At 71.5% G+C, this 57,205-nt stretch carries 45 protein-coding genes (1 of these 45 cut by a window edge); 30 read left to right on the top strand and 15 right to left on the bottom strand.

Annotation, left to right across the window (positions count from 1 at the left end):
- Both E5N76_RS27065 and E5N76_RS27060 read right to left on the bottom strand, forming a co-directional pair.
- Nucleotides 1-1,662, bottom strand: partial view of a thiamine pyrophosphate-binding protein gene (locus tag E5N76_RS27065; RefSeq protein WP_149541090.1) — the 5' portion only. The gene continues 30 nt to the left of window position 1, outside the view; 1,662 of the gene's 1,692 nt are visible here — the first part of the coding sequence; the start codon lies at nt 1,660-1,662; its stop codon lies off the left edge, out of view.
- Between the two features lie 177 nt (nt 1,663-1,839).
- On the bottom strand, nt 1,840-2,814 hold the full coding sequence (locus E5N76_RS27060) for a S1C family serine protease (protein ID WP_149541089.1): 975 nt from the start codon (nt 2,812-2,814) through the stop codon (nt 1,840-1,842).
- Between the two features lie 94 nt (nt 2,815-2,908).
- Between E5N76_RS27060 and E5N76_RS27055 the strand changes: the two genes are divergently transcribed.
- The 6 genes from E5N76_RS27055 (at nt 2,909) to E5N76_RS27030 (ending at nt 9,320) form a co-directional block, all read left to right on the top strand.
- Nucleotides 2,909-3,538, top strand: a complete 630-nt coding sequence (locus E5N76_RS27055) for a NeuD/PglB/VioB family sugar acetyltransferase (RefSeq protein ID WP_149541088.1) — start codon at nt 2,909-2,911, stop codon at nt 3,536-3,538.
- A gap of 354 nt (nt 3,539-3,892) precedes the next feature.
- Entirely contained in the window at nt 3,893-4,912 is a 1,020-nt protein-coding gene (locus tag E5N76_RS27050; protein WP_207792127.1) for a glycerophosphodiester phosphodiesterase family protein, read from the top strand.
- Between the two features lie 173 nt (nt 4,913-5,085).
- On the top strand, nt 5,086-6,084 hold the full coding sequence (locus tag E5N76_RS27045; RefSeq protein WP_149541086.1) for an ABC transporter ATP-binding protein: 999 nt from the start codon (nt 5,086-5,088) through the stop codon (nt 6,082-6,084).
- Nucleotides 6,085-6,101: 17 nt separating this feature from the next.
- Nucleotides 6,102-7,349 carry an ABC transporter substrate-binding protein gene (locus E5N76_RS27040; RefSeq protein WP_149541085.1) on the top strand — a complete coding sequence of 416 codons (1,248 nt, stop codon included), beginning with the start codon at nt 6,102-6,104 and terminating at the stop codon, nt 7,347-7,349.
- A 159-nt stretch (nt 7,350-7,508) separates the two neighbouring features.
- Nucleotides 7,509-8,447, top strand: coding sequence for an ABC transporter permease (locus tag E5N76_RS27035; RefSeq protein WP_235907915.1), 939 nt, complete (start codon nt 7,509-7,511; stop codon nt 8,445-8,447).
- A gap of 3 nt (nt 8,448-8,450) precedes the next feature.
- Nucleotides 8,451-9,320, top strand: coding sequence for an ABC transporter permease (locus E5N76_RS27030; RefSeq protein ID WP_149541084.1), 870 nt, complete (start codon nt 8,451-8,453; stop codon nt 9,318-9,320).
- 85 nt (nt 9,321-9,405) lie between these two features.
- Here the strand turns inward: E5N76_RS27030 and E5N76_RS27025 are convergent, their stop codons facing one another.
- Together E5N76_RS27025 and E5N76_RS27020 are read right to left on the bottom strand one after the other, a co-directional pair.
- Nucleotides 9,406-10,995, bottom strand: coding sequence for an ABC transporter substrate-binding protein (locus E5N76_RS27025; RefSeq protein WP_149541083.1), 1,590 nt, complete (start codon nt 10,993-10,995; stop codon nt 9,406-9,408).
- 222 nt (nt 10,996-11,217) lie between these two features.
- Nucleotides 11,218-12,105 carry a fumarylacetoacetate hydrolase family protein gene (locus E5N76_RS27020; RefSeq protein ID WP_149541082.1) on the bottom strand — a complete coding sequence of 296 codons (888 nt, stop codon included), beginning with the start codon at nt 12,103-12,105 and terminating at the stop codon, nt 11,218-11,220.
- A gap of 148 nt (nt 12,106-12,253) precedes the next feature.
- On the opposite strand from E5N76_RS27020, the gene E5N76_RS27015 reads away from it, so the two are divergent.
- Complete coding sequence (locus tag E5N76_RS27015) at nt 12,254-12,499, top strand: hypothetical protein (RefSeq protein WP_149541081.1); 246 nt, start codon at nt 12,254-12,256, stop codon at nt 12,497-12,499.
- 214 nt (nt 12,500-12,713) lie between these two features.
- Here the strand turns inward: E5N76_RS27015 and E5N76_RS27010 are convergent, their stop codons facing one another.
- Both E5N76_RS27010 and E5N76_RS27005 read right to left on the bottom strand, forming a co-directional pair.
- Complete coding sequence (locus E5N76_RS27010; protein ID WP_149541080.1) at nt 12,714-14,762, bottom strand: hydantoinase/oxoprolinase family protein; 2,049 nt, start codon at nt 14,760-14,762, stop codon at nt 12,714-12,716.
- Complete coding sequence (locus E5N76_RS27005) at nt 14,762-16,393, bottom strand: hydantoinase B/oxoprolinase family protein (protein WP_187830438.1); 1,632 nt, start codon at nt 16,391-16,393, stop codon at nt 14,762-14,764. The genes E5N76_RS27010 and E5N76_RS27005 overlap by 1 nt, the downstream gene beginning before the upstream one ends.
- 127 nt (nt 16,394-16,520) lie before the next feature.
- Here E5N76_RS27005 and E5N76_RS27000 point away from each other — a divergent pair, with 127 nt between their 5' ends.
- From E5N76_RS27000 to E5N76_RS26985, 4 genes are all read left to right on the top strand, one after another.
- A complete protein-coding gene (locus tag E5N76_RS27000; protein WP_207792126.1) occupies nt 16,521-18,050 on the top strand; it encodes an ArnT family glycosyltransferase in 1,530 nt (509 codons plus the stop codon).
- Nucleotides 18,051-18,392: 342 nt separating this feature from the next.
- The gene (locus tag E5N76_RS26995) at nt 18,393-19,328 is read left to right on the top strand and encodes an SMP-30/gluconolactonase/LRE family protein (protein WP_149541078.1); all 936 of its coding nucleotides are present in this window, start codon (nt 18,393-18,395) and stop codon (nt 19,326-19,328) included.
- A 115-nt stretch (nt 19,329-19,443) separates the two neighbouring features.
- A complete protein-coding gene (locus E5N76_RS26990; protein ID WP_235907913.1) occupies nt 19,444-20,235 on the top strand; it encodes a fumarylacetoacetate hydrolase family protein in 792 nt (263 codons plus the stop codon).
- An 18-nt stretch (nt 20,236-20,253) separates the two neighbouring features.
- On the top strand, nt 20,254-20,649 hold the full coding sequence (locus E5N76_RS26985; RefSeq protein WP_149541077.1) for a carboxymuconolactone decarboxylase family protein: 396 nt from the start codon (nt 20,254-20,256) through the stop codon (nt 20,647-20,649).
- Between the two features lie 124 nt (nt 20,650-20,773).
- On the opposite strand, the gene E5N76_RS26980 is transcribed toward E5N76_RS26985, so the two are convergent.
- The 3 genes from E5N76_RS26980 to E5N76_RS26970 all read right to left on the bottom strand — a co-directional run bounded on the left by E5N76_RS26980 (nt 20,774) and on the right by E5N76_RS26970 (nt 24,677).
- Nucleotides 20,774-22,126 (bottom strand): tetratricopeptide repeat protein, encoded by a 1,353-nt coding sequence (locus tag E5N76_RS26980; protein WP_149541076.1) that lies wholly within the window; start codon nt 22,124-22,126, stop codon nt 20,774-20,776.
- A gap of 90 nt (nt 22,127-22,216) precedes the next feature.
- Nucleotides 22,217-23,476: a hydantoinase/carbamoylase family amidase gene (locus E5N76_RS26975; RefSeq protein WP_149541075.1), complete on the bottom strand. Its 1,260-nt coding sequence runs from the start codon at nt 23,474-23,476 to the stop codon at nt 22,217-22,219.
- An 82-nt stretch (nt 23,477-23,558) separates the two neighbouring features.
- Nucleotides 23,559-24,677, bottom strand: coding sequence for a CaiB/BaiF CoA transferase family protein (locus E5N76_RS26970; RefSeq protein ID WP_149541074.1), 1,119 nt, complete (start codon nt 24,675-24,677; stop codon nt 23,559-23,561).
- 147 nt (nt 24,678-24,824) lie between these two features.
- Here E5N76_RS26970 and E5N76_RS26965 point away from each other — a divergent pair, with 147 nt between their 5' ends.
- From E5N76_RS26965 to E5N76_RS26955, 3 genes are all read left to right on the top strand, one after another.
- On the top strand, nt 24,825-25,820 hold the full coding sequence (locus tag E5N76_RS26965) for a tripartite tricarboxylate transporter substrate binding protein (RefSeq protein WP_207792125.1): 996 nt from the start codon (nt 24,825-24,827) through the stop codon (nt 25,818-25,820).
- Between the two features lie 237 nt (nt 25,821-26,057).
- The gene (locus E5N76_RS26960; protein WP_187830436.1) at nt 26,058-27,062 is read left to right on the top strand and encodes an NADPH:quinone oxidoreductase family protein; all 1,005 of its coding nucleotides are present in this window, start codon (nt 26,058-26,060) and stop codon (nt 27,060-27,062) included.
- 10 nt (nt 27,063-27,072) lie between these two features.
- A complete protein-coding gene (locus E5N76_RS26955) occupies nt 27,073-28,521 on the top strand; it encodes an MDR family MFS transporter (protein ID WP_149541072.1) in 1,449 nt (482 codons plus the stop codon).
- 283 nt (nt 28,522-28,804) lie between these two features.
- Here the strand turns inward: E5N76_RS26955 and E5N76_RS26950 are convergent, their stop codons facing one another.
- From E5N76_RS26950 to E5N76_RS26935, 5 genes are all read right to left on the bottom strand, one after another.
- The gene (locus E5N76_RS26950) at nt 28,805-29,038 is read right to left on the bottom strand and encodes a type II toxin-antitoxin system VapC family toxin (protein WP_149541071.1); all 234 of its coding nucleotides are present in this window, start codon (nt 29,036-29,038) and stop codon (nt 28,805-28,807) included.
- Complete coding sequence (locus E5N76_RS29895; RefSeq protein WP_187830435.1) at nt 29,035-29,196, bottom strand: hypothetical protein; 162 nt, start codon at nt 29,194-29,196, stop codon at nt 29,035-29,037. Before E5N76_RS29895 ends, E5N76_RS26950 begins: the two co-directional genes overlap by 4 nt.
- 127 nt (nt 29,197-29,323) lie before the next feature.
- A complete protein-coding gene (locus E5N76_RS26945) occupies nt 29,324-29,656 on the bottom strand; it encodes a DHCW motif cupin fold protein (RefSeq protein ID WP_149541070.1) in 333 nt (110 codons plus the stop codon).
- Between the two features lie 141 nt (nt 29,657-29,797).
- Nucleotides 29,798-32,896, bottom strand: a complete 3,099-nt coding sequence (locus E5N76_RS26940) for an efflux RND transporter permease subunit (protein WP_149541069.1) — start codon at nt 32,894-32,896, stop codon at nt 29,798-29,800.
- 104 nt (nt 32,897-33,000) lie between these two features.
- Nucleotides 33,001-34,086 carry an efflux RND transporter periplasmic adaptor subunit gene (locus E5N76_RS26935; protein ID WP_235907911.1) on the bottom strand — a complete coding sequence of 362 codons (1,086 nt, stop codon included), beginning with the start codon at nt 34,084-34,086 and terminating at the stop codon, nt 33,001-33,003.
- Between the two features lie 473 nt (nt 34,087-34,559).
- Between E5N76_RS26935 and E5N76_RS31195 the strand changes: the two genes are divergently transcribed.
- The 6 genes from E5N76_RS31195 to E5N76_RS26905 all read left to right on the top strand — a co-directional run bounded on the left by E5N76_RS31195 (nt 34,560) and on the right by E5N76_RS26905 (nt 46,324).
- Complete coding sequence (locus tag E5N76_RS31195; RefSeq protein WP_149541067.1) at nt 34,560-39,725, top strand: alpha-2-macroglobulin family protein; 5,166 nt, start codon at nt 34,560-34,562, stop codon at nt 39,723-39,725.
- 362 nt (nt 39,726-40,087) lie between these two features.
- The gene (gene pbpC / locus E5N76_RS26925; RefSeq protein ID WP_149541066.1) at nt 40,088-42,055 is read left to right on the top strand and encodes a penicillin-binding protein 1C; all 1,968 of its coding nucleotides are present in this window, start codon (nt 40,088-40,090) and stop codon (nt 42,053-42,055) included.
- A gap of 409 nt (nt 42,056-42,464) precedes the next feature.
- Nucleotides 42,465-42,959, top strand: coding sequence for a YaiI/YqxD family protein (locus E5N76_RS26920; protein ID WP_149541065.1), 495 nt, complete (start codon nt 42,465-42,467; stop codon nt 42,957-42,959).
- Complete coding sequence (locus E5N76_RS26915) at nt 42,956-43,615, top strand: RluA family pseudouridine synthase (protein WP_235907910.1); 660 nt, start codon at nt 42,956-42,958, stop codon at nt 43,613-43,615. The genes E5N76_RS26920 and E5N76_RS26915 overlap by 4 nt, the downstream gene beginning before the upstream one ends.
- Nucleotides 43,612-44,175, top strand: coding sequence for a hypothetical protein (locus E5N76_RS26910; protein WP_149541064.1), 564 nt, complete (start codon nt 43,612-43,614; stop codon nt 44,173-44,175). The genes E5N76_RS26915 and E5N76_RS26910 overlap by 4 nt, the downstream gene beginning before the upstream one ends.
- Nucleotides 44,176-44,488: 313 nt before the next feature.
- On the top strand, nt 44,489-46,324 hold the full coding sequence (locus tag E5N76_RS26905; RefSeq protein ID WP_187830434.1) for a putative bifunctional diguanylate cyclase/phosphodiesterase: 1,836 nt from the start codon (nt 44,489-44,491) through the stop codon (nt 46,322-46,324).
- 183 nt (nt 46,325-46,507) lie between these two features.
- Here E5N76_RS26905 and rutA read toward each other — a convergent pair whose 3' ends face one another.
- Nucleotides 46,508-47,587 (bottom strand): pyrimidine utilization protein A, encoded by a 1,080-nt coding sequence (gene rutA, locus E5N76_RS26900; protein ID WP_149541060.1) that lies wholly within the window; start codon nt 47,585-47,587, stop codon nt 46,508-46,510.
- Nucleotides 47,588-47,705: 118 nt separating this feature from the next.
- On the opposite strand from rutA, the gene E5N76_RS26895 reads away from it, so the two are divergent.
- From E5N76_RS26895 to phoB, 10 genes are all read left to right on the top strand, one after another.
- Nucleotides 47,706-48,596 carry a polysaccharide deacetylase family protein gene (locus tag E5N76_RS26895; RefSeq protein ID WP_149541059.1) on the top strand — a complete coding sequence of 297 codons (891 nt, stop codon included), beginning with the start codon at nt 47,706-47,708 and terminating at the stop codon, nt 48,594-48,596.
- Entirely contained in the window at nt 48,596-49,042 is a 447-nt protein-coding gene (locus E5N76_RS26890) for a hypothetical protein (protein ID WP_149541057.1), read from the top strand. Before E5N76_RS26895 ends, E5N76_RS26890 begins: the two co-directional genes overlap by 1 nt.
- Before the next feature lie 310 nt (nt 49,043-49,352).
- On the top strand, nt 49,353-50,354 hold the full coding sequence (locus E5N76_RS26885; protein ID WP_149541055.1) for a tripartite tricarboxylate transporter substrate binding protein: 1,002 nt from the start codon (nt 49,353-49,355) through the stop codon (nt 50,352-50,354).
- A 95-nt stretch (nt 50,355-50,449) separates the two neighbouring features.
- Nucleotides 50,450-51,265 (top strand): enoyl-CoA hydratase-related protein, encoded by an 816-nt coding sequence (locus tag E5N76_RS26880; protein WP_149541053.1) that lies wholly within the window; start codon nt 50,450-50,452, stop codon nt 51,263-51,265.
- A 152-nt stretch (nt 51,266-51,417) separates the two neighbouring features.
- Complete coding sequence (gene pstS / locus E5N76_RS26875) at nt 51,418-52,467, top strand: phosphate ABC transporter substrate-binding protein PstS (protein ID WP_235907908.1); 1,050 nt, start codon at nt 51,418-51,420, stop codon at nt 52,465-52,467.
- A 70-nt stretch (nt 52,468-52,537) separates the two neighbouring features.
- Complete coding sequence (pstC, locus tag E5N76_RS26870) at nt 52,538-53,521, top strand: phosphate ABC transporter permease subunit PstC (protein ID WP_408021733.1); 984 nt, start codon at nt 52,538-52,540, stop codon at nt 53,519-53,521.
- A 5-nt stretch (nt 53,522-53,526) separates the two neighbouring features.
- Entirely contained in the window at nt 53,527-54,414 is an 888-nt protein-coding gene (gene pstA, locus E5N76_RS26865) for a phosphate ABC transporter permease PstA (RefSeq protein WP_149541049.1), read from the top strand.
- 82 nt (nt 54,415-54,496) lie between these two features.
- On the top strand, nt 54,497-55,282 hold the full coding sequence (gene pstB / locus E5N76_RS26860; protein WP_149541103.1) for a phosphate ABC transporter ATP-binding protein PstB: 786 nt from the start codon (nt 54,497-54,499) through the stop codon (nt 55,280-55,282).
- A gap of 16 nt (nt 55,283-55,298) precedes the next feature.
- Complete coding sequence (phoU, locus tag E5N76_RS26855; RefSeq protein WP_149541047.1) at nt 55,299-56,018, top strand: phosphate signaling complex protein PhoU; 720 nt, start codon at nt 55,299-55,301, stop codon at nt 56,016-56,018.
- 13 nt (nt 56,019-56,031) lie between these two features.
- Nucleotides 56,032-56,748 carry a phosphate regulon transcriptional regulator PhoB gene (phoB, locus tag E5N76_RS26850; RefSeq protein ID WP_408021732.1) on the top strand — a complete coding sequence of 239 codons (717 nt, stop codon included), beginning with the start codon at nt 56,032-56,034 and terminating at the stop codon, nt 56,746-56,748.
- Nucleotides 56,749-57,205 lie beyond the last annotated feature (457 nt).

The raw sequence follows: 57,205 nt of genomic DNA, 5'->3' as shown, positions 1-57,205 counted from the left end.
CATGGTGTTGTAGGGGGCATAGGGCGGGAAGGCGCCGATCGCCTGCATGTCCACCTCCACCAGGCTCGGCCCGGGCGTCGCCACCGCCTTCGCCACCACCGGCCCCAGCTCCTCCACGCTGCTCACCTTGAAGCCGGGCAGCCCGGCGACGGCGGCGAATTGCTGCAGATCCGGCCCCTGCAGATCGGCGAAGAACATCCGGCCATCCTGCAGCGCGCCCTGGATGTGCTTGATGACGCCATAGCCGCGGTCGTTCATCACCATCACCACCAGCTCCGCCCGCTCCTGCACCGCGGTCCAGAGCTCCGTCTGGTTCAGCGCGAAGCCGCCATCGCCGACCATGGCGACGGTCTTCCGATGCCGTCCCCCCTGGGCCCCGGCCAGCGCCGCGCCGATGCCGAGCGGCAATCCCGGCCCGATCGCCGCACTCACCGGATGCACCGCATCGCGCGGGCCATAGACCGGGAAGATGCGGTTGCCCCAGGAGGAATTGCTGATGGTGACGTCCCGCACCCAGAGCGCATCCCGCGGCAGGGCCGCGCGCAGCCGCGCCGGGAACTCGGCATAGGGGCCGAGCGTGTCGCAATACTCCGCCACCGCCTGGCGCTTCATGGCGGCGAACTCCGCGGCGAAGCCGGGATCGACCGAGAGCCGCCCGCGCAGACGCTGCGCCAGCGCCGCCATGCTCAGCCCGGCATCGCCGCAGACGAAGGCGGCGCTTGGATAGGTGCGGCCATTGGCGCGCGGATCGACATCCACCTGCACCAGCGGCGCCGGCAGCTTCAGGCCGAATTCCATCGTCTCATGCCCGCGCAGCTTGCTGCCCACCACCAGCATGGCGTCGCAGGAGCGGTAGAATTCGAGGACGCGCGGGCTGCCATTGCCATGCAGCCCGCCGAGGCTCATCGGGTGATCCTCCGCCACGATGCCGCGGCCATTCCAGGAGGAGACGACGCCGAAGCCGAGCTCGAGCAGCGAGAGCGCCTCCGGCCCCGCTGCTTTGGCGCCATTGCCGAGCCAGAGCATCGGCCGCTTCGCCCGCGCCAGGATCTCCGCCGCCGCCTCCAGCTCCGTATGGCAGGGCGGCAGCGGCGGCGGCACCGGCAGCACCAGGCTGTCCAGCATCGCCGGGCGGGGGATGGCGGTGCGCTGGATGTCGATCGGGATTTCCACGGAGACCGGGCCCATGGGCGGCGTCAGGGCCAGGGTCGCGGCGCGGGTCAGCACGCCCAGCGCCTCCGCCGCGGAGCGCACGCGGAAGGCGGCTTTGCCCACCGCGGCCAGCATCGCGGTCTGGCCCGGCACGTCATGCACCGAGCCCATGTCGCGGTCGATGAACCTGGTCGGCGTCTGGCCGGTGATGTGCAGCACGGGCGAGCCGCCGAATTGCGCCTCCACCAGCCCCGCCACGGCATTGGCGGCGCCCGGCCCGGTGGAGGTGAAGATCACGCCGAGATGGCCGGAGACCCGCGCATAGGCATCCGCCATATGCGCCCCGCCCATTTCGTTGCGCGCCATGACGTAGCGGATGGCGTTGCGCCGGCCGATGCCGTCCAGCATCGGGATGTTGTGGACGGAGACTATGCCGAAGCAGGTGGTCACGCCGATCCGGGCGAGGAATTCCGCAACCAGATCGCCGACATTGTAGCTGGTCTCCGCCATGGCGCTCCCCTTTGGGTTGGTTGCGGGCGAGTGTGCGCGGGTTGCGGCGGGAAGGGTAGGGGGCGCCCGCGGGGACAGCGCGATGCAAGACTCAAGGGTTCCAAGGGCCCTTCGGCCCTTGGCGGGAGGTCAAGGAGGGCAGCGCCCTCCTTGCGGGGTCCGGGGCGGAGCCCCGCCTCAATGCAGCCGTGGCGCCTTCAAAAAGCTCCGTCGGTCGATCGAGGCCAGCACGAGTTCCCTTGGCACCGCCTGCCGATTGATGGTCAGCCTGACCTTCGTCCCCGCATGCCCGCAGGCCCAGACCGCCCGCCACAGCCCCGTCAGGTCGGAGACCCGGGTCCCGCCCACGGCCACCAGCCGGTCCCCCTCATGCAGCCCGGCCTTCTGCGCCGGCCCGCCGCGGGCCATGGAGGAGACCACCACCCCCTCCTCATCCTCCGCCGCGTAAAGCCCCAGCCAGGGCCGCGCCGGCCGGTTCGGCCGGCCGAAGCTCAGCAAATCGTCCAGCACCGGCGGCAGCAGGCTGGCCGGCACCACCATGTTGAGATCGACCCGCCTTCCTTTGCCATCCTGCTGCTGCATGACCAGGGAGCCGATGCCGAGCAGCCTGCCATCCCCGCCGATCAGCCCCGCCCCACCCCAGGAGGGATGCGCCGGTGCGGTGAACAGCGCCTCCTCCAGCATGTATTCCCAGTAGCCGGCGAATTCCTGCCGCGCCGCCACGGTGCAGCGCAGCGCATGCTTCCGCCCGCCCGCCGAGGCCAGCACGCAGACATCCCCCGGCTTCGGCGCCGGACCGCTCTCCACCGGCAGGGCCGGCAGCTCCAGCCGCCCCAGCGCCTGGATCAGCCCGAAGCCGGTCTCGAAATCATAGGCCAGGGCGTGGCCCGGGATGGCGCGGCCGTCATGGGTGGTCAGCCAGATGGTCTCGGCCTCCGTCACCAGATAGCCGATGGTGGCGATCAGCCCGTCCGGCCGGATCACCACGCCGCTGCCGGCGCGCTCCGTGCCGAGGCTCTGGGCGGTGAAGGCGTCCGGCGGCACCAGCGCCTTGACGCCGACGATGGAGCGCAGCGCCAGATCGAGGTCGAATTCATGCTCGGTCGGGTCCGGCTGGAGCTCCGGCGGGATTTCCCATTCGCTGCTGGCCATGCCTTGTTGTCCGCTCCGGCGCGTCTTGGGTCCAGGCATTATATCGGTCGGCCGGGCGGCGCTGCCAATGCGACAGGCAGGATAAGGGCGGGTCATGGCGGAAAAGCTGGTGATTTTGGGCGCCGGCGGGCATGGGCGGGCGCTGCGGGAGATGCTGCGGGACCTGCCGGGGTGGGAGGCGGTGGGCTTCGTCGATGCCCGGCCGCCCGGTGCGGCGATGCTGGGCCTGCCGGTGCTGGGCGACGAATCGGCGCTGCCCGGGCTGCTCGCCGATGGGGTGGCGGCGGCGGTGGTGGCGGTGGGGGATGCGGCGCAGCGCCAGGCGGCAGCGGCGCGGCTGCAGGCCCTGGGCTTCGCCTTGCCGGCGCTGCTGCACCCCTCGGCCATCCGCGCCGCCAGCGCCGTGGTGGCGGAAGGGGTGGTGGTGCTGCCGCGCGCCGTGCTGGGGGCGGCGGTGCAGGTGGGGCGGCTGGCCATCATCAATACCGGGGCGATCCTGGAACACGACGCGGCGGTGGGGGCGCTGGCGCATATCGGCCCCGGCGCGGTGCTGCCGGGCGGGGTAAGGGTGGGGGAGGCGGCGCTGATCGGCGCCGGCACGGCCTGCCGGCCCTATGTGAGCATCGGCGCCCGGGCGGTGATCGGGGTGGGGGCGGCGGTGGCGGCGGATGTGCCGGAGGGGGCGGTGATGGGCGGGGTGCCGGCGCGGCCCCTGCCGGGATGAGGCGCTGCCGGGGTGAGGCGCTGCCGGGAGGGGCGCAGCGGCCGGCGCCCCGCATCGCCCGCGATTGTGCCTTGCCGGCGGCTTCCCGCCCCGGCCGGCGCCGCCGCCCGGCGGCCTTCGCCTGCTTCCGGGTGCCTTCCGGCCGGTGCCCGTTCCCGGCAAACGCTCTGCGACCGACAGAAATGGCTTCCCTTGCGGTGGGATTCCCCCTGGCAATGTCTTAATTTTCGATTTAGTATCAGTGATCTATCACAATTGTTTCTTGGCAGATTAACCCGAAATCGAGACGAGCGCGGCCTAAGAACGAGTAGCGGGCGCCAGCGCGGCGCCTGCCTGCCTTGGAGAATTCCCGTGTTGCTGAAACTGCTTCGATACGCCGCGCCGGGCCTGGTGGCCCTGGTGGCGGGGGCCGCGACCGCGGCGCCCCTGACCCCCACCACGCTGAACGGCCAGCCGCCCCTCATCATCAACCACCGCGGCGCCAGCGGCTACCTGCCGGAAGAATCCATCCAGGCCTATCAGCTCGCCGTCCAGCAGCGGGTGGATTTCCTGGAAGGCGATGTGTACGTCACGAAGGACGGCGTCGCGGTCATGCTGCATGATGGCACGCTGAACGCGACCACCAACGTCGTCGCCTATGCCGCGACGCATCCGGACATCGCCGCGCTGCGCTCCGGCAATGGCAGCTACAACGTCACCAACTTCACCTATGCGCAGTTGCTGGAGCTGACGGTCACCTTCCGCAACTCCAACGGCTACGGCACCTATCGTGACGGGTATTACGACCCCTCCACCCACTACCAGATCGCCACCATCGCCCAGGTGGCCGACATGGCCTATCAGGACTTCCTCGACACCGGGAAGAAGATGGGCATCTACCCGGAAGCGAAGCAGAGTGGGCTGCCGGTGACGGACGCCATCCTCGCCGTGCTGAACGACCCGAAGTACAATGGCTATTTCTCGGCCGGGAACGGCACCGCCTTCCTGCAATCCTTCGATCAGGGCCAGGTCGCCTACATGAACGGGAAGACCGACATTCCCGTGACGATGCTGGGCGCCTGCCCGGCCACCGCCGCGGCGGCGGCGCAGATCGCCACCTATGCCGACGGCATCGGGCCTTCCACTGGCCAGACCACCGCTGCCTGCGTCGCCCGGGCGCATGCGGCGGGGCTGTACGTGCACCCCTACACCTTCCTCTATACGCCGGCGCAATACGAGACCTACTACAAGATGGGCGTGGACGGCGTGTTCACCAATTTCGGCCCGGTGGCGCAGGAGGTGCGCGACGCGCTCTTCGCCGTGCCGGAGCCGATGAGCCTCGGCCTGCTGGGCCTCGGCCTGGCCGGGCTGGTCGGGCTGCGCCGCCGTCGCTGACGGGACGAGGCCGGGGAGGCGCTGCCGCCCCGGCCTTCCTGGCGGGCATTGCCCTTTCCCTGGGCAGATGCCCGCCGAAGCGGCCCTGCCCCCGCCCCAATGCCGGGCCGTGAGCGCCGGCCGAAGCTGGCACGCTACCTGCTAACCCTCCCGCCAGCGTCCCGTCGGGAGAGTTGAAGCTGTCCGTCGCCACCCTCCAGCGTCCCCGCGGCGCCGTCGAGTTCATCGGCGCCAGCAAGCGCTTCGGCGCCGCCACCGCCCTCGAAGCCCTCGACCTGCGGATCGCCGCCGGCACCTATTGCTGCCTGCTCGGCCCCTCCGGCTGCGGCAAGACCACCACGCTGCGGCTGCTGGCGGGGCATGAGACGCCGAGCGACGGCGACATATTGCTGGACAACCAGAACATCACCCTGCTGCCGCCGGCGCGCCGCGGCACGGCGATGATGTTCCAGTCCTACGCGCTGTTCCCGCACCTCTCCTGCCTCGACAACGTCGCCTTTTCGCTGCGCATGAAGGGCGTGGCGAAAGCGGAGCGGCATGCGCGCGCCATGGAGATGCTGCGGCTGGTGGAGATGGCGGCCTATGCGGCGCGGCTGCCGGCGCAGCTTTCCGGCGGGCAGCAGCAGCGCGTGGCGCTCGCCCGCGCTCTGGTGACGAACCCCGCCGCGCTGCTGCTGGACGAGCCGCTCTCGGCGCTCGACCCCTTCCTGCGCGGCCGGGTGCGGGCGGAGCTGAAGCGCTTCCAGCGCGAGCTGGGCATCACCTTCGTGCATGTGACGCACAGCCAGGACGAGGCGATGGCGCTGGCCGACCTGGTGGTGCTGATGCGGGCCGGCCGCATCGAGCAGATGGGCACGCCCTTCGAGGTGTTCGACAGCCCACGCACCATTTTCGCCGCGCGCTTCATCGGCGGGCACAACGTGTTCCCCCTGGAAGGCGGCGCGGTGGCGGTGCGCACGGACCGCACGCGCATCGCGCTTATGGGCCAGGGCTACCCGGCCACGGTGCGCGGCGTGGAATACATGGGCACGGGCTTCGCCGTGACGCTCGCCGATGCGGCGGGGGAGGAATTCATCGTGCTGCGGGAGACGGCCGATGGCCTGGCCCCGGGCGAGACGGTGGGGCTGAGCTGGGATGAGCGCGATCTGCGGCCGCTGGCGGCCGAGGCGTAACGCGAGGGGAGAGAAGAATGGACCAGACCGGTAAGATCGGCCGCCGCTTCCTGCTGGCCGGCGCCGCGGCGGGGCTGGCGGCGCCCGCGGTGCAGGCGCAGGGCGCGGTGACGCTGCGCTATGTCGGCACCGCGGTGAACCAGCACCAGGGCATCAAGGAGAAGGTGCGGCAGGATCTCGGCATCACGCTCGACTACATCCCCGTCACCTCGGACGATGTGGTGCGGCGCGCGGTGACGCAGCCGAACAGCTTCGACATCCTGGATTCCGAGTACTGGATGCTGAAGAAGATCATCCCCTCGGGCAACCTCGTCGGCATGGATGCCAACCGCATCAAGCTGGTGAACGAGCTCACCCCGATCTTCACCAGGGGCGAGATCGGCGGCCGGAAGATCGGGCTGCAGGGCACGGCGCCGAGTAAGGTGATGTACCTGCCGCAGCAGAACGCCCGCAGCTTCGCCAATGAGCCGACGCGCTGGCTGACCCTGATCCCGACCACCTACAATGCCGACACGCTCGGGATAAGGCCGGACCGGATCGGCCGGCCGATCGAGAGCTGGGCGGAGCTGCTGAACCCGGAATTCAAGGGCAAGGCCAGCATCCTCAACATCCCCTCCATCGGCATCATGGATGCCGCGATGGTGGTGGAGGCGCTGGGCCAGCACAAATACGCCGACAAGGGCAACATGACCCGGGCGGAGATCGACCTGACCATGCGCGTGCTGACGGAAGCCAAGCGCGCCGGCCAGTTCCGCGCCTTCTGGAAGGATTTCAACGAGAGCGTGAACCTGATGGCCTCGGGCGAGACCGTCATCCAGTCCATGTGGTCTCCGGCCGTCACCGCGGTGCGCAGCAAGGGCGTGCCCTGCGTCTACCAGCCGCTGAAGGAAGGCTACCGCGCCTGGGCCGCGGGCTTCGGCCTGCCGAAGACGCTGACCGGGCGCAAGCTGGATGCGGCCTACGACTTCATCAACTGGTTTCTCTCCGGCTGGGCCGGCGCCTTCCTGAACCGGCAGGGCTACTACTCCGCCGTGCTCTCCACCGCCCAGGCGCAGATGCAGGGCTATGAGTGGGATTACTGGATGCTGGGCAAGCCCGCGGCGCAGGACATCAAGGCGCCGGACGGCACGGTGATGGAGAAGGCCGGCGCGGTGCGCGACGGCGGCAGCTACGAGGCGCGCATGGGCGCCGTCGCCTGCTGGAACGCGGTGATGGACGAGAATGACTACATGGTCAGGAAGTGGAACGAATTCATCGCGGCCTAGTGCCCCATGACGTTGCTGCGCAACGCCATGGGGACGCCGGTTCGCTGTGCTGGGCGACGCCTCGCACAGCCCGTCGCGGCAAAGCCGCGGCGGGACAACGGGCGACGCGAATCTTGACGGACGACTGGCGATGACCATGGCGATGGCGGAGAGGCGGGCGTGACGGCGCAAGCGGAGAGCGTGGCCGTGCCGGCGGCGCAGGCCGCGCCGGTGGCGGCCGCGGCGCCGCCGGCCGGGCGGGCACCGCTGTGGCAGGCGACGCCGCTCGGGCTGGTGCTGCTGCTTTTCTTCATCCTGCCGCTGATCGCCACCGCCGTGGTCAGCTTCTGGGACTACACCGAGTATTCCCTGGTGCCGGACCTCACCCTGCGGAACTACCGGGAGATGTTCGAGGGCTGCGCGGATTTCTCCTCCGGCGGCTGCACCACCTTGCGCACCTATCTCTCCACCTTCCGGCTCTGCGCGGAGGTGGCGCTGGTCACCGTGCCGCTGGGCTTCCTCGTCGCCTATTTCCTCGCCTTCCATGTGCGCGGGGAGGGGGTGCGCATGGCGCTGTTCCTGCTCTGCACCGCGCCCTTCCTCACCTCCAACGTCATCCGCATGATCTCCTGGATTCCGCTGCTGGGGCGGGAGGGGGCGGTGAACCAGGCGCTGCTGGCGCTGCGTGTGGTGGACCAGCCGCAGGACTGGCTGCTGTTCTCCGAATTCTCCGTCGTGCTGGCCTTCATCCACCTCTACACGCTGTTCGTCGTGGTGCCGGTGTTCAACAGCCTGATGCGCATCGACCGCCGGCTGATCGAGGCGGCGCGGGATGCCGGGGCCTCCGGCTGGCAGATTCTGTGGCATGTGGTGATTCCGCTGGCCAAGCCCGGCATCGTCATCGGGGCGATCTTCGTCATCGTGCTGGTGATGGGGGATTTCGTGACCATTGGCGTGATGGGGGGGCAGCAGATCGCCTCCGTGGGGAAGGTGATCCAGGTGCAGATGTCCTACCTGCAATTCCCCGCCGCGGCGGCGCAGGCCATGGTGCTGCTGGCGCTGGTGCTGCTGATGATTGCGGTGCTGACCAAGCTGGTCGATATCCGGCGGGAGCTGTAAGGCATGGAGGATCGTCGGCCCTTCGCCTTCTGGGCGCTTGCCGCCCTGTTCTCGCTGTTCCTGCTGTTTCTCTACGGGCCGACGCTGACGATCCTGGTGCTCTCCTTCCAGGGGCCGGAAGGGGGGCTGACCTTTCCGATGCAGGGTGCCTCCCTGCATTGGTACCGGGTGCTATGGCAGGGTGTGGGCGTCGTCGATATCTGGTCGGCCTTCCGGCGCTCCGTGGCGCTCGGCCTGGTTGTGATGGTGCTGACCACGGTGATTGCGCTGGCGGCGGGCTACGCCTTCCGCCGGCGCTTTCCAGGGCAGGGGGCGCTGTTCCAGCTCAGCATCGCCAGCCTCATCGTGCCCTCCATCGTCGTGTCCCTCGGCATTGCGCTGGAGTTCCGGCTGCTGGATGACATGGTGAAGGCGCTGGGCGAGGCCTACGACATCGCCTGGATCAATGAGGGCTACACCACGGCGATGGGGCTGTTCTCCTCCGGCCTCGGCGCGCATCTCACCTGGACCTTGCCCTTCGGCCTGCTGATCATGTTCGCCGTGTTCAACCGCTTCCCCGGGGCACTGGAGGAGGCGGGGCGCGACCTGGGCGCCTCCCCGTGGCAGGTGTTCCGCCATGTGGTGCTGCCGTTGATCGGGCCGAGTTTGGTGGGCGTGGCGCTGTTCGGCTTCACGCTGAGCTGGGATGAGATTGCGCGGACGTCGCAGGCGATTGGCGACCGCAACACCTTGCCCCTGGAGTTGCAGGGGCTGACCACCACCGTGACGACGCCCGAGATCTATGCGCTGGGCACGCTGACCACCGGTGTTTCCGTGCTGGTCATCGGCACGTCCTTCGCGGCGATTGCGCTCTGGCGACGCGTGAGGCGCTGATCGCGCGACGGGTCCAGACTCATGGTTTCCAAAGGCCTTTCGGCCTTTGGTGGGTGGAGTTTGAGGAGGGCAAAGCCCTCCTCAATCACTTCCGCCGCACACTCCAGAACAGCGGCGAGCTCGCCTTCAGGATGCCGTCCAGCGAATCCCGATAGGCCGTGCGGATGAAGAACTCCCCGAGCGGCAACACCGGCACGTTCTCCAGGCTCTCCTTCTGGATCTCGTCCGCCAGGCGCTTGCGGTCCGCTTCCGTCGCCGCCTGCAGCCATTGCGCCGCCAGCTCCTCCACCCGGTCGTTCCTGTACCAGCCGAACCAGCCGCGCTCGCCCTGGCCGCGCACCGTGGCGTTCACCGCGGGGTTGATGATGGAGATGCTGGCCCACCAGGTGTGGAAGATGCTCCAGCCGCCCTTGTCCACGGATTCCCGGCTGGTGCGGCGCTGCACCACGCTGCCCCAATCGGTCTCGACCAGCTCGACATTCATCCCCAGCCGCTGCAGCAGATCGGCCGTCACCTGGCCCATCGGCCCGATGGTCGGGAAGTCCGACGGGTTGATGATGACGACCTTCTCGCCCTTGTAGCCGGCGGCGGCGAGCGCGGCCCTGGCGCGGTCCAGGTTGCGCGCGCCCTGCAGTGGTTCCGTGCCCACCGCGCTCTCATAGGGCGTGCCGCAGGGCCAGACGGAGGGGCAGAATTTGAAGGCCTCCGGGTCGTTGCCGGTGACGGCGCGCAGATAGTCGTCCTGGTTCACCGCCAGCAGCACGGCGCGGCGGATGGCCGGGTTGTCGAAAGGCGGCTGCAGGTGGTTGAAGCGCGCCACGCCGATATAGCCGAGGGTGTTGGTGATATCGACCTTCACCCCGCGCGACCGCCGCAGCAACGGGGTGAGGTCGGCGTTGATCTGCTCCCACCAATCCACCTCGCCGGATTGCAGCGCGGCGGCAGCGGTGGCGCTGTCCGGGATGATGTGCCACTCGATGCGCTCGAACACCGCGCGCTTGCCGCCGGTGGTGCGGGAGGGGGCTTCGGGGCGCGGGGCGTAGCCCTCGAATTTGGCGTATACCGCGCGGCTGCCGGAGACGTATTCATTGGCGACGAAGCGGTAGGGGCCGGAGCCGACCATCTCCGTCACCTGCTGGAAGGGGTCGGTCTTCGCCAGGCGCTCCGGCATGATGAAGGGCACGACGGCGGCGGGCTTGGCCAGCGCTTCCAGCAGCATGGGGAAGGGGGATTTCAGGCGGATGCGGAGGGTGCGGTCATCCGCCGCCTCCCAGGCCTCCACCACCGCGCCGAGGGATTGGCCGAAGGTGTCGCGCTTGCTCCAGCGGGCGAGGCTCGCGGCGCAGTCCCGGGCGAGGACCGGCGCGCCGTCATGGAAGCGCAGCCCCTCGCGCAGGCGGATCTGCCAAATCCGGCCATCGTCGGAAACGCTGTGGCCCTCCGCCATCTGCGGCTGGAGCTTGAGGTCGTCGGTCAGGCCGTAGAGCGTGTCGAACACCGCCCAGCCATGCGCCTCGGTGACGGCGGCGGTGGTCCAGATGGGGTCTAGCGAGGTGAGGTTGGCCTGCGGGACGAAGCGCAGCACGCGGTCCCGGGCGGATTGCGCCAGCGCGGGGCCGGCGAGGCTGGCGGCGGTGATCCCTGCGCTGGCTTGCAGCAGATGGCGGCGACGCATCCGGCTTCCCCTCTCTCCGGTGGCGGCGGAAAGGCTGCCAGTTTCGGCTGCGCAGGGGAACCAGGCCGGGGCGCGGAAATCACCCAGGGAAAGGGCCGTTGCCCGGAGAGCGGACAGGGCGCTGCCGCAGGCTTGGGCGGCGCGGCTCCGCCGCCGGCAGCCTGGCGCCAGGCGGTGCCCCTGCGCGCCTGGGCCGGGGCAGGGCCCGCCCCCCGCCTGGGCTCAGCCCTCCTTCACCACGTTGCGCAGGCGGCCGATGCCGTCGATCTCCGCCTCGATCACATCGCCCGGCTTCAGCGTCTGCGGCGGCTGCATGGCGTAGCCGACGCCCTCCGGCGTGCCGGTGATGATGACGTCGCCCGGCTTCAGGGTGAAGCCGAGGGAGAGCTGGTGGATGATCTCCTTCACGTCGAAGATCATCTTGCTGGTGTGGCTGTCCTGCCGCTTCTCGCCATTGATGAAGAGGCGGATGCCGGTGTTCAGCGCGTCCAGCTCCTCCGTCGGGATGATCCAGGGGCCGAGCGGGCAGGAGCGGTCCAGCGACTTGCCCTTGAACCACTGGCCATAGCGGCGCTGCAGCTCGCGCCCCGTGATGTCGTTGCCGATGGTCCAGCCGAAGACGTGGGAGAGCGCGTCCTCCTTGGCGATGTTCGCGCCCTCCTTGCCGATGATGGCGGCGAGCTCGACCTCGTAGTCCAGCCACTGGGTCACGCCGGTATGGGCGGGCACCCAATCCTCATGGGCGATGACGGTGTCCGGCGCCTTGGTGAAGAATTGCGGGTATTTCGGCAGCTCGGAATTGGTGATGCCGCGGGTGCGGTCGCCCTCCGCCACATGGTCCATGTAGTTGCGGCCGACGCAGAAGACGTTGCGGCGCGGGCGAGGGATGGGCGCCAGCAGAGTCCAGCCGCCGGCGGACAGGATGGCGGCAGCGGGCGGGTTGGCGGCCAGCGCCCGGGCGGCGGCGAGGGCGGCCGGGCCGGCCTCGATCAGCGCCAGCATGTCGGATTGCGCGAGGCCCGCGGCGGCGAGGTCGAGCATGCGCCCATCCTCGAGCACGGCGCCGAGGCGGGTCCCCTTGGCATCGGTGAAGGTGGCGAGCTTGGTCATGGTCGTTCCTCGCGGGAGTCGGGAGGCAGAGGCAAGCCCGGCCCAGGGCGGAAGGCAAGCCCCTCGGGATCGTGATGGCGGAATCGATGCATAAGCGGGCTACTTGTTTCGACCGGAGTCACACGGCTGGGTTGAGGAGACGGGCGGGATGGAGACCCTGCGAGGCGCCGCGATCATGGCGCTGCTGGGCTTGACGGCCTGCGCCGACGTGACCGGCGGCGAGGGCTGGAGCGTCAGCCGGGCCGCGGCGGAAAGCCTGCGGAAGCAGGGCTGCGGCAACACCGTGCTGGACAACCCCACCCTGGCGCAGCGGATGATGTCCGGCGGCGCGGTGTCCAATGGCACGCCGGTGCTGGGCTGCGCGCTGCGGATGGGCAGCCCGGGGCCCGGCTGAGTTCCCCACGCATCCGCCGAGCGTCTGCACCGCCCCGGTGTCGCTGTTCTCCCTGCGCCTCGTACAGCCTGCCGCGGCAAAGCCGCGGCAGGGCAACGGACGGCGCCTGGGAGAGACGGCAGACTCAAGGGTTCCAAGGGCCTTTCGGCCCTGGCGGGTGGGGGTTTGGGGGAGGATCGCGCCGTAAGGCGCGCCTACGGCGCGACGCCCTCCCTCAATGCAGCGCGATATCCAGCCATCCCCGCTCATCCATCCGCGCCGCGTCGCCCGGCCTCAGCAGCACGGTGGTGGTAGCGCTTTCCACCAGCGCCGGCCCGGCGATCTCCTGGCCCGGCGCCAATGCGTCGAAGCCGTACACCGGCGCCTCCAGCGCGGTGCCGTCGATCGCGATGCGGCGGCTGCCGAGCGGGGCGGCGGGGCCGCCCGCACCCTCGCGCTGCGCCGCCCCGCCCATGGGCAGGGCGCCGACCACGGCGATACGGGCATTCACCAGCACCACCTCCTCCTCCGGCAAATCGTAGGTGAACAGCGCCCGGTGGCGGGCGTGGAAGGCGGCGCGCAACTGCCCCGCCAGGTCCGGCCCTTCCCAGTCGATGCCGTCCAGCGGCACGGCGATCTCGAAGACCTGCTCGCCATAGCGCATATCGGCGCTGCGCTTCGCCGTGACCTCGCCCTGATACCAGCCGGCCATCCGGCTGCGGCCCTGGGCTTCCAACGAGTCGAACAGCCGGCGGAGTTCGGCGTCCTCCGGGATGCCGCCGGCGCCGATGGCGCTCTGCGCCAGCTCGTAGCGCAGATCGGTGTGCAGCATGCCCCAGGCCGACAGCCCCGCCGCGAAGAGCGGCACGGCGGCGCGCTGCAGGCCCAGCTCGCGCGCCACTGCCGTGGCGTGCAGCCCGGCCGCGCCGCCGAAGGCGAGCAGCGCCGAGTCGCGCGGGTCGACGCCGCGCCGGACAGTGGCGACGCGCACCCCATCCGCCATGCGGGCATTGACCAGGGCATGGATGCCGGCGGCGCAGGCCATGGGCGCGATGCCGAGCTGCGCGGCGAGCCGCGCCACCGCCGCCTGCGCCGCCGCCAGATCCAGCGTCTTGGCGCCGCCGAGGAAATTCGCCGGGTCGAGATAGCCGAGAACGAGGTTGGCATCGGTCACGGTCGGTTCCGTCCCGCCCTGGCCGTAGCAGGCCGGGCCGGGCACGGCGCCGGCGGAGCGGGGGCCGACCTGCAGGGTGCCGCCCGGGCCGAGATGGCCGATGGAGCCACCCCCGGCGCCGAGCGTCACGATATCCAGGCTTTCCAGCGCGATCCGCTCGCCGCCCACATCGCGGCCACGGCCGAGGGCGGCCTCGCCGCCCACGATCAGCGCTATGTCGGTGGAGGTGCCGCCCATGTCGAAGGTGATGAGGTCCTGGCCGAGACCTTCCTTCGCCAGCGCCACCGCCGCGGCGACGCCGCCGGCCGGGCCGGAGAGGGCGGTGCCGACGGCGAGCCGCGCCGCCTCCTCCACCGGCGCGATGCCGCCATGGGAGAGGATGACGAAGAGCGGGCCGGCAAAGCCCGCACTCTCCAGCCGCCCGGCGAGCTTCGCCAGGTAGCGGGAGACCACCGGGCCGACATAGGCATTCACCGCGGTGGTGGAGAAGCGCTCGAATTCCTTGATCTGCGGCAGCACCTCGGCCGAGGTGGTGACGAAGACGCCCGGCATTGCGGCGCGAACCTTCTCCGCCGCCGCGTTCTCATGCTGCGGCGCGGCCCAGGCATGCAGGAAGGCGATGGCGACGGCCTCCACCCCCGCCGCCTTCGCCGCGGCGATGGCGGCGTCCAGCGAGGCGGGGTCGAGCGGCACCAGCACGCTGCCATCGGCGCGCAGCCGCTCCGTCACCGGCAGGCGCAGCCGGCGCGGCACCAGGGGCGCCGGGGCGGGCATGCGCATGTTGTAGCGTTCGGGCTTCAACCCCTCCCGCATCTCGATCACGTCGCGGTGGCCCTCGGTGGTCAGCAGGGCGAGGCGGGCGCCCTGCTTCTCCAGCAGGGCATTGGTGGCGACGGTGGTGCCATGGACGATGCGCTCGGTCCGCGCCAGCAGGCTGGCGAGGTCGAGGCCGAGTGCCTTGGCCAGATTGGCCAGGCCATTCACCACGCCCTCCGACTGGTCCGCCGGGGTGGAGGCGGCCTTCGCCAGGATCTGCCCGCCATCCGAGGCGATGCCGACCACATCGGTGAAGGTGCCGCCGACATCGATGCCAATGCGGTAGGTGAGCATCAGACCAGCCCCTCCGCCGCGTCGCGCGCCCGCGCCGCAGGGTCGCGCTGCGCCGGGTCGCCCCAGCCGCCGCCGCCGCTCGCCTCGACGATCACCCGGTCGCCGGGGTTGACGGTGATGCCGACCTCCTTGGTCTTCAGCACCCGCTCCGTGCCATCGGCGCGGCGGAGCACGTAATGGTGCGGCTTGCCGTCCTCGCCGCCGCACATGCCGGCGGAGCCATGGCGCACGCCATCGCCCGCGGTGTTGGCGCGGCAGGGACCGTCGCTTTCCACCTTCAGGGAAAGGCGGCCGCCGAGGCCGCCGCGGAACTGCCCGTCGCCGGCCGAGCCGGGGCGGTATTCATGGCTCTCGAACAGCAACGGGAAGCGGGCTTCCGCCATTTCCACGCTGCCGAATTTCAGCCCGCCCGCGCTGTGCCATTCGCCGCTGGTGGACCAGCCATCGCCGCCGGCCGACCCGCCGCCCCCCGGCCGCGCCTGGAAGAGATGCCAGACGAAGCGCCGACCTGGCCGCCTTGCATCCTGGCCGGTGATGGCGACACGGAAGCGCCGCCCCCAGCCGCCCATGGCGCGCTCCGGGCAGCAATGCTGCAGGGCGCGGATGATCGCCTCCACGATCTCGTTGGAGCAGTGGGAGGTGCACATGGTCACCGGCGCGCCGGGCCTGGCCCAGACCACCGTGCCTTCCTGGGCGATCACCTCGACGGGGCGGAAGGCGCCGTCATTCTTGGCCACATCGGGGTCCAGCAGGAACGCAAACGCCATCGCAACGGCGCTGCGCATGTTGGGGTAGCTGGAATTGACGAAGCCGGTGGTCTGCGGATCGCTCTCCGAAAGATCGACGGTGAGGCTGTCGCCGCGCTTCACCACCCGGGCGCGGATCGCGACATCCACCCGGTCGAAGCCGTCATCGTCGAGGAAGGCCTCGCCGCGCCACTCCCCATCCGGCCAGGCGGCGAGGATGCGGCGGGCATGCGCTTCGGAAAGGTCGAGGATGGCGGAGACCGCCGCCTCCAGCCCATCCGCGCCGTATTTCGCCAGCAGCGGCTTCAGGCGCTGCTCGCCGAGCCGGGCGGCGCCGATCATCGCCATCAGGTCGCCGGTGAAATCGCGCGGGATGCGGGTATTGGTCGCCAGCATGCGGATGAGGTCGTCCCGCAGCCCACCGCCCTCGCCCAGGCGGATGGGCGGGACGCGCACGCCTTCCTGCCAGATTTCCGTCGCGCCGGGGTTGTACCCCCCATGGGTGGCGCCGCCGATATCCGAGTGATGCGCGCGGACCACGGACCAGAAGCGAAGGGCGCCCTCGGCGAAGACGGGGATGACGATGGTGAGGTCGGGCAGATGGCTGCCGCCGAAATAGGGGTCGTTCAGCAGGTAGGTGTCGCCCTCCACCGGCTGCGGGAAGGCCTCCGCGATCGCCTTCGCCGCCCAGGGCATGGCGCCGACATGCACCGGGATGTGGTCCGCCTGCGCGACCAGCCGGCATTGCGCGTCGCACAGCGCAATGGAGAAGTCGCGGGAGGAATTGAGGATCTGGGAGTAGGAGGTGCGCAGCATCGCCTCCCCCATCTCCTCGACGATGGCGCGCAGCCGGTTGTCCAGCACGGCAAGGGTCACGGGGTCCATGGCCGGCAGGCTTGCCGGCCATTCCCGGGGCGTCAAGCCGGCACGGTCGGGAAATGCGGGCTTTACCGGTTTGGGCTGCATGATAAGGGGGCAGCCCAAGGGCAGTGATGTCGGGGGCGCCACGCGCATGGGCATGAGATTCCGCCGGGTCGCCTGGGCGGCCGCGGTGCCGCTGTTCCTGCTGCTGGCGGCGGTGGTGCTGCGCAGCCTCGGCTTCTTCAACGCGGTGATCGACACGGATGAGGGGCTCTACTGGGTCCAGGCGCGGGAATGGCTGCAGGGGGGCTGGCCCTATGTCGCCGCCTGGGACATGCACCCGGTGGGAGCGCCGGCGCTCTTCGCCCTGGCCATGCTGGCGTTCGGCAAGGGGCTTATCGCCATCCGCCTGCTCGCCGCGCTCTGCGTCGGGCTGACCGCCTGGGCGCTCTATGGCGGGGTCAGGGCGGCGGGCGGGTCGCGGCTGCTGGGGCTGGGGGCGGGGCTGGCCTATGCCTCGCACTCCGTCCGGCTGGGCGGGCTGGCGAGCAACACCGAAATCCTCTTCGCCCCGATGGTGGCGGCGGCCATGGCGATCGGCCTGCGCGGCGCCGCAAGGGCGCTGCGGCAGGGGGAGGCGCCGGACTGGCCTTCGCTGGTGGCGATGGGGTTGCTGATCGGCTGCGCCCTGGTGGTGAAGCCGGTGGTGGTGCCGGAGGGATGCCTGGCCTTCGCCCTGCTGGTCTTCCCGGCGCTATGGCGGCGGCTGTTGCCCCAGGGGCGAATGTGGGGGCGGGCCTTCGCCATGGCGGGGGCCTATGCGCTGCTCTGTCTGACGCCGACCCTGCTCTTCGCCCTGGCCTATGCGCTGCACGGGGCGCTGGACGCCTTCATCGAGGGCAGCTTCCTCGCCCCCTTCCGCTACAGCCTCGGCCGGCTGGGGCCGGTGGAGAGCTTCCACCGCATCCTGGTGACGGTGCTGACGCTGACCTGGCCCTTCACCCTGGCGGCTATGGCGCTGTGGCGCTGGGTGGCGCGGCCCGGTCCGGGCGGCATGCTGGTGCGGGTGGCGCTGCTGTGGTTCGCCGTGTCCAGCATCGCGGTGGCCGGGCCGGGCTTCTTCTATCCGCACTACTTCGTCATCTGGCTGCCGCCGCTCTCGCTGCTGATGGCGCTCGGCGCCTGGGCCATGGCGTTGCGCCTGCCGCCGCGCTGGCGGCGGCGGGGTTTCGTCGTCATCATCGCCGTGCTCGCCATCGGCTCCTGGCGCGCCGACGCCACCTTTCGCATTGACCGCGGCATCGGGATCTTCGCGCCGGATCCGGTGCGGCAGGTGGCGGCGGAGGTGCGGGCGCGGATCGAGCCGGGGCAGCCGATCTGGGTGGTGAATTACCACCCTTCCGTCTATGTGCTGGCGGATGCCGCCATCCCGACGCGCTTCGTCTTCCCGGCGCAGCTCACGGGGAAGGAGTTCACCAGCATCTCCGGCGTCGATACGGATGAGGAGGTGGCGCGCATCCTGGCCACCTGGCCGCGCCTCATCATCATCGACCGCGGCTGGTGGCCGAGCCTGCGGGAGACCGCGGCCGCCATGCTGGATGAGGTGCTGGAGCGCGATTACGAGCTGGTGGCGGAGGTGCCGGAGGAGCGCGGGCCGATCGAGATCTGGAGCCCGCGCTAGAGCGTGATCGGTTGAGGTCGAATCGACCGAAACCGTGAATCACGCGACCGAACAATGAGCTAGAGCGGGGCGGGTGAGCGCAGCTCAACCGATCCCGCGCTAGGTCTCCCCACGACGTCGCTGCGCGACGCCGCGGGGCCCCCCCGGGTTACGCCCCAGGCGGGCGCTGCGCGCCGCCATGGGGCCCCTGCGAGCCTTTGGATCAGGGCCTCGCACAGCCTGCCGCGGCAAGGCCGCGGCAGGGCAACGGGCAGCGCAGGTTGTTGCGGGGTGCCGCTGGGCAGGCCTCTGGCGCGCGCGGCGCGGCTGGGGCAGCATTCCCCCAAAGATGGGAGGGAATGCATGAGCGAGCTGCGAATCCTGGCCGAGGGGCTGCGCTTCCCCGAAGGGCCGATCGCCATGACGGATGGCAGCGTGGTGCTGGTGGAGATCGCCGCCGGGCGGATCACGCGTATCGGCGCCGATGGCAGCAAGCGCGTCATCGCCACGCCGGGGGGCGGGCCGAACGGCATCGCGCTGGGGCCGGGCGGGAAGATCTATTGCTGCAACAATGGCGGCTTCCTGTGGCATGAGGAGCCCAACATGCTGCGCCCCGCCGGCGTGCCGCCGGAGTACAAGGGCGGGCGGATCGAGGTGATCGACCCCGCCGATGGCAGCGTGAGGGTGCTGTACGAAAGCTGCGGCGAGCACCGGCTGAAGGGGCCGAACGACATCGTCTTCGCGCCGGCGGGCTCGCCGGGGGAGGGTGGGTTCTGGTTCAGCGATCTCGGCAAGGTCAGGGCGCGGGAGCGCGACCATGGCGGCGTCTATTGGGCGGCGAATGACGGCTCGCGGATCGTCGAGGCGGCCCATCCCATCTTCGGCGGGGCGAACGGCATCGCGCTCTCGCCGGATGGGCGGCGGCTTTACGTGGCGGAGACGGAGACCGGGCGGCTCTGGGCCTGGGATGTGGAAGGGCCGGGCGTGCTGCGGAAGGATCCCTGGCCCTCGACCAGCGGCGGCCAGGTGGTGTGCCAATTCCCCGGCTATCGGCGGCTGGACAGCATCGCGGCGACGGCTTCCGGCAATGTCTGCGTGGCGACGCTGGTGAGCGGCGAGATCACCACCGTCTCTCCCAGCGGGGAGATATTGCGGGTGGTGAAGATGCCGGAGCGGATGCCGACGAATATCTGCTTCGGCGGGGAGGGGATGCGGACGGCCTACATCACCCTGTCCCTCACCGGCAAGCTGGCGGCGATGGAATGGGATGAGCCGGGGCTAGTGCTGCCCTGGGCGTGAGATCGCGCAGCTCGACGGTTTTCTCCAGGCCATGCCGGCGGGCTTGCCGCCATGGCTCGCCACGGCGCCTGATCCTTCGAGGGGCGATGTGTCTCGGTCCTGAACATATTCCATTATGGAGGTTCTGAACTTGTCTCTTTGGGTGCGGTTCAGCCGGGGCGGGCAGGAAGGCTTCGGCACGCTGGAAGGCGAGCGCATCGCCGTGCACACAGGCGATCTCTTCGCCGGCGCGGCGCCCACCGGCGCGACGCTGGCCCTGGCGGAGGTGACGCTGCTCGCGCCGGTCCGGCCGGGTGCCTTCCTCGGGCTGTGGAACAATTTCCACGCGGCGGCGGCGAAGCAGGGCAATGCCATCCCGGATTTCCCGCTCTACTTCCTGAAGACTCCGCGCTGCGTCATCGGCCCGGGCGAGGCGATCCGCCCGCCTTCAGGCTATGAGGGCAAGGTGCTGTATGAGGGCGAACTCGGCCTCGTCATCGGCAAGCGGGTCTCGAACGCGGATGAGGCAGAGGCCGCAGCGGCGATTTTCGGCCTGACCTGCGTGAATGACGTGACGGCGCTCGATCTGCTCCTCGCCGATGCGGCCTTCCCGCAATGGGCGCGGGCCAAGGGCGCCGACACATTCGGGCCCATCGGCCCCGCCATCGCCACCGGCCTCGACTGGTCCGCGCTCAGCGTGAAGGTGGCGCTGAACGGAAGGGTGCGGCAGGACTATCCGCTGAGCGACATGATCATCCCGCCCGCCCGCATCGTCTCCCTGATCTCGCGGGAGATGACGCTGCATCCGGGCGACGTCATCGCCTGCGGCACCTCGCTCGGCGCGCTGCCGATGCGGCCGGGCATGCAGGTGGCCGTCACCATCGAGGGCATCGGCACGCTGGAGAATGCCTACGCCTCAGCGGCCTGAACCAAGGGAGGAAACGCCATGGAAGAAGACAAGGCGCATGACGCGCTGCGCGAGAGCGGCCGGCGCGTGATGCGGGAGGTGCTGGGCGACGCCTATATCGACAAACGCGACGCCGGCACCAACCCCTTCAATGCCGCGGTGCGCCGGCTTTCCGAGGAATTCGCCTATGCCACGCTGTGGACCCGGCCGGTCTTCGACCGGCGGCAGCGCAGCCTGGTGACGCTGGCCATGCTCTGCGCCCTGAACCGGCCGCATGAGCTGCGCATCCACCTGGTGGCGGCGCTGAACAATGGCTGCACGGCGGAGGAGATCAGCGAGCTCTTCACCCACGCCGTCGCCTATTGCGGCTTCCCCGCCGCCATCGACGCGCTGCGCGTGGCGGAGGAGGTGCTGCGGGAGCACGGCAAGCTGTAGCGCGAGTTCTGCGCCTCGACCGCCGGCGCCGAACGCAAGGGTTCAAAGGGCCCTCCGCCCTTCGCGGGTAGAGTCTGAGAAGGGCGTCGCGCCGCGAGGCGCGCCTTGCGGCGCGACGCCCTCCTCAATGCGCGATGCGCCGCGCCGCCTCCGCATACCCCACGCGCCGCTCCGGCGGCACCGGATGCCGCCCCGCCACGCGTTCCAGCAGCATCCGCACATCCTCCTGCAGCCCCGCCTTCATGGCGCTGTGCAGGAAGAGCTGTTCCAGCACATCCTGTTGCGCGTGGCTGCCGCCCAGCCGGTACATGCCGCTGAGCGCTGGGCGCATCACGGCGACCGCACCGGCGAAATCGCCCTCGCCATGCTTCAGCACCGCCTCGCAGACCGGCAGGGCGTAGTCGCGCACCAGCGGGGTGTTGGTGCCGGCATTGGCGCCGGCGTAGTCGCGCATCGCCGCCAGCATGCGCTGCGCCGCGCCCCATCGCCCGGTCGCCGCCAGCGCCATCATCCAATGCGGCAGGGTGAAGGCGGAGAGGCAATCGCCGATGCGCGCTTCCGCCTTCGCCGCCAGCTCCTCCCACCGCGCGCCCACATCCACGCCATGCAGCCCCAGCCGGAACAGCATGGAGGCGGCGTTCTGCACGTCGATGTAAAGGTCGGGCTGCGCCTCCGTCACCGCGCTGCCGAGGTTGCGGAAGCCGGTATCGTACAGCGCCAGCACCTGGTCATGCTCCCGCCGCTCCAGATGGTACATGGCGCGGTGCCACCAGAGGTGGTGCATGAGGTTGTTGCCGCCCTGCCAGTGCCGCTCCAGCGAGGCAACCCATTCGATGCCCTCGCCGCGGCGGCCCTGCATTTCCAGCACATGCGCCACGGCATGCGCGGCCCAGAGATCGCCGGGGTCCAGCGCGATGGCATCGCGGCCGGCGGCTTCCGCCACGGTGTAATTGCCGCATTCCTCATTGGCGAAGCTGCGGCAGGCCAGCACGCTGCCATAGCCCGGCATCCCCGCCTCCCAGCGCGGCAGCGTGGCCTCCACCGCCGTCAGCATCGCCTCCGGCCGGCCGAGCCAGAAGGCGCAGAAATGGTGCAGGCGGAAGGCGAGGATATCGGCGGGATGCGCGGCGAAGATCGCCGCCCAGGCGGCCAGCGCGCGGTCCATCTCGCCATCGGCCCAGTAGCGCAGCGCCGTGACATGCGCCTGCTCGCGCGGCGTGGCGCGGGCGGTGCAGCGCTCGGCGGCGGCGATCGCCGCCTTCGCCGGGGCGATGAAATCCTGCTTGTAGCCCAGCAGCATGAAGGCGGCCTTCAGCACATGCGCCATGCCGAATTCCGGGTCCGCCTTGAAGGCGGGCTTCAGCCGCTGGGAGGTATCGAAGCGGTATTTCAGATAGCCCTCGATGGTGGCGTCGAAGGCCGCGGCGGCTTCGGCGCTGTCGGTCGTCAGGGGCAGGCCGCGCGTGTCGCGCTGCATGGTCGGCTTCCTCCGCTTCCGCCCTGCCGCTTGCCTGCCCGGGCAGGCAGGGGAGGGCAGGCCGCTGAATAATAGCCTCGCATAATAGCCTCAGGCGGCGAGGTACTCGGCCAGCACGCAGATGGCGGCCAGCAGATCCTCGGTTTCCATCGCCTCCTCCGGGTTGTGGCTGCCATTGCGATTGCGCACCAGCAGCATGCCGGTGGGCACGCCGGACGCGGCGAAGTTGTTCGCGTCGTGGCTGCCGGGGCTGTTGAGGCGCGGCGCCGCCAGCTCGCAGCGCCGCGCCGCCGCCTCCAGCCCGGCGACGATGCCGCGGTCCATCAGGCCGGGGGCGGCGGCGCTGCGCTCGCCCAGCACGATATCCACGTCGCGGCGCTGCGCCACCATGCGGGCGATCTCGCCCAGCTCCTGCTCCAGCGCCGCCAGATGCGCGGCATCGTAGGCGCGGAGGTCGAGCGACATCTCGAAGCCGCCGGAGACCATGGTGAGGCTGTGATGCCCGAAGGGCGTGTGGAAGCGGCCGATGGTGACGGCCATCGGCCGGCCCGCCGCCTCCTCCTTCAGCCAGAGCTTCTCCAGCTCCAGCGCCAGATCGGCGCCGGCCAGGGCGGCGTCGCGGCGGAAGCGGTGGGGCAGGCCGGTATGCGCATCGGCGCCGGTGATGCGGATGAAGGGGTGCCGCACATTGCCGGGGTTGGCGAGGCAGATGCCGACCGGCGCCAGCGCCTCGACGAGCTGCGGCGCCTGCTCGATATGCACCTCCAGATAGGCGCCGATCGCAGCGGGGTCGCGCAGCGGGCGGCCGGCGCGGAGCGGGGCGGCATCGCCGCCGCACGCCTCGATGCTCTGCGCCAGGGTACGGCCGGTGCGGGCATGCGGCAGCTCCAGCGCGCCTGGCGGCAGGCGGGCGAGCAGGCAGCGGGAGCCGATGAGGCCGAGGCCGAACCAGACGGCCTCCTCGCAGCGCAAAGCCAGCACCTCGATGGGCGCGCGGGGGCGGATGCCGGCCTTTTGCAGCGCGGCGACGGCACCGATGCCGGCGATGATTCCGGCCGCGCCGTCGAAATTGCCGCCCTGGACGACGCTGTCCAGATGCGAGCCGATGAGGATGGGCTTGGCCGCGGGGTCGGTGCCCGCCCAGCGCAGGGTGAGGTTGGCGCCGGCATCGGTGCTGGCGGCGAGGCCGAGGGCGGCGCCGGCCTCGGCGATGAGGGACTGGGCACGGTTCTCGCCGGGGCCGTAGGCGTCGCGGGTGATGCCGGGCGGGTCGCGGCCGATCTCGGCCACGCCATCCAGCAGGCGCTGCACGAGGGGGAATTGGGCGGCGACGGCAGCGGCGAGGGTCATGGCGGGGCCTTGGTCAGTCGGACGGGGCCATCATGCCCCCAGGGGGGACGGTTCCGGCAAGCGGGGGCCGTGGCGCGCCGCCTCACAACCCCACCTCCCGCAGCACCTCCTCCGTATGTTCGCCCAGCGCGGGCGCCGGCACGCTCCAGGGGCCGAGCCCCGGCAGCTTCGGGAAGGGCAGCGTCCCCAGGCCGGGCTGCGCCAGCGGCACCGCCGCCTCCACCGCCCGCACATGCGCATCCGCCAGCCAGTCCAGCGGGGTGTTCACCAGATCGCAGAGCAGCCGCGCGGCCTTGAAGCGCGCCACCCAATGCGGCGCCGGAAGCTGCGCGAAGGTCTCGCGCAGGGTCGGCACCAGCGCGTCCCGGTGCTGCGCCCGGCTGGGGAAGCCCTGGAAGCGCGGGTCCGCCGCCAGCTCCGGCCGGCCGGCGACCTCGCAAAACGTCACCCATTCCGGCTCCCGCAGGAAGGCCACCATGAACCAGCGCCCGTCGCTGCCCTGATAGGTGCCGGCCGGGACATTGGCCGCCGGCGGCACCGTGCCGAGCAGCCCCGCCTCCGCCATGTTGAACCCCATCAGCGCCGCGGCGGATTGCATCAGGGAGACATCCAGCACCCGGCGCCGCGGCGGGGCGCCGGCGGCGCGGTCCCGCGCCTGCTCGGCCAGCGCCGCCTGCACGGCGACGCAGGCGGAAAGCCCCGTCGTCATGTCCACCGCCATGAGCGGGCCGGTGCGGTGCGGAATGCCGTCGGCGCCGACATTGAGCGACACCAGCCCGGTGAAGGCCTGGGCCACCCCATCCGTGCAGGGGCGTTCGCTCTCCGGCCCCTGCTGGCCGAAGCCGGAGATCGAGAGGAAGACGACATCCGGCTTCCCCGCCTCCGGCACCAGGCCGAGGCGTTTTGCGACGCCGGGGCGGAAGGCTTCCAGCATCACATCGGCCTTGGCCGCCAGCCGGGCCAGGGCGGCGCGGCCGGCCTCCGCCTGCAAATCCAGCACCACGCTGCGCTTGCCGCGGTTGAAGCTGACATGCATCACGCTCTGGCTGCCCTCCCGCGTGGCAAGGCCGCGGGACCAGTCGCCGGCGGGCGGCTCGATCTTCACCACATCGGCGCCGCAGGCGGCGAGCAGCGTGGCGCAATATGGCCCGGCAATGCCCTGGCTGGCATCCAGCACGAACAGGCCCTGATACGGTTTCATGCCGCTTCCCCCGATGATGTTGCCGCCTTGGGCTTGTGGGCGGTCCGGCCGGTCCCGGCCGCGTGCCTCGCGGCGGGGCGTTCCCGCCCTGGCGCGATCCGCCCTATCCTGCCCGGAACCGGACGGGAGGAAAGACCCAGGATGCGGATGACGCGACGCGCGGCCCTGGCGGGGCTGCTGGCGGCGCCGGGGCTCGCCCCGGGGCGGGGGCTGACCCAGGGGGCGGGGGCGGGGGCCGGGCCGGGGGCGGAATGGCCGAACCGGCCGATCCGGCTGGTCATCCCCTACCCGCCGGGCGGGCCGACCGACCTGCTGGGGCGGGTGGCGGCGCAGCGCCTGACCGCCGCCCTGCCGTTTCCGGTGGTGGCGGAGAACCGGGCCGGGGCGGGCGGCGCCATCGGGGCGGAGCAGGTGGCGCGCGCCGCACCGGACGGCCACACGCTGCTGGCCAATGCCTCCGCCCATGTGATCCTGCCGCATATGCTGCGGCTGCCCTTCGATGCAGTGGCGGATTTCGCCCCCATCACCTGCATCGCCGCGGTGCCGCTGGTGCTGGTGGTGACGCCCAACCTGCCGGTGCGGAGCGTGGCGGAGCTGGTGGCACTGGCGAAGGCGAAGCCGGGGCAGCTTGCCTATGCCTCCTCCTCCAATGGCGGGGCGCCGCATCTGGCGGGGGAGATGTTCAAGCTGCTGGCCGGCGTCGATCTGGCGCATGTGCCCTATCGCGGCAGCGGCCAGGCCCTGCCGGATCTGGTGGCGGGCAACGTCCAGGTGATGTTCGACAGCCTGGCGAGCAGCGCCGCCCTGGTGCGGGAAGGCCGGCTGAAGGCGCTGGCGGTGACGACGGAGCAGCGCATCGCCGGCTTCCCGGAGCTGCCGACCGTCGCCGAGGCCGGGGTGCCGGGCTATGCCATCACCACCTGGTACGGCATGTGGGCCCCGGCGCGGACCCCGGCCTCGATCCTGGCGCGGGTGCAGCAGGCGGTGGCGGCGGGGGTGCGGCAGCCCGAGGCGGCGGAGCGCCTCGCCTCGATGGGTGCCGAGCCGGTAGCGCAGCCGCCCGAAGGTTTCGCCGCCTTCGCCACGGCGGAGTATGAGCGCTACGGCAAGCTGGTGCGGGAGGCGAATATTCGGGCGGATTAAGTCCGGGCCCGTTCCCTCCCCCGCTTCGCCGTGGAGGGTTAGGGTGGGGTGGAGTGCCTGGTTGTTGGGGGGCGTTCGGTGGCGGATGCCTCGATGTCGGACGGAATGCCGGCGTTGGGGTGGATGCCCGGCTTTCGCGGGGGGAGAGACACCCCCACCCCCGGCCCTCTCCCGCAGAGCGGGGGAGGGAGCCTCCCCACACCCGGCGGCAGGAGCAGCAGGAAAGGACACACCGACATGCGCGCCCTGGTCTGCGAAAGCTGGCGCGAATTCGACGAGCTGGAGCTGAAGGAGATTCCACCCCCGCCCTTGCGCCCCGGCGGCGTGCGCATCCGGGTGGAGGCGGCGGGCGTCTCCTTCGCCACCCAGCTCGTCGTCGCCGGCAAATACCAGCGCAAGCCGCCCTTGCCCTTCACCCCCGGCACGGAGGTGGCCGGCACGGTGCTGGAAAGCGCGCCGGATGTGGCGGACCCGTTGCCCGCCGGCACGCGGGTCTTCGCCGTGGTGGATTGGGGCGGGCTGGCGGAGGAGGTGGTGGCGGATGCCATCCATGTCACCACCATCCCGGACGGGCTGCCGCTGGAACCCGCCGTGGCCATGCCCATCAGCTATCCCACCGCCGCCGCCGCCCTGCTGTGGCGGGCGCGGCTGGCGCCCGGGCAATGGGTGCTGGTGCAGGGGGCGGCCGCTGGCGTCGGGCTGGCGGGGGTGGAGATCGCCCGGGCCCTCGGCCTCCGCGTCATCGCCCGCTGCGGCGCGGCGAAGCGCGGCGTGCCACTCTCCCGCGGCGCCGACCTGGTGCTGGACAGCGCCGAGCCCTTCCGCGCGGCGGTGCTGGAGGCCACCGGCGGCGCCGGCGTTGGCGCCGTGCTGGACACGCTGGGCGGGCCGGTCTTCGACGAATCGCTGCGCTGCCTCGGCGATGGCGGCACGCTGGTGACCATCGGCTTCGCCGCCGGCGGCATTCCGCAACTGCCGGTGAACCTGCTGCTGCTGAAGAATATCGGCGTGGCCGGGCTGAATTGGGGGACCTATTGCGGCTGGTCGCCGGGGGACAACCGGCAGCTTCATGCCCCCCGGGCGCGCGCCATCTGGGCGCAGCTCACGGAATGGTGGGCAGCCGGCGCCCTGCGGCCGGAGCTGCATGCCAGCTTTCCGCTGCATGAATTCCGTGCAGCCATGGCGGAGGTGAAGAGCCGGAGAGCCTCCGGCCGGGTGGTCGTCCGACCGCAGGAGGTCTAGGACGAGGGGCATGAGCGAGACCTCGCCGCCTGCCCCACCCCCCGTCAGGACCGACCACCGGCTGATCGCCGCCATCGTGGCCAGCGCGCTCTTCATGCAGAACCTGGACAGCGCGGCGGTGACGACGGCGCTGCCCGCCATGGCGCGGGAGATGGGGGTGGAGCCGGCCCGGCTCGGCACCGCCATCACCTCCTACCTGGTGGCGCTGACGGTGTTCATCCCGGTCTCCGGCTGGGTGGCGGACCGCTTCGGGGCGAAGCGTGTCTTCATGGCGGCGATCGCGGTCTTCACCATCGCCTCCGTGCTGTGCGGCCGGGCGACGGGGGTGCCGGAGATGATCGGCGCCCGGGTGCTGCAGGGGCTGGGGGGCGCCATGATGGTGCCGGTCGCCCGCCTCCTGCTGCTGCGCCAGGTGCGCAAGGACCAGATGCTGAACGCCATGGCCTGGCTGACCATTCCGGCCATGATCGGCCCGGTCAGCGGGCCCCCCCTGGGCGGCTTCCTGACCGATGCCTTCGGCTGGCGCTCCGTCTTCCTCATCAACGTGCCGATCGGGCTGCTCGGCATCCTGATGGTGGCGTGGAAGATCCCCCGGCTGGAGCCCTCCGACCCCGGGCCGCCGGACCTCAAGGGGCTGACCCTGCTGGGGCTGGCCCTGGCGCTGTTCATGACCGGCCTCGAGACCTTCGGCCGCGGCGTGCTGCCGCGCGGCATGCCGGAGGTGGCGCTGCTGCTGGGGGCGGGGTTCGGCTGGGCGGTGGTGCGGCATTGCGGCCGGGTGGCACGGCCGGCGCTGGACCTTTCCCTGCTGCGGATCCCCACCTTCAACCGCTCCACCCTGGCGGGCAGCCTGTTCCGCAGCGGGGCGGGGGCGACGCCCTTCCTGGTGCCGATGCTGCTGCAGGTGGGCTTCGGCAAGACCGCCTCCGAGGCCGGGCTGGTGAGCTTCGCCACGGCGCTGGGGGCCATGGCGATGAAGCCGCTGGCGCGGCCCATCCTGCGACGCTTCGGCTTCCGCACCGTGCTGGTGGGGAATGCGCTGCTGGCGGCGGCGGGGGTGGCGGTGGCGGCGCTGTTCACGCCCGGCTGGCCGCTGGCGCTGATCTTCGCCCTGCTGGCGCTGGGCGGGCTGTTCCGCTCCCTGCAATTCACCGCGCTGAACACTTTGGCCTTCGCGGATGTGCCGAATGCGCGGCTTTCCGCGGCCACCAGCTTTTCCGGCACGGCGCAGCAGCTTTCGCCGGCGCTCGGCGTGGTGCTGGCAACGACGACGCTGGAGCTTTCGGCGCATCTGGCCGGGCGGGCGGCGATCGGGGTGCCGGATTTCGCCGTGGCCTTCCTGGTGGCGGGCGCAGTGGTGGCGGCCTCTATGCCCTTCTTCCTGAGCCTGGCGCCGGAGGCCGGGGCGGATGTGAGCGGCCACGTCCCGGCGGGGGTTAGGCGGGCGCCGGCGGAGTGAGCAGGCGCGCGGCCGGCAGGGCGGCGGTGCGGGCGAGGGCGGCGGCGAGACGGCGATCCGCAGTGGCGAGGGCGGCGCCCTGGGCCTGGGCGAGGTAGAGGAAGTCATAGACCGGGTGGTCGAGGCGGGTGGCGAGGCGGAGGACCGCCTCGCTTAGAGCGGTTTCACGCTGACTGTGCAGCGCGAAACCGCTCTAGCTTATGGATGGTAGAGCAGATTCACGCCTCCGGGCGATGCCGCCCTCCGGCGATCTGCTCTAGCGTCGGATCTATCGGCATCAGGGTCAGCGGCACCGCCAGCAATCGGTCCAGCAGGTGCAGGCGCCGTCCCGGGCGATCTCGCCGCGCCGGGCCAGGCGCCAGAGGATGTTCGAGCATTCCGTCAGCAGCAGGGCAGGGGCGATCAGGGGCCGGTCGCCTCCGACCATGGCCCGGGCCCAGGCGTCATCCTCCTCGTCGCGCAGCCATTTCAGCGCCACCGAGGCGTCCACCACGATGGCGTCCGAGCGGGCACTCACCTGCTGTCACGGTCCTCGCGCAGCAGGTCGGTCAAGTTCGGAGCGCCGGGCGGTGGCTTGATCGCCATGGCGAAAAGCGCCTCCCACCTCGCCTTCTCCGCCGCAGGGTCGCGGGGCGAAGGCTCCTCCCGGGCCCGCTTCTCCCTGAGGATCGCCACCGCTTCCTCCTCCACGTTCACCCCATGGGCGGCGGCGCGGCGGGAGAGCCAGGCCTCCAGCTCAGGCTCAGGGTGGCAGGCTGATCGCGCTCATGCGCGGAAATTCGGCACCCGCCCGGGGTCAAGCTCAATCCACGATGAAGAGCTTCGCCCCGATCTTCGTGGAGGACCGATGCGCCGCATCGCCGAAATCGGAGACCTGGTAGCTCATCCCCGGGCGCAGGGTGAAGCGGCGGCCATCGCGCAGCTCGGTCTCCAGCTCCCCCTCCAGCACGTAGAGGATATGGCCGCGGTCGCACCAATGGTCCGCCAGGTAGCCGGGCGTGTATTCCACCTGGCGCACCCGCACCTCGCCGATGTTCAGCGTCCGCCAGATCGCCTCCCCGGTCTCGCCCCGGTGGCGGCTCTCCGCCACGCCGGACCAGTCGGTGACGGTGAAGGGCAGGGTGGGAATCTTCATCTCTTGGCCTCTGACATCACTCTGTCGGGGACTGACGCTGCCCGGTGTCCTGCCGCGGCTTTGCCGCGGCAAGCTGCGCGATGCCTCGGGCCACCAGCGCCCCGGGCCCCCGCGGCGCCGCGCAGCGGCGTCGTGGGGAGATCACTCCGCCGGCGCCACCGCATCCAGCGGCGCCTGGCGGCGGCGGGAGGTGAGGCGCCGCGCCACCCCGTCGAAGCCGAGATAGAGCACCGGCGTCACGAACAGCGTCAGCACCTGGGAGACGGCGAGGCCGCCCACCACGGCGAGGCCCAGCGGCTGCCGCAGCTCGGCGGCCGCGCCCCAGCCGGCGGCGATCGGCACCGCGCCGGCGCCGGCGGCGAGCGTCGTCATCAGAATGGGCCGGAAGCGCAGGATGCAGGCCTCCCGCACCGCGCTCAGCGGCGCGGCGCCGGCGCGCTGTCGTTGCAGCGCCACGTCCACGATCATGATGGCGTTCTTCTTCACCAGCCCGATCAGCAGCAGCACGCCGATGACGGCGATGACCGAGAGGTCGAGGTCGAAATACCAGAGCGTGGCGAAGGCCCCGAGCGCCGCCGCCGGCAGGCCGGAGAGGATGGTCAGCGGATGGATCAAGCTCTCATACAGCACGCCCAGCACCACATACATGATGCAGACCGCGGCGATGACCAGCATGCCCTGGCCGGCCAGCGCCTGCTGGAAGACCTGCGCCGCGCCGGAGAAGCCGGTGACGATGGTGGGCGGCATGCCCAGCTCCTGCTCCACCGCGCGGATGGCGTTCACCGCATCGCCCAGCGCCACGCCGGGCGGGGTGTTGAAGCCGATGACCACGGCCGGAAGCTGCCCCTGGTGGGAGACGTTGAGCGGGCCGGAGCGCCGCTCGATGGTGGCGACCGCCGAAAGCGGCACCAGCCGGCTGCCGGTGGAGCGGAGATAGAGCTTGGCCAGCCCCTGCTCGTCCCGCTGGTCCTCCGGCAGGGCTTCCAGGATCACCGGATAGGCATTGGCCTGGCCGTAGATGGTGCTGATCTGCCTTGCGCCGAAGGCGGAGAACAGCGCCTGCCGCACCTGGTCCACGGTGACGCCGAGCGTCGTCGCCCGGTCCCGGTCCACATTCACCTGCACCACCGGGCTGTCGAGCTGAAGGTCGGTGTTCACGTCCTGAAGCTGGGGCAGCTTCTGCAGCCGCTCCTCCAGCCGCGGCGCCCAGTCGTACAGCTCGTCCAACTTCAGCCCCTGCAGGGTGTAGAGATACTGGGTGCGGGTCTGGCGGGCGCCGAAATTGATGTTCTGGATCGGCTGCATGAAGACGCGCAGGCCGGGGAAGGCGTTGACGGTGCGGCGCAGCTCCTGGATCACGTGCTGGACCTGCGGCCTTTCGCTGCGCGGCTTCAGCTCGACGAAAAGCCGGCCCTGGTTCATCGAGATGCTGCCGCCCGTCGCGCCCAGGTTGGAGACGACATTGGTGACATAGGGGGTCTCCCGCAGCGCCGCGACCAGCCTGCCCTGCATATCCGCCATGGCGGCCATGGAGGCGCCGCGCGGGCCCTCGGTGTTCACCAGCAGGAAGCCGGTATCCTCCACCGGGAAGAAGCCCTTCGGGATCTGCACCGCCATCCAGCCCGCGGCGGCGGCCGAGGCGAGGAACAGCATCCAGACCGCGAAGCGGAAGCGCAGCGCGAGGTCGAGGCCCCAGGCATAGGCCCGCTCGATCCCGACGAAGCCGGCTTCCAGCACCCTGTCCAGCAGGCCCGGCTTGCCGTGATGCCCCTTCAGCCGGCTGGCCATCAGCGGCGTCAGGGTCAGGGAGACAACGCAGGAGGCGATGACGGCAAGGGAGACGGTGGCGGCGAAGGCGTTGAACACCCGCCCCACCACGCCGCCCATCAGCAGGATGGGCAGGAAGACGGCGATGAGCGACAGGGTGATGGAGATGATGGTGAAGCCGATCTCGTGCGCCCCGCGGATCGCCGCCGGGATCGGCGCCATGCCTTCCTCGATATGGCGGACGATGGCTTCCAGCATCACGATGGCGTCGTCCACCACCAGGCCGACGGCGATGGTCAGGCCGAGCAGGGTGACGTTGTCGATGCCATAGCCAAGGGCATACATCAGCCCGAAGGCGACGCAGAGGCTGATGGGGACGGCGACGGTCGGGATCAGCGTCGCGGTCAGCTTGCGGAGGAAGAGGAAGCAGACCAGCACGACGAGGCCGATGGCGATGACGAGGCTTTCCTGCACGTCATGCACCGCGTCGCGGATGGAGAGCGAGCGGTCCAGCATGACGTTCAGCTCGGCGCCCGGCGGCAGGGCGGATTGCAGGGCGGGCAGGCTGGCCTTCACCCCGTCCACCACCTCCACCGTATTGGCGTCCGGCTGGCGCAGCACGGCCAGCACCAAAGCGCGCCTGTCGTTCCGCCAGGCGGCGACGCGCTCATTCTGCACGCCGTCCACCACCTCGGCGATCTCGTTCAGCCGGACCGGGGCCTGGGCGCGGCCGGCCACCACCAGCCGGCCGAATTCATCGGCGTTCTGCGGCTGGTCATTGGCCCGCAGGGTGAGCTGCTGGCGCTGCCCGGTCAGCACGCCGACCGGGGTGTTGGAATTCGCCTGGGCGATGGATTGCTGCAGCGTGTCGAAGGCGAGGCCCATGGCGGCGATGCGGTCCGGGTCCAGCCGCACCCGGACGGAGTAGAGCTGCTCGCCATAGGTCTGCACCTGGGCGACGCCGGGGACGCGGGAGAGCGCCGGGGCGATAATCGTGCTGGCGATGTCGTTCAGCCGGTAGAGCGGCGTATCGGCGCCCGAAAGCGTCAGCAGCACCACCGGGGCATCGGCCGGGTTCACCTTGCGGTAGCTCGGCGGGATGGTCATGTCGATCGGCAGGCGGCGCTGGGCCCGGGTCATCGCCGCCTGCACGTCCTGCGCCGCCGCGTCGATGTTGCGGCCGAGCACGAATTGCACGGTGATCTGCGTCGTGTCCTGGCCGTTGATGGAGGACATGCTGTCGACGCCGGCGATGGTGGACAGCTCGCGTTCCAGCGGCAGGGCGACGCTGGTCGCCATGGTCTCCGGGCTGGCACCGGCGAAATTCGCGTAGATGGTGATGACGGGGAAATCGACGCGCGGCACGGCAGCGACCGGCAGCCTGGTATAGGCGATGATGCCGGCGACGATGGCGGCGAGGGAGAGCAGCCCGGTCATCACCGGGCGGCGGATGCAAAGCTCGGAAATATTCATCCTGCCCGCCCTTCCTGATCAGGACGCGATGCGGCGGGGCCGGGCCCGCCATCGCGCGACGCAATCAAAGCCTGCACAACGATCCCGTTCTTCGCCGGCACGGCCTAGCCCGCCTGGGAGACGCGCTGCGCCGCCGGCTCGGGGTTGCGCTCCACCGCCCGGCTGCCCTCGGTCACCCGCTGGGCGCCGTCCACGATCACCTTCTCGCCGGGTTTCAGCTCCCCGCGCACCACGGCGCGGTCGCCGAGGGTGCGTTCCAGGGTGACGGTGCGGCGCCTGGCGGTGTTGTCCGGCGCCAGGACGAAGACGTAGCGGCCCTGCTGCCCGGTCTGCACCGCCGCCGTGGCGACGGTGATGGCGCCGTCCTCGGCGCGCGGCGTCAGGGTGACCTGGACGTATTGCCCAGGCCAGAGCCGCATCTCGGCATTGGCGAAGCGGGCCTTCAGCAGGATGGTGCCGGTGCCGGTGTCCACCGCGCTGTCCACGAAGACCAGTTCGCCCTCCGGCGGCGGGGCGCCGTCCTGCTCCGGCTGCACCCGGACCCGGGCGGTGCCGCGGGCCATGGCGGCCTTCACCTCGGCCAGCCAGCGTTCCGGCACGGCGAATTGCACCAGGATCGGGTCCACCTGGGTCAGCGTGGTGATGGCGGTGCTTTCCGCCTGGCGCACGAAATTGCCGACGCGCAGCGGCAGGGCGCCGAGGCGGCCGTCGATCTCCGCGGTGATGGTGGCGAATTCCACCTGCAGCTTGGTCTGGGCGATCATCGCCTCGGTCGCCCGCACCGTGGCGGCGGCGGCCAGCGCATCCGCCTGGGCCTGTTCGAAGCGCTGCTGGGAGGCGAAGCTTTCCCCGCGCAGCGACTGGTAGCGCCTGGCATCCGCCTCGGTCCGTGCCGCCTGGGCGCGGTCGCGCATCAGCTGTGCCTCCTGCTGCGCCAGCACCGCCTGGTTCAGCCGGGAGTCGAGGGTGAAGAGCGGCTGGCCGCGCTTGACCATCTGGCCTTCCGTGACGTGCACCTGGGTGATCTGCCCATCCACCCTGGTGCGGACGGTGACCACGGATTCCGAGGCAACGATTCCGTTGGCGAGGATTTCGATGGGCACCGCGCCCTGCCGCACCGCATCCGTGGTGACCGGCACGCCACCGCCGGCCTGCTGGGCGCCGGCGGGCGCCGCCGCCAGGAGGAGCAAGGCCAGACAGGCAGAGAAAACCGGAAGACGTCGCATTCTGTCCAACCCTCGCGCACGGCACGGGGCACGCATCCCGGAATTTGAGATGCCACACCCCTCCCATTCGGCTTATACGGCCGGCCCCGCCCGGACCCACAGCCCGAAATGGTGATGCGGCGATGGATCTTGGATGATCATCGCCCGCGGGACCGTACCATTCCGTAAAACGTTCCGCTGATATGCAGCAACTTCCATGCCATGAGGATCTTTCATGGCGGTTCCGCAAGAATCGGCTCCGAAGATTCGATCAGGGCGTTTTCACCCCTGGTCAGCCCGTCCCAGGCTAGTGTCCCGATTCCGGATTCCTGCGAACGTCGGAATCGGGACACCAGCTTTTGTTTTCAGTGGCCTGCCTGCCCGCTGCCGGAATATCCGGCGAACGCAGCGGGCAGGACACGAGGATACATCCAACGCGCCGGGAGGGCCTCTCGCACATGCTGCGCCTGCTGATCCTGCTGTTCGGCCTGGTGCTGGCCGCGCCCGGGCTGCATGCCCAGGGCTTCGACCTGCCGGGCCTCGCCCGCGATGCGGCGGGGTATGAGCGGGAGCTGGGCCGCCGCTTCCCCGCCGGCGCCACCGCGGCGCAGAAGGCGGCGGCGGAGAGCCGGGCGGCGGCGGCGGAGCGGCAGAACAATTGGCAAGCGGCGGCCCAGGCCTGGGAGGACCGGATCGCCGGCGGCGACCCGCGGCCGGACCATTGGCTGGCGCTGGCCCGCGCCCAGCTCCGCCGCACCCCGGCGGAGCCGGCCCGGGCGCTGCAGGCGGCCTGGCAGAATTTCCAGACGGTGCCGGCCGGCCTGCCGGAAATCCCCTCCCTCCTGCTCATGGCCGAGGCATTGCGGCAGCTCGACCGGCCGGCGCAGCGGATCCAGGCGCTGGAGGCGGTGCTGGACCGGGCGCCGGACAATCCCGGCTACCGCCAGCAATTGGCCGATGCCCGGCGCGAGGCGGGGCTGCTGGTCGCCCGGGTCAATACCGAGGCGGAGAGCGAGCCGGCCCGGGCCTGCCTGAGCTTCACCGTCCCGCCGGCCCGCCGCGCCGATTGGCAACCGCAGGACTGGGTGCGGGCGGAGCCGCCCATCCCGGGCCTGGCGGTGCTGCGGGAGGGGGACCAGCTCTGCGTCGCCGGCCTGCCCAACGGCCAGGTCACGCGGCTGCTGCTGCGCGCCGGCCTGCCGGGGGAGGACGGGCTGCGGCTGAACCGGGATACCGCCCTCCGGGTGGCGATGCCCAACCGCCGGCCGCAGATCATCTTCGACGCCCGCTCCTTCCTGCTGCCGCGCGGCCAGGCGCCGCGGGTGGGCATGACCACGGTGAACATCTCCGCCCTCAGCCTGCGGGTGGTGCGGGTGACGGAGCGGACGCTGATCCCCTTCGCCCGCAATGGCTGGACGGTCGGCGAGCAGATCGAGAGCTGGACCGCCCAGGATCTGCCGGAGAGCTGGGGCAAGGTGGTCTGGGAAGGCAGGGTGGAGCTGCCGCGCTTCGAGGCGAACCGGTTGCAGCGCCACGCCTTGCCGCTGCCGGAGGGGCTGCGCGGCGCCGGCCCCGGCCTCTACGCCCTGGTAGTGCAGCCGGCCGACGGCACGCGCGGCAATGCCGCCGCCCTGCCGGTCATCGTCACCGATCTGGGCCTGACCGCCTGGCGGAGCAGCGCCGGCCTCGCCGTGCAGGCGCGCGGGCTGCAGGCCGGGCGGCCGCTTCCGGGCGCGAAGTTGCGGCTGATGGCGACCAACAACGACATATTGGCCGAGGCGGAGACCGGGCCGGAGGGGCTGGTCCGCTTCGCCGCGCCGCTGCTGCGCGGCCAGGGGCCGATGGCACCCAAGGCGGTGCAGGCCTTCCTCGGCGACGATTTCGTCCAGCTCGACCTCGAGGCCGCCTCCTTCGACCTCTCCGACCGCGGCGCCACGGGCGTCGAGCATCCCGGGCCGATGGAGGCCTTCCTCTGGCTGGACCGCGGCATCTACCGGCCGGGCGAGACGGTGCAGGCGGCGGCGCTGCTGCGCGATGGCGGCGGTGCGCCGCTCGACATCCCGGCGCGGTTCCGGCTGCGGCGGCCGAATGGCTCCGTCTATGCGGAGGCGGTGCCGGCGCGGGAGCGCGGGGCGGCCATCCTCTGGCCCATCCCGATCGGCGCCGGGGCGCCGACGGGGGTCTGGACGCTGGAGGTGCTGGCCGACCCCAACGACCGGCCCATCGGCAAGACCGAATTCCGCGTCGATGCCTTCGTGCCGGAGCGGCTGGAGGTGCGGGCCGGGCCTGCGAATGGTTCCCCTCTGGGGCCCCTGGTGCCGGGGCAGGCGCTGGAGATCCCGCTGGCCGCCCGCTTCCTCTACGGCGCCCCGGCCGCCGGGCTGACCGGCAGCGCGGAGCTCAGGCTGCAGGCGCTGCGCTCGCCCTTCGAGCAGTACCGCGACTACGTCTTCGGCCTGGTGGATGAGCAGTATTCCCCGGACCTCCTGCCGCTCGAGATCGAGGCGCTGGACGATCAGGGGAACGGCCGGCTGGAGGTGACGCTGCCGCGGGTGCCGGACACCACGCGGCCGCTCCGGGCGGAGATCGCCATCGCCATTGACGAGCCGGGGGGGCGGGCCTCCCGCACCGCGCTGACCGTGCCGGTGCGGGCGGCGGAGCGGATGATCGGGGTGAAGCCGCGCTTCGCCGACCTCGCGATCGACGCCGATGCCGAGGCGGGGTTCGACATCCTCGCTCTGGATGGCGAGGCGCGGCCGGTCGCCGCCCGGCTGCGGGTGCGGCTGGTGCGGGAAAGGCCCGACTGGCGCATCGTCATGCGCGGCAGCCAGGCGCGGTACGAGACGGTGTGGCGGGACGAGGCGGTGGACAGCGCCGAGCTGGCGGTGGCCGCCGATGCCCCCGCCCGCTTCGCCCGCCGCCTGCCCTTCGGCCGCTACCGGCTGGAGGTGAGCGAGCCGAATGGCCCAGGGGGCGGCCCAGGGGGCGGCCTTGCCATCACCTCGCTGCGCTTCCGCGCCGGCTGGGCCGGGGGCGAGACGCCGGAGGTGCCGGACAAGGTGGATGTCGCCGCCGACCGCCGCGCCTATGCGCCGGGGGATGTCGCCCGGCTGCGCATCACCCCGCCCTTCGCCGGCCCGGCCAGCATCGCGGTGCTGACGGACCGGCTGGTCTCGCTGCGCGAGGTGGAGGTGGCGGAAGGCGGCACGGAGGTGGAGGTGCCGGTCGATGCCGCCTGGGGGCCGGGCGCCTATGTCGCCGTCACCGCCTTCCGGCCGGGCGAGGCCAGGCAGGGGCATCCCGGAAGGGCGCTGGGCCTCGCCTGGCTGCAGCTCGACCCCGCCTCCCGCCGCATCGAGGTCGCCATCGGCACGCCGGAGCGCATCGCCCCGCGCCAGCGCCTGACCGTGCCGCTGCGGCTGACCGGCGCCGGCGACAATTTCGATTGGCGCGCCTCCGGCGCGACGCTGACCCTCGCCGCGGTGGATGAGGGCATCCTTCGCCTGACCCGCTTCGCCACCCCCGATCCGCTCGGCCATTTCATGGGCAAAAGGCGGCTCGGCGTCGATATCCGCGACGATTACGGCCGGCTGGTGCCGCCGCCGGAGGGCGAGCTGGCGGTGCTGCGCCAGGGCGGCGACGAATTCAGCATGGGCAGCATCGAGATTCCGCAGCGGACCGTGGCGCTGTTCAGCGGGCCGGTGGTGGTGGCGCCGGACGGCACGGCGAATGTCACGCTGGATATTCCGGATTTCGCCGGCGAATTGCGGCTGATGGCCGTCGCCTGGGCCGGCAGCAGGGTCGGCGCCGCGTCCAGGCCGCTGACGGTGCGCGATTCCGTGGTGGCGGAGGCGCTGCTGCCCCGCTTCCTCGCCCCGGGCGACGAGGCGCGGCTGCCGGTGCTGCTGCACAATCTCGACCTGCCGGAGGGCGAGATCGCCGCGACCCTGGCCGCCGAGGGCGCCATCGCCCTGGCCGGCCCGGCGCAGCTCGCCGCGCGGCTGGCGCCCAATGCCCGCGCCTTGCCGGCCACCGCGCTGCGCGCCACCGGGGCAGGGCAGGGGGTGCTGCGGCTGGCGGTGACCGGGCCGGGCGGCTTCACCGTGCAGCGCGAGGCGCGGATCACCATCCGCTCCTCCCGCCCCCTCACCACCGAGATCGCCAGCCAGACCCTGGCGCCGGGGCAGGAGGGCCGGCTGGAGATCCCGACCGCCCGCTTCCTGGCCGGCACCCTGCGGGCGACGGCCAGCTTCGGCGGGGTGGTGCGCTATGATTCGGCAGGCATGCTGCGGCTGCTGGACCTCTACCCCTTCGCCTGCCTGGAGCAATCCGCCGCCCAGCTCCTCGCCTTCGCCGCCACGCCGCCGGAGACGCCGCTGCTGCCGGAGCGCGCCGCCCGGCTGCAGCAGGCGGTGGAGCATGTGCTGAACAAGCAGCGCTATGACGGCAGCTTCGGCCTGTGGTCCGCCCAGGGCGAGGCGCAGTACTGGACCGGCGCCTTCGCCGTGGAGGGGCTGCTGCGCGCCCGGCTGGCCGGCGCCGCGGTGCCGGAGGCGGCGCTCTCCGACGCGCTGCGCCAGATCGCCGAGCAGGTGGAGGACGGCACGCCGGACACGCCGGAGGAGCGGGCGGCCCAGGCCTACCGGCTGCATGTGCTGTCGCTCGCCGGCCGGCCGCTGCTGGGGGCGGCGCGGCGGCTGCTGGAACAGCTCGACGCGCTGCCGACGCCGCTGGCCAAGGCCCAGCTCGCCGCCGCCTTCGCCCGCGGCGGCGACACGGCGCGGGCGGAGCAGGCTTTCCGCGCCGCGCTGGCGGCCGGGGCGCGGCAGCCCTGGCTCTATGATTACGGCAGCGCGGAGCGCGACCTGCTGGCGGTGGCCGCCCTGCTGCGGGAGAGCGGGAGGCTGCCGGCCGAGATGCAGGCGCTGCAGGCGCGCCTGCCGGGGCCGAATTTCACCCCCATGGTCGCGAATACCCAGGAAGCCGCCTGGGCGGTGCTGGCGGCGCAGGCGCTGGGGCGGGATGGCCGCCCGGCCCGGGTGGCGCTGGAGGGGCGGGAACAGCCGGCGGCCGCGCAATTCGCGGTGGCGCTGGCGGCGCCGGCGGCGGCGCGGAACCTGGGCGACGCGCCGCTTTACGTCACCACCTCGGTCACCGGCATCCCGGCGCAGCCCTTGCCGGCGGGACGGGCGGGGATGCGGGTGGCGCGGCGCTTCTTCGGCCTGGACGGCCAGCCGCTGAACCTGGAGGCGCTGCGGCAGAACCAGGTTTTCGTGCTGCTGCTGGAAGGCAGGGCGGAGACGCGGGAGAGCCACCGCGCCCTGCTGCAGCAGGGGCTGCCGGCGGGGTGGGAGATCATCGGCCGGCTGGCGGCGGGGGAGGTGCCGGGCATGCCCTGGCTCGGCACCCTGACCGAGACGGTGGCCTCGCCGGCGCTGGATGACCGTTTCGCCGCGGCGCTGGACCTGACGCCGGAGGCGCCGGAATTCCGCCTCGCGGTGCGGGTGCGGGCGGTGACGGCCGGGCAGTTCGAGCTGCCGGGGGCGCAGCTCGAGGATATGTACCGGCCGCAGATCTTCGCCCGGCAGAATACCGGGCGGATCACCATCCGGCCGGCGGATTGACGCCAGTGGGGGCGGACCAGCCCTGGCACCAGGCGGGACACCACCCCGACGACCGGGATGGAGACCACCCCCACGGCCGGGTTGGGGATCGCCCCCACCCTGTTGGCGGCAGTGCCGCCAACCCCCCATCAGCGGGGGAGGGAAGGACGTCTCCCTCCCCCGCTCTGCGGGGGAGGGCTGGGGTGGGGGTGTGGATGGCCAAGGGCTTGCGCCTGGGACTGGCCCGGCTCGGTGCCACATGGGCCAGCCACCCCCACCCGGTTGGACGCAGTGCGTCCAACCCCCCGCAGAGCGGGGGAGGGAACCGGCTTTCCCTCCGCCGCCGGCAGGAGAGTGGCGGCACTGCCGCCAATGGGGTGGGGATGGGCCGGCGCCTGGCCCTCGCCTCGCTTGCCGCCCTCGCCACCCTCGCCGCCGCCGCCTTTGCCCTCGACCGCCTCTACCCCCCCAACCTCGCCCGCCTCGCCGTCCATGGCACGGAGGTGCTGGACCGCGAGGGCCGCAGCCTCGCCGTCCTCCCCGCCCCCGGCGGCCTTTGGCGCCTGCCCACCACCACCGCCGATGTCCCGCCGCACCTGCTGGATTTGCTCATCGCCGCCGAGGATCGCCGCTTCCGCCACCACCCCGGCGTCGATCCGATCGCCCTGGCCCGCGCTGCCTTCCAATGGGCCCGCGCCGGCCGCATCGTCTCCGGCGGCTCCACCCTCACCATGCAGGCGGCGCGGCTGCTGGAGCCCCGCCCCCGCACCCTGCGCAGCAAGGCCATCGAGATCCTCCGCGCCCTGCAGCTCGAGGCGCATTACTCGAAGGAGGAGATCCTCGGCCTCTGGCTGACCCTGGCGCCGATGGGCGGCAATCTGGAGGGCGCGCGGGTCGGTGCGCTCGCCTGGTTCGGCCGGCCCGTGGCGCAGCTCGACCCGGCCGAAGCGGCGCTGCTGGTCGCCATTCCCCGCCGGCCGGAGGCGCTGCGGCCGGACCGCCATCCCGAAGCCGCCCGCGCCGCCCGCGACGCCGTGCTGACGGAGCGGGCGCGGGCTGCGCCCGGCATCAGCCCGGCGGATACCGCGGCGGCCCTGGCCCGCCCCGTCCCCGCCTTCCGCCGCAAGCTGCCCCAGGCTGCGCCGCACCTGGCGCGCGAATTGGCCCGTGGCGCCACCGAGGCGCGCATCGCCTCCACCCTCTCCCTGCCTTTGCAGCGCGCCGCCGAGGCGATCGCCGCCAGGGCGCTGCGCGACCTGCCGGAGCGCGCCTCTCTCGCCCTGATCGTGGCGGAGCTGGAGAGCCGCGAGGTGCTGGCCCTGGTCGGCGGCGAATTCGGCGCCGCCAACCGGGCCGGCATGCTGGATCTGACGCGCGCCGTGCGCTCCCCCGGCTCTGCCCTGAAGCCCGCCCTGTACGCCCTGGCCTTCGAGGCCGGCATCGCCGCGCCCGAGACCCTGCTGACTGACCTGCCGCGCCGCTTCGGCGCCTATGCGCCGGAGAATTTCGATGGCGGCTTCGCCGGCCGCATCACCGTGGCCGATGCGCTGCGGCAGTCCCTGAATCTGCCGGCCGTCGCGCTGCTGGCGGAGCTGGGGCCGCTGCGCTTCGTCTCCGCGCTGAAGGCGGCGGGGGCGCCGCCGCGGCTGCCGCCGGGGGTGGATCCCGCCTTGCCGCTGGCGCTGGGCGGCCTCGGCACCACGCTGCGGGAGCTGATGGCGGTGCAGGCCGCGCTGGGCGATGGCGGTCGCGCCCGGCCCCTGGTCTTCCGCCCGGGGGAAGGGGGGGCGGTGCGCCAGGCCTTCGCCCCGCGGGCCGCGGCGCAGGTGGCGGGCATATTGGTGAACCCCTTCCCCGCCGGCGGCCCGCCCGGCATCGCCTGGAAGACCGGGACGAGCTGGGGCGGGCGGGATGCCTGGGCGGTGGGCTTCGATGCCCGGCATGTGGCGGGAGTCTGGGTCGGGCGCCCGGATGGCACCCCCTTGCCAGGGGCGACCGGCGCCCGCACCGCCCTACCTTTGCTGGCGCAATTGTTCGAAAGGCTGCCGCCGGCGCCCCGCCCCGCCTTGCCGGGCCGCCCCGCCGCCACCCCCGCCTTGGCCGAGGCGGTGGATCGGCTCCGCCTGGTCTTCCCGCCGCCCGGCGCGGTGCTGGAGGAGGACGCGCCGCATGTCACCCTCCGCGCCAGCGGCGGCCGCCGTCCCCTGACCTTCCTGGTGGATGGCCGCCCCCTGCCCGCCGAGCCCGCCAAGCGCGAGGCCGCCTGGCGTCCGGAGGGGCCGGGCTTCTACCGGGTGACGGTGTTGGATGCCGAGGGCAGCGCGGCGCGGGCGGAGGTGCGCGTGCGCTGAGTGGCGACAGGCGGCAGGTAACGCCTGCCGTTGGCCCCTTACCGTCCTCGCCGCCCCCCTGGGCGCCTGGCCCCTCCTGCTCCGTCGCTGAAGGCGCTTCGAGGCGCCTTCGACACCGTCGAAGGCGACCTGTCGCGAGGGTCATGGTCCGGTTTTCGTGTCAAGGATGCCGCGCAGCGGCACCGCGCTTCGCGCGGCGAAGTCCTTGACACGAAAGCCGGACCATGGCGTGGGCTCGAGGCGCGCTCGACGGGGTCGAGCGCGCAAGACGCGCCTGGCCGCGACGGCGTCCAGCCTGGGCCCTCCTGCCCGGGCCCGGCCTGTCCCGCCCGGCCATCCCGGCCGAAGCAGCCAGCCGGCGCCGCGCCAACCGCTTGCCGCCCGGCGGCCCCGGCCGCATGGTCCCGCCATGACCACCCTCTACATCGACGGCGATGCCTGCCCCGTGCGGGAGGAGGTGTTCCGCGTCGCCACCCGTCTCTCCCTGCCGGTGAAGCTCGTCGCCAATGGCAGCCGGCCCATCCGCCCGCCCGGCCTGCCCAATGTGGAGCTGGTGCTGGTCCCGGAAGGCGCCGACCAGGCGGATGACTGGATCGCCGAGCGCATCGCCCGCGGCGATGTCTGCATCACCGCCGATATCCCGCTCGCCGGCCGCTGCCTGGCCCGCGGTGCCCGCGCCCTCGGCTTCAAGGGCCGGCCCTGGACGCCGGACAATATCGGCGGCGCCCTGGCGGGGCGGGAGGTCGCGCGGGAGATGCGGGAGAGGGGCCTCGCCACCTCCGGCCCCGCCCCGCTGACGAAGGAGGACCGCTCCCGCTTCCTCGCCGCGCTGGATGCCGAGATTGCCGCGGCGAAGCGCGACCTGACGGCCCCGCCGCCCCGCGCCTGGGTCGCCTTCGAGTGACCGGCGGCCCGCTGGACCTTGTGCTGTACCAGGACGCCAGGCTGCTGGTGCTGGACAAGCCGGCGGGGCTTGCCGTGCATGCCGGGCCGCGCGGCGGGCCCTCGCTGGAGGATTGGCTGCCCACCCTCGCCGCCGGCCGCAGGCGCCTGCCCCAGCCGGCGCATCGGCTGGATGCGGACACCGCCGGCTGCCTGGTGCTCGGCCGTACCAAGCCGGCCCTGGCGGAGCTTGGCGCGCTGTTCGCCGGCGGCCAGGCGCGGAAGACCTATTGGGCCGTGGTGCGCGGGGCGCCGGGCGAATCCGGGGTGATCGACGCTCCGCTGCTGAAGCGCAGCACGGCGCAGGAGGGCTGGCGGATGACGGTGGACCCGGCCGGCCGGCCGGCGGTGACCGAATGGCGGCGTCTCGGCGCTGCGCCCGGCCTGGCCTGGCTGGAGCTGCAGCCGCGCACCGGCCGCACCCATCAGCTTCGCGCCCATTGCGCCCATGCCGGCTGGCCCATCCTCGGCGATGCCCGCTATGGCGGCGGCCCGGGCCCGATGCATCTGCTGGCCCGCGCCATCGCCCTGCCGCTCTCGCCACCGGTTTCGGTGGCGGCGCCGGTGCCGCCGCATATGCGGGCGGCGCTGGCGCGCTGCGGCTGGGCGGCGGCATGAGGGCCGGTCTCGGCAGTGGGCCGGCCGCGGAGGGGGTTGCGCGCCCCGGCCGGGAAGCGGGCGAAGCCGCGCCGGCCGGACTCCGGCAGGACCGGGCGCCCAGGCTGGGTGCGCGGCACCCTGCATCGGGTCCCGGCGCGCGGCAGGCCCGGCTGCGCCAGGCGCGTCGGCCGGCCCTGCATCTCGCCCCGCATCTCGCACTTTCCTTCGCCCTGGCCCTGCTGCTGGCCGGCCCGGCCGCGGCGCAGCGCCCGGGCTGCGGCTTCGGGGAGGGGCTGGCGGCGCTCCGCGAGGCGGAGGCGCGGCTGCACGCCCCGATCACCGGGCTGCTGGTGGGGCGGGAGGCGGCGGCAGCGGCCGGGCGCTCCCTCGGCCTTGCCGCCGCGCGCTTTTCCGGCTGCGGCTGCCCCCGCGCGGCGGAGGCGGCGGGGGAGGCGGGGCAGCTCGCCGAGGCGGCGGCCGGGGCGGCGGAGGTCGCACGGCTGCAGCCTCTGCTGGACCGCGCCGGATTCTCCGCCCGGCTGGCGCGGGAGGGGCTCGGCCGGCGCGGCTGTTCGTGAAGCGCTGCGGGGCTTGCGAATTTTTCCGCCCGTTCCAGCGGGCTTCCACCGGGGCCGGGGCGCCCGGCGAGGGCCGGCTTCGCCCGGGTGCCCGCCCGGCCTGCCCGGCCTGCCCGGGGGCCAACCGAGAGCAAGGCACTATATTCTGGACAATGCTCTTGCAGGCCGGCACGGGAGCGGCAGCCGGGTCCCCCTGATGACGTCCGCACGGCAGGCCGACCGCCAGCCGGGCGACCTGCCCGGGCCGTCTGGCGCCTGGCCGCCACCCACGCCGTTTACCCTTTCTCATCCGACGCTTGGGCATGCTGGCCCCATGCCCTCCGCGCCCCTGCCCGAGACCGAGGCCGCCCGACTCTCCGCGTTGCAGGCGCTGCAGGTGCTCGACACGCCGCGCGAGGAGCGGTTCGACCTCTTCGCCCGGCTGGCCGCGGATATCGCCGAAACCCCGATCGCGGCGGTGACGCTGGTGGATGCCGAGAGGCAGTGGTTCAAGGCCTCGGTCGGGCTGCCGATGCGGCAGACGCGGCGTGAGCACGCCTTCTGCGCCCATGCCATCCTGCAGCCGGGGGAGACGCTGGTGGTGGAGGACGCCACCACCGACCCCCGCTTCGCCGACAACCCGCTGGTCACCGGCGCGCCCGGCATCCGCTTCTATGCCGGCGTGCCGCTGGTGCAGCGGGACGGGCATGCGGTCGGCACGCTCTGCGTGAAGGATACGGTGCCGCGCCGCATCAGCCCGCGGCAGCTCCGCTGGCTCGGCGAACTCGCCAAGGGGGTGATGTCCGCGCTCGAGATGCATGCGGCGCTCCGGGCGCTCGGCGCCCTGGCGGCGCAGGACCCGCTGACCGGCTGCGTCAACCGCGGCGCGCTGCATGTGGCGCTGGCCAAGCTCTCGGGGCTGGACGGCCCGCCCACCGCCGTGCTCTGCCTCGACCTCGACCGGTTCAAGGAGATCAACGATCTGCTGGGCCACGCCGCCGGCGATGCGGCGCTGCGCGAAGTGGCGCGGCGGCTGCGCGCGGTGGTGCGGGAGGATGATCTGGTGGCGCGGCTCGGCGGCGACGAATTCGTCGTCCTGGCCAATAATCTGCGGCGCGGGCCGGATGCCATGATGCTGGCCCAGCGCATCCACGCCGCCTTCGCCGACCCCTTCAGCTTCGAGGGCCAGCCCATCCTGCTGCGCACCGCCCTCGGCCTCGCCCTCTACCCGGATGACGCGGCGGATGGGGAGGCGGCGCTGCGCCTGGCCGATGCCGCGCTCTACCGGGCCAAGCGCTCCGGCACCGGCACGGTGCGGCACAAGCTGGGGGAGGCAGGGGGCGGGCTGCGCGGCGGCGGGGTGCGCTCCACCCTCGGGCGGGATGAGATCGCCAGCGAGCTGCGGCTGAGCCTGGCCGGCGCGTCCGGCTCCGCGCCGCTGCTGGTGGCCTGGCAGCCCATCTTCGCCGCGGCGCCGCCGCGCGGGCTGATGGATGCCGAGGCGCTGGTGCGCTGGCCGCGCCGGGCGGAGGATTCGCCGCTCGGCCCCGCGGATTTCCTGCCGGCGGCGGAGCGCCACGGGCTGATGTCCCGGCTGGACCGGCATGTGCTGCGCCGCGCCTGCCGGGAGGCCGCCGCCTGGGCCACGCCGCTCGGCATTTCGGTCAACCTCTCGGCGCCGAATTTCCTGACCGTGGATCTGGTGGGGACGGTGGAGGCGGCGCTGGCGGAAAGCGGGCTGGCGCCTGAGCGGCTGACGCTGGAGGTGACGGAATCCGCGCTGATCGGCGACATGGCCCGGGCGCGGCAGACGCTGATGGCGCTGCGCGGCATCGGGGTGCGGCTGGCGCTGGATGATTTCGGCACCGGCCACTCCTCGCTCGCCTATCTGCGGGATCTGCCCTTCGACAAGGTGAAGATCGACCGCAGCTTCATCGGCCAGCTTGCCGAGGACCCCCGCGCCCAGGTGCTGGTGCGGGCCATCGTGCAATTGGCGCGCGGGCTGGGGCTGGCGACGATCGCGGAGGGGGTGGAGACGCCGCAGCAATTGGTGATGCTGCAGGCGGAGGGCGTGGACGCGGTGCAGGGCTACCTGCTGGGCCGGCCAGGGCCGGCGGCGCTGTTCCTGCCGGCCGGGCCGGTGCCGATGCTGGCGGCGATGCGGGCGTAAGGAGGGAGGATTGGGGGCGTCGCCCCCAAACCCCCAGCAGAGGGCTCTGCCCTCTGCACACCCGCCGGGGGGTGGACCACCCCCCCGGACCCCGGTCTGAGTTTGCCGGTTCGACCTGCCGGCGGGGGTTGGCGGGCACTGCCGCCAACGGGCAGAGCCCCATCAGGCCGTGTTGCTGTTCCGCTACGCCGCCAGCTTCACATGGCTCCGGCACTGCATCAGCGGCTGGATGCGCTGGCCGAATTTGTCCATGCCCAGCAGGAAGTCGTCGAAGGTCAGCATGATGCCCTTCACCCCCGGCATCCCCGCCGCCTCGTCCAGCATGCGCGCCACCTCGGCATAGGTGCCGACCAGCGTGCCCATGTTGAAATTGATCGGCGAGGGGGCGCGCAGGATGGCGGCGGCCATCGAGGTCTCCTGCGTGTCCGTGTCATGCGCCGCATGGCCCAGCAGATGCGCCAGCGCCTCGCGGTCCGCGCCCTTGTTGTAGGCATCCCATTTGGCGAAGGCGTCCTCCGCCGTCTCCTCCGCGATGACCATGTAGAGCATGTAGCTGCCGACATCGCGGCCGGTCTTCTGCGCATGCGCCAGCATGCGGGCGGGCACGTTGGCGGCCTTGGTCGGCTCGTTCACGCCCTCGCCGAGCGCGAAGTTGAAGTCGCAGTACCGAGCGGCGAATTCCATGCCGCGATCGGACTGGCCGGCCGCCACCACCTTCATCGGCGCCTGCGGGCGCGGGCTCAGCTTGCAATGGTCCATCTGGAAGAACTCGCCCTTGAAGTCGGACTCGCCCGTCTCCCAGAGCTCCCGGAGGATGTGCACGTATTCCGTGCTGTAGTCGTAGCGGCGGGCGAAATGCGCGTCGCCCGGCCAAAGCCCCATCTGGGTGTATTCCACCTTGTGCCAGCCGGAGACGATGTTCACCCCGAAGCGGCCGCCCGAGATGTTGTCGATGGTGCTCGACATGCGGGCGACGATCGCCGGCGGGATGGTCAGCACCGCGGTGGAGGCGTAGAGGCGGATCCTGCTCGTCACCGAGGCAAGGCCGGCCATCAGGGTGAAGCTTTCCAGCCCATGGTCCCAGAATTCGGTCTTCCCGCCGAAGCCGTGCAGCTTGATCATCGAGAGGGCGAAGTCGAGGCCGTAGCCCTCCGCCTTCTGCACCACCTGCTTGTTCAGCTCGAAGCTCGGCATGTATTGCGGCGAGGCGGCGGAGATGATCCAGCCATTGTTGTTGATCGGGATGAAGACGCCGATATCCATGGGTGTACCTCTTCCGGAAGGCTGGGCCTGTGAAGTCCGTGCTTTCGTCCGGCCCGGCAAATGGCCAAGGATTGTGCAAACCACGTGCCACTGAACCGCATGCGCGGAGGGAGAGGCGATGAGCGAGACGAAACCCTGGGAATGGCCGGAAGCGGAATGGCGCCGGATCGTCGGCAATGCCCGGGCCGGGCGCAGCCTGAAGCCGGGCGCCTGGCCGGGCGGGGCGCGCTGCGCCGTGGCGCTGTCCTTCGATGCGGATCACGAGACCATCCCGCTGCGCGACGGCGACCCCAGCCCGATGCGCATCAGCCAGGGGCAGTATGGCAACCGCCAGGGCGTGCCGCGCATCCGCGCCCTGCTGGCGCGGCATGGCATTCGGGCCAGCTTCTACTACCCCGCCGTCTCCGCCCTGCTGCACCCGGCGGAGGTGCGGGCGGTGGCCGAGGAGGGCCATGAGATCGGCATCCATTCCTGGATCCATGAGGCGAACACCGCCCTGCCGCCGGGGGTGGAGCGAGAGCTGACCTTGCGCGCCGCCGATGTGCTGGAGAAGGCGGCCGGCCGCCGGCCGGTCGGCATGCGCACGGCGAGCTGGGATTTCTCGGTCGATACGCTCGCCATCATCCGGGAGCTGGGGCTGCTCTACGACAGCAGCCTGATGGGCGATGACGACCCCTATGAGCTGCTGGACCAGGGCGCGCCGACCGGCATCGTGGAGCTGCCGCCGGAATGGATCAGGGACGACGCGCCCTATTTCAACTTCCTCCGCTTCAGCGCGCACCGGCCCTACACGCCGCCCTCCGGCGTCGAGGAGATTTTTCGCGCGGAGTTCGACGGTGCCCATGCGGAGGGCGGGCTGTTCCTGCTGACCATGCACCCGCACATCATCGGCCATCGCAGCCGGATGCCGCTGCTGGAACGGCTGATCGAGCACATCAAGGGCCGCGGCGAGGTGTGGTTCGCGACGCATGAGGAGGTGGCACGGCATGTGAAGGCCGCCGCCGGCTGATGCGCCGGCGCGTGCTGGCCCTGGCGGCCGGGCTGGCCATGGCCGCCGGGGCGGCGATGGCGGAGCCGGGGGAGATCCTCGGCGCCTGGAGCGGCACCTATGACTGCGCCCAGGGGCTGACCGGAGTGACGCTGACCATCGCCGAGGCAGGGCGGGCCCATGCCCGGGCCCTGTTCCATTTCTACGCCGATCCGCGCAACCCGCGGGTGCCGACCGGCTGCTTCACCATGGATGGCAGCTATGACGCGAAGACCGGCGCGCTGGTCCTGCATGGGCGGGACTGGCTGCTGCGGCCTTCCGGCTATGTGGTGGTGGATTTCCTCGGCCGGGTGGATCCGGCGGGGCGGGAATTCTCCGGCCGGGTGCAGGGGCCGCATTGCGGCAGCTTCCGGCTGGAGCGGCGGGCGGCGGCGAAGGTGCCGGCGGCTTGCGGGCTGGTCTCGTGAGGATGGGGGCTTCGCCACCATGCCCCGGCAGGGGGCGCTGCCCCCTGCACGCCCGCCGGGGGGAAGGCTTCCCCCCGGACCCCGCCCTGAGTCTGCTGGTTGAACCATCGGGTCTGGAACTCACGCCGGGTGAAGGCACTGCCTTCACCGCGCCTCCCCAGCAGAGGGCAGCGCCCCCTGCCGGGTTGGGGCAGCGGCCCCGATCACCCTCCCCGGGTTGCCGCACCGGCCGATTGCCATAAAAGTGCCGCCGAACGCGGCCCCGGCCTGTACCGGGGTCGCCCATCGCTGAATAATCAAGGGACGCCGGATGTCGCTGCTGAAAGTGAAGCCTGGTTTTTCGCGCCGCGCGCTGCTGGCGGCGGGTGGCCTCGGCGCCGCCGCACTGCTCCCCCGCCGCGCCGCCGCCGCCGAGTACCCGACGCGGCCGGTGCGCATCATCGTCCCCTACACCCCGGGCGGCACCACGGATATCTCGACGCGGCTGGTGGCCGATCCGCTCTCCAAGGTGCTCGGCCAGCCGGTGGTGGTGGAGAACCGGCCCGGCGCCAACAGCATCGTCGGCGCCGCCGCGGCCGCCGCCAGCGCGCCGGACGGCCATACGCTGGTGATGGTGCTGCCGGCGCATGCGGCCAATGCCACGCTGCAGGCCGGCAAGATGCCCTTCGATGCGGTGGCGGGTTTCGCCCCCGTCTCCCTGGTGGTGACGGCGCCCCTGGTGCTGGCCGGCAGCAAGGCCATCGAGGGCCGGACGCTGGCCGACTACCTGGACTACGCCCGGCGCAATCCGGGCCGGGTGAATTACGGCTCCAGCGGCATCGGCGCGACGGCGCATCTGGCGATGGAGCTGCTGAAGATCCAGACCGGGCTGCGGATGGAGCACATCCCCTATCGCGGCACCCAGCCGGCGCTGCAGGATCTGATGTCCGGCAATATCGGCCTGATGTTCGACACCTATTCGACCATGAAGGCGCAGTTCGAGGCCGGCACCATCCGCCCCCTCGGCATCGCCGCGGCCGAGCGCGCTGCCTTCGCGCCGGAGCTGCCGACGGTGATCGAGGGCGGCGTCCCGGGGCTGGTCGCCAGCTCCTGGTGCATGCTGCTGGCCCCGGCCGGCACGCCGGCGCCGATCGTCGAGCGCGTCGCCACGGAGGTCGGCCGCATCGTGCGGGAGCCGGGGATGACGGCCAAGCTGCAGGATCTCGGCTTCGTGGTGGAAGGCCGCCCGCCCGGGCCGACCGGCGAATTCCTCCGCGCCGAGGTGGAGCGCTGGGGAGAGGTCATCCGCCGGGCGAACATCACGGTGGAGTAGCGCCGCCCGCCGGGACCGGGGCCGGGGGATGCCCCGGCGCCCGGCTGGCCTTCGCCCGGCCGGCCTGCCAGTTTGGCCCGCCACGGAGGACCGCCATGACCGAATCCGCCCCCATCCGGCTCAGCCGGGATGACCGCGGCATCGCCACCGCCCTGCTGAACCGGCCGGAGCGCGGCAATGCCTATAATGCCGAACTCCTCGAGGCGCTGATCGCCGCCCTGGGCGAGCTGCAGGACGACCCGGGGGTTCGCGCCCTGGTGCTGCGCGGCGCCGGCCGCCATTTCGCCGCCGGCGCGGATATCAACTGGCTGGCGGAGGTGGCCGGCTACCCGCCGGAAGCCGCCTATGAGGCTTCGCTGGCCACCACCCGCGCCATGCAGCTTCTGAACGAATTCCCCAGGCCGACGCTGGCCGTCATCCAGGGCGCCTGTTTCGGCGGCGGAGCCGGCCTGGCCTGCTGCGTGGACGTGGCGCTGGCCACGCCCCGGGCGGTGTTCGGCCTGACGGAGGTGCGGGTAGGCGTCAGCCCCACCCCCATCTCCACCCACATGGTCCACGCCATGGGGCTGCGCCATGCCCGCCGCTACGCCCTGACCGGGGAACGGTTCGGGCCGGAGGAGGCGCTGCGCATCGGCCTGGTGCATGAGGTGCTGGAGGAGGCGGCGATCGAGTCGCGGCTGGAAGAGATCCTCACCGCCATCCTGCTCTCCGCCCCTGGCGCCGTTGCCGTGACCAAGGCCAGCATGCTGGGCGCCGCCGGGCTGACGCTGAGCGAGCGGGAAATGGCGCTGCTGGCGCATGAGGGCTGGGTGCAGCGCGCTTCGGTTGAGGGAAGGGAGGGGCTTTCCGCCTTCCGGGAGAAGCGGCGCCCCGCCTGGTTTCCTGCCGCCGCCGTTACGGATCAGGGGTAAGCATACGGATAACTTCGAAAGGTCATCTGGCGACTGTCATCGAAGCTTCATCAAACTGCAACTCTGAGGTCGCATCTCGCGCCTAGTTCAGGCCGCACCGAATGCCGGGGCGGCAAGCACCGCCCCGGCCCCTACGACCGTGGAGAAGACGCGTGAATCGTCGCACCCTGCTTGCCGCCTCCGGCCTTGCCCTGGCCTCCCCCCTTCTGTCGCGCAACGTGCTGGCGCAGCAGGCGCAGATCACCGGCGCCGGCGCCAGCTTCCCGAACCCGGTCTACCAGAAATGGGCCGAGGCGGCCCGCAGCGCCGCCGGCATCGCGCTGAATTACCAGTCGGTCGGCTCGGGCGCCGGCATCAACCAGATCCGCAACCGCACCGTGGATTTCGGCGCCTCCGACGCCCCGCTCACCGCGCAGCAGCTCACCGAGGCGAACCTGCTGCAATTCCCCTCCGTCATGGGTTCGGTCGTGCCGATCGTGAACATCCCGGGCGTCGAGGCGGACAAGCTGAAGCTGACCGGCGAGCTGGTGGCCGACATCTATCTCGGCAAGATCACCAAGTGGAACGACGCCAAGCTGGTGGAGCTGAACCGCGGCCTGACCCTGCCGAACCTCGCCATCGCCCCGGCCTACCGCGCCGATGGCTCCGGCACCACCTTCGTCTGGGTCTCCTATCTCTCCGCCGTCTCCCCCGAGTGGAAGGAGAAGGTCGGCATCGGCACCTCCGTCCGCTTCCCCGCCGGCACCGGTGCCCGCGGCAATGAGGGCGTGGCCGGCACGGTGAAGAACATCCGCGGCGCCATCGGCTATGTCGAGAACGCCTACGCCACCACCAACAAGCTGGTCACCACCCAGCTCCGCAACAAGGCCGGGCAGTTCGTTGCCCCGACCCAGGCGGCCTTCGTCGCCGCGGCGAGCAGCGCCAACTGGAACGTCCCGGGCATGGCGGCGAACCTGATCGACCAGCAGGGCGAGACCTCCTGGCCGATCGTCTCCCCGACCTTCATCCTGCTGCCGAAGAACCCGACCGACGCGACCCGCAGCCTGAACGTCATGAAGTTCTTCGACTGGGCCTTCAAGAACGGCACCCAGATGGCGCAGGAGCTGGAATACATCCCGCTGCCCAACACGGTGCACGACATGATCCGCGCCGCCTGGAAGGCCGAGGTGAAGGCCAACGGCCAGCCGGTCTGGACCCTCTGATCCCGCTGCCGGCCCCGGGTGACCGGGGCCGGCCCTTCTCTCGCCAACCTCCCGCCGCGGAGCACTGAGCTTGCAGCAGGCCGCCACACTCCCCCTCGGGGCGCCGATGGATGCGAAGCCGCACCGCACGGCCTCGCCCGGCCGCTTCGGCGACACCGTCTTCTCGGCCGCCTGCCATGCCGCAGGCGGCTTCGTGCTGCTGCTGCTCGGCGGCATCATCGTCGAGCTGTTCATCGGCGGCCTGCCCGCCTTCCGCGCCTTCGGCCTGCCCTTCATCTGGTCCACCGAATGGGATCCGGTGACGGAGGTGTTCGGCGCCGGCGTCTCCATCTACGGCACCATCGTCACCGCGGTGCTCGCCATCCTGCTGGCGGTGCCGGTCGCCTTCGGCGTCGCCTTCTACCTGACCGAGCTTTCGCCCCCCTGGCTGCGCCGCCCGGTCGGCACGGCGGTGGAGCTGCTGGCCGCCGTCCCCTCCATCATCTACGGCATGTGGGGCTTCTTCCTGATCGCGCCGATCATGGGGCAGTACGTCCAGCCGGCGGTGATCGACACGATCGGCGAGCTGCCGCTGATCGGCGAGCTGTTCCAGGGCCCGCCCTTCGGCACCGGCATCTTCACCGCCGCCCTCATCCTGGCCATCATGATCCTGCCCTTCATCGCCGCCACCATGCGCGACGTGTTCGAGCAGGTGCCGCCGGTGTTCAAGGAAAGCGCCTACGGCCTCGGCTGCACCACCTGGGAGGTGATGCGCGGCGTGGTGCTGCCCTATACCCGCATCTCGGTGGTCGGCGGCATCATGCTCGGCCTCGGCCGGGCGCTGGGGGAGACGATGGCGGTCACCTTCGTCATCGGCAATGCCAACCGCATCTCCACCAGCCTGTTCGGGCCGGGCAACACCATCGCCTCGGTCGTCGCGCTGGAATTCGGCGAGAGCGAGATGGGCAGCCTCAAGCTCTCGGCGCTGCTCGCCCTCGGCTTCATCCTCTTCGTGCTCTCCTTCATCGTGCTTGCCGCCTCGCGCTTCCTGCTGCGCTCGCGGCTGAAGGCCTGATCGCCATGAGCGCCACCACCATGCAGCCCCTCGGCCCGGTGAAGGACCAGGCGGTCGCCGCCGCGCTCGGCCGCCGCCGCAAGGCGACGGACCGGCTGGTCCGCCTGCTCTCCTTCGCCGCCACCGGCATCGGCCTCATCTTCCTCGCCTCCATCCTGGTGACGCTCTTCTTCAAGGGCTTCGGGGCGATGAATCCCTCGGTCTTCACCGAGGTGACGAAGCCGCCGGGATCGGAGGGCGGCCTGCTCAACGCCATCGTCGGCAGCCTCATCCAGGTGGCGCTGGCGACCGCCATCGGCACGCCGATCGGCATGCTGGTCGGCACTTTCCTCGCCGAATACGCCAAGGGCTCGAGCTTCGGGAATGTCGTCCGCTTCGTCTCGGACATCCTGCTCTCGGCACCCTCCATCCTGATCGGCCTGTTCGTCTACCAGCTTCTGGTGCTGCCCTTCGGCGGCTTCTCCGGCTGGGCCGGCGTCGCAGCGCTGACGATCATCATCATCCCGATCGTGGTGCGCACGACGGAGGACATGCTGACGCTGATCCCGAACACGCTGCGGGAAGCGGTGATCGGCCTCGGCTCGCCGAAATGGAAGATGATCGTCACCATCTGCTGGCGCTCGGCCATCTCCGGCATCATCACCGGCATCCTGCTGGGCATCGCCCGCATCGCCGGCGAGACCGCGCCGCTGCTCTTCACCAGCCTCGGCAACAACGCCTGGACCACCGACCTGACGGGGCCGATGCCGAGCCTGCCCATCACCATCTATTCCTATGCCGGCTCGCCCTTCCAGGACTGGATCGAGCTGGCCTGGGCCGGGGCGCTGCTGATCACCCTGGCCGTCCTTCTGCTCAACATTCTCGCCCGCAGCGTCCTCGGCCGCAGCAAGTGAACCGAGAGGAGCCGTCACCATGACCCCCCCGAGCGATGCCGAGACCACCTCCGGCACCACCCAGAATGCTTCCTTCGGCGGCATGCAGGCGCGTTCCGCCGTCGCGCTGAACGAGACCGCGCGCGTCACCGTGCGCAACCTCGATTTCTACTACGGCGCCAACAAGGCGTTGAAGGGCATCAACTTCCTGCTGCCGGAAAAGCAGGTGACGGGCATGATCGGCCCTTCCGGCTGCGGCAAGTCCACCCTGCTGCGGGTGCTGAACCGCATGTACAGCCTCTATCCCGGCCAGCGGGCCGAGGGCGAGGTGCTGATGGACGGCGAGAACATCATCGCCGACGGCGTCGACATGAACGCGCTGCGCGCCAAGATCGGCATGGTGTTCCAGAAGCCGACGCCCTTCCCGATGTCGATCTACGACAATATCGCCTTCGGCATCCGCCTGCATGAGAAGCTGAACAAGGCGCAGATGGATGAGCGGATCGAATGGGCGCTGTCCCGCGCGGCGATCTGGGGCGAGGTGAAGGACCGGCTGAACAGCTCCGCCATGGGCCTGTCCGGCGGCCAGCAGCAGCGCCTCTGCATCGCCCGCACCATCGCGGTGCGGCCGGAGGTGATCCTGTTCGACGAGCCGACCTCGGCGCTCGACCCGATCTCGACCCTGAAGATCGAGGAGCTGATCGATGAGTTGAAGCGCGACTTCACCATCGCCATTGTGACGCACAACATGCAGCAGGCGGCGCGCTGTGCCGACCAGGTGGCGTTCTTCTACCTGGGCGAGCTGATCGAGGTGGCGCCGGCGGGGCAGCTCTTCACCGCGCCGAAGCACCCGAAGACGCAGGAATACATCACCGGCCGGTTCGGCTGAGGCGGAGGACAGGGTGATGGAACAGATGGCCGAACACACCGTCCGCGCCTATGCCGAGGAGCTGCGGCGGCTGCGCGAGATGGTGGCCCGCATGGGCGGGCTGGCGGAGCGGCAGGTGGCGGACGCCACCACCGCCCTGGTGCGCCGCGACGCCGAGCTGGCGACCGAGGTGATGAGCCGCGACGCGGCGATCGATGCGCTGGAGGCCGAGATCGAGGCCTTCTGCATCCGCCTGCTGGCGCTGCGCCAGCCGGTGGGGCAGGATCTGCGGCTCATCGTCGCCGCCATGAAGATCATCCACGATATCGAGCGGATCGGCGACTACGCCCGCAACGCGGCGAAGCGCGCCATCGTGCTCGCCCAGCAGCCGGCGCTCGGCAGCCTGAACGGCTTCCAGCGCATGGCGCGGCTGGTGCAGGAGAATCTGAAGGGCGCGATGGATGCGCTGGTGAATGACGACGCCAACCGCGCCGATGAGGTCTGGGCGGCGGATGAGCCGGTGGACGAGGTCTATAACGGCATCTTCCGCGAGATGCTGACCTTCATGATGGAGGATCCGCGCAACATCACCGCGGCCACCCATCTGCTCTTCGTGGCCAAGAACCTGGAGCGCATCGGCGACCACGCCACCAACATCGCCGAGACGGTGCATTACGCCGTCTCCGGCGAGACCCTTGCGGAAGAGCGGCCCAAGGCGGACAGCTCGGCCTTCGCCGTGGCCCGGCCGCCGAGCTGAGGGGACCTTGCCGATGCCCGACATGGTGCAGGGCAATGCCCGGCCGACCATTCTGGTGGTTGAGGACGAGGTGCCGTTATTGACCCTGCTTCGTTACAATCTGGAGAAGCAGGGGTTTCGGGTCGAAGAAGCGGCGGACGGGCAGGAAGCGCTCCTGCGCGTGGCGGAGGCGAAGCCTGACCTGGTGCTGCTGGACTGGATGCTGCCGGCCATGTCGGGCCTCGAGGTCTGCCGCCAGCTCCGCCGCCGCCCGGCGACGCGCGACCTGCCGATCATCATGGTGACGGCGCGGACCGAGGACCAGGATGCCGTCCGGGCGCTGGACACCGGCGCGGACGACCATATCGGCAAGCCCTTCGTCATGGATGCGCTGCTGGCGCGCATCCGGGCGCTGCTGCGGCGCTCCGGCAGCATCGCCGCCAAGGGGACGCTGGCCTGGCGCGACATCTCCATGGACCAGGATGCGCACCGCGTCTCCCGCAACGGCCGGCCGCTGCATCTGGGGCCCACCGAGTACCGGCTGCTGGAATTCTTCCTGCAGCATCCCGGCCGGGTGTTCTCCCGGGAGCAGCTGCTGGATGCCGTCTGGGGCCGCGACATCCATGTGGAGCCGCGCACCGTGGACGTGCATATCCGCCGGCTGCGCAAGGCGATCAATGGCGAGGGCGAGGAGGATGTGATCCGCACCGTCCGCTCCGCCGGCTACGCGCTGGATACCGAAGAAGGCTGACCCGGCTTCGCCCGAGGGCGACGGAGGGGACAAGCTGACCTGCTACCCTCCCGCAGGGGAGGGTCAGGGGTGGGAGTGGCTGCCGCGAATCGGCTGCCCGGCATGGCGCGGGCGGGGCCACGCCCCCCGCCCTCCCCGCCGAGGGGCCTAGTGTCCAGATTCCGAAGTCCTGCGGACTTCGGAATCTGGACACTAGCTGTTGTTTTCAGTGGCCTGCTTGTCCGCTGCGTTCGCTGGAAATCCAGCGAACTTCGCGGGCAGGATACTAGAGCAGATCGGCGGAGGGCGGCATCGCCCGGAGGCGTGAATCTGCTCTACCATCCATAAGCTAGAGCGGTTTCGCGCTGCACAGTCAGCGTGAAACCGCTCTAGGGTCTGTTGAGATTTAGCGTGAGTGGATCACGGTGGTGGCGAGGTAGATCATCGCGGCGAAGCTCTGGTCGGTCTTTTCGCTGCG

Origin of the sequence: Siccirubricoccus phaeus, assembly GCF_008360935.1 — a bacterium.
Classification (GTDB): Bacteria; Pseudomonadota; Alphaproteobacteria; order Acetobacterales; family Acetobacteraceae; genus Siccirubricoccus; species Siccirubricoccus phaeus.
The sequence above is the reverse complement of the archived record's forward strand: the minus strand, read 5'-3'. Positions and strand labels throughout refer to the sequence as shown.

What these genes read in the sequence shown, in the direction of transcription:
- E5N76_RS27060 (WP_149541089.1), bottom strand. Translation starts at nt 2,814, where the DNA reads ATGGCCAGCAGCGAATGGGAAATCCCGCCGGAGCTCCAGCCGGACCCG.
- E5N76_RS27055 (WP_149541088.1), top strand. Translation starts at nt 2,909, where the DNA reads ATGGCGGAAAAGCTGGTGATTTTGGGCGCCGGCGGGCATGGGCGGGCG.
- E5N76_RS27040 (WP_149541085.1), top strand. Translation starts at nt 6,102, where the DNA reads ATGGACCAGACCGGTAAGATCGGCCGCCGCTTCCTGCTGGCCGGCGCC.
- E5N76_RS27030 (WP_149541084.1), top strand. Translation starts at nt 8,451, where the DNA reads ATGGAGGATCGTCGGCCCTTCGCCTTCTGGGCGCTTGCCGCCCTGTTC.
- E5N76_RS27025 (WP_149541083.1), bottom strand. Translation starts at nt 10,995, where the DNA reads ATGCGTCGCCGCCATCTGCTGCAAGCCAGCGCAGGGATCACCGCCGCC.
- E5N76_RS27020 (WP_149541082.1), bottom strand. Translation starts at nt 12,105, where the DNA reads ATGACCAAGCTCGCCACCTTCACCGATGCCAAGGGGACCCGCCTCGGC.
- E5N76_RS27015 (WP_149541081.1), top strand. Translation starts at nt 12,254, where the DNA reads ATGGAGACCCTGCGAGGCGCCGCGATCATGGCGCTGCTGGGCTTGACG.
- E5N76_RS27010 (WP_149541080.1), bottom strand. Translation starts at nt 14,762, where the DNA reads ATGCTCACCTACCGCATTGGCATCGATGTCGGCGGCACCTTCACCGAT.
- E5N76_RS27005 (WP_187830438.1), bottom strand. Translation starts at nt 16,393, where the DNA reads ATGGACCCCGTGACCCTTGCCGTGCTGGACAACCGGCTGCGCGCCATC.
- E5N76_RS27000 (WP_207792126.1), top strand. Translation starts at nt 16,521, where the DNA reads ATGGGCATGAGATTCCGCCGGGTCGCCTGGGCGGCCGCGGTGCCGCTG.
- E5N76_RS26995 (WP_149541078.1), top strand. Translation starts at nt 18,393, where the DNA reads ATGAGCGAGCTGCGAATCCTGGCCGAGGGGCTGCGCTTCCCCGAAGGG.
- E5N76_RS26990 (WP_235907913.1), top strand. Translation starts at nt 19,444, where the DNA reads ATGGAGGTTCTGAACTTGTCTCTTTGGGTGCGGTTCAGCCGGGGCGGG.
- E5N76_RS26985 (WP_149541077.1), top strand. Translation starts at nt 20,254, where the DNA reads ATGGAAGAAGACAAGGCGCATGACGCGCTGCGCGAGAGCGGCCGGCGC.
- E5N76_RS26980 (WP_149541076.1), bottom strand. Translation starts at nt 22,126, where the DNA reads ATGCAGCGCGACACGCGCGGCCTGCCCCTGACGACCGACAGCGCCGAA.
- E5N76_RS26975 (WP_149541075.1), bottom strand. Translation starts at nt 23,476, where the DNA reads ATGACCCTCGCCGCTGCCGTCGCCGCCCAATTCCCCCTCGTGCAGCGC.
- E5N76_RS26970 (WP_149541074.1), bottom strand. Translation starts at nt 24,677, where the DNA reads ATGAAACCGTATCAGGGCCTGTTCGTGCTGGATGCCAGCCAGGGCATT.
- E5N76_RS26965 (WP_207792125.1), top strand. Translation starts at nt 24,825, where the DNA reads ATGACGCGACGCGCGGCCCTGGCGGGGCTGCTGGCGGCGCCGGGGCTC.
- E5N76_RS26960 (WP_187830436.1), top strand. Translation starts at nt 26,058, where the DNA reads ATGCGCGCCCTGGTCTGCGAAAGCTGGCGCGAATTCGACGAGCTGGAG.
- E5N76_RS26955 (WP_149541072.1), top strand. Translation starts at nt 27,073, where the DNA reads ATGAGCGAGACCTCGCCGCCTGCCCCACCCCCCGTCAGGACCGACCAC.
- E5N76_RS26945 (WP_149541070.1), bottom strand. Translation starts at nt 29,656, where the DNA reads ATGAAGATTCCCACCCTGCCCTTCACCGTCACCGACTGGTCCGGCGTG.
- E5N76_RS26940 (WP_149541069.1), bottom strand. Translation starts at nt 32,896, where the DNA reads ATGAATATTTCCGAGCTTTGCATCCGCCGCCCGGTGATGACCGGGCTG.
- E5N76_RS31195 (WP_149541067.1), top strand. Translation starts at nt 34,560, where the DNA reads ATGCTGCGCCTGCTGATCCTGCTGTTCGGCCTGGTGCTGGCCGCGCCC.
- pbpC (WP_149541066.1), top strand. Translation starts at nt 40,088, where the DNA reads ATGGGCCGGCGCCTGGCCCTCGCCTCGCTTGCCGCCCTCGCCACCCTC.
- E5N76_RS26920 (WP_149541065.1), top strand. Translation starts at nt 42,465, where the DNA reads ATGACCACCCTCTACATCGACGGCGATGCCTGCCCCGTGCGGGAGGAG.
- E5N76_RS26910 (WP_149541064.1), top strand. Translation starts at nt 43,612, where the DNA reads ATGAGGGCCGGTCTCGGCAGTGGGCCGGCCGCGGAGGGGGTTGCGCGC.
- E5N76_RS26905 (WP_187830434.1), top strand. Translation starts at nt 44,489, where the DNA reads ATGCCCTCCGCGCCCCTGCCCGAGACCGAGGCCGCCCGACTCTCCGCG.
- rutA (WP_149541060.1), bottom strand. Translation starts at nt 47,587, where the DNA reads ATGGATATCGGCGTCTTCATCCCGATCAACAACAATGGCTGGATCATC.
- E5N76_RS26895 (WP_149541059.1), top strand. Translation starts at nt 47,706, where the DNA reads ATGAGCGAGACGAAACCCTGGGAATGGCCGGAAGCGGAATGGCGCCGG.
- E5N76_RS26890 (WP_149541057.1), top strand. Translation starts at nt 48,596, where the DNA reads ATGCGCCGGCGCGTGCTGGCCCTGGCGGCCGGGCTGGCCATGGCCGCC.
- E5N76_RS26885 (WP_149541055.1), top strand. Translation starts at nt 49,353, where the DNA reads ATGTCGCTGCTGAAAGTGAAGCCTGGTTTTTCGCGCCGCGCGCTGCTG.
- E5N76_RS26880 (WP_149541053.1), top strand. Translation starts at nt 50,450, where the DNA reads ATGACCGAATCCGCCCCCATCCGGCTCAGCCGGGATGACCGCGGCATC.
- pstA (WP_149541049.1), top strand. Translation starts at nt 53,527, where the DNA reads ATGAGCGCCACCACCATGCAGCCCCTCGGCCCGGTGAAGGACCAGGCG.
- pstB (WP_149541103.1), top strand. Translation starts at nt 54,497, where the DNA reads ATGCAGGCGCGTTCCGCCGTCGCGCTGAACGAGACCGCGCGCGTCACC.
- phoU (WP_149541047.1), top strand. Translation starts at nt 55,299, where the DNA reads ATGGAACAGATGGCCGAACACACCGTCCGCGCCTATGCCGAGGAGCTG.
- phoB (WP_408021732.1), top strand. Translation starts at nt 56,032, where the DNA reads ATGCCCGACATGGTGCAGGGCAATGCCCGGCCGACCATTCTGGTGGTT.